This window comes from Haloferula sp. BvORR071 (assembly GCF_000739615.1).
GTDB lineage: Bacteria > Verrucomicrobiota > Verrucomicrobiia > Verrucomicrobiales > Akkermansiaceae > Haloferula.
In genome coordinates this window covers 1-57,671 of record NZ_BATP01000040.1, presented here as the reverse complement: position 1 = coordinate 57,671, position 57,671 = coordinate 1, and the positions used below count along the sequence as shown (strand labels likewise).

Here is a 57,671-nt window from a genome sequence, read left to right as displayed (position 1 = left end):
TGGCGACGAAAGCGCGCTGATCCCGCTGGGCTCACGCCTACTGAATGGCGACGAGAAGTTCCGCAACGAGAAGGAAGGCCGCGAGTGGCTGGGCAAGGCGATCGAGAAGAAGCAATTCGCCGCCTATCTCGCGCTCGGTGACTTCGAGGAAAACGTGAAGAAGGAAGACAAGGCCGCGCTCGCGCAGTACCAGAAGGGTGCGGAGGAGAAGCAGCCGGACTGCCTGCTACGCGTGGCCGCCTTCCAACTCGAAGGCAAGGGCGGCCTGGAGAAGAGCGAGGAGAAGGGCCGCGAGACCTTGGCCAAGGCTGCGGAAGCCGGCAGCGCGCTGGCCTCGCTGGAGATGGCCTCGCGGATTTCCAAGGATGAGAAGCCGGATCTCTTGGGCGCTTACAAGTATCTGCTCTCCGCCTCGAACGCCGGCCTCGCGGTCGCGCAGAACGAACTCGGCCTGCTCTACGTCTCCGGCAATCTCGGCCTGAGCGATCCGACGGCGGGTGTGGCATGGTTCACCCTGGCGGCGAAGTCCGGTCATGCGGCGGCGCAGAACAACCTGGGCACGCTCTATGAGCGCGGCATGGGTGTGCCGGTGAATTACAACAACGCCGGCCAGCTCTACTCGCTCGCCGCGAACCAAGGTCACGCTGCAGCCACCACCGGTCTCGCCCGCCTGCACGCAAGCGGCCTGGGCACGGACCAGAATCTCCCGAAGGCATGGGCGCTGGCATCGCTGGCGATTGAGCGCGGTGACAACGAGGCGAAGACTCTCTTGGGCGACATCACCAGCAAGCTGAGCGAAGGCCAACTTACGCAGGCGAAGAAGGAGCTCGATGAGCTGAAGAAGCCGAAGGAGGAAGCTCCCAAGGAAGGCGCCACGCCGAAGCCGAAGGACGAGAAGAAGGACAAGTAAGCAAGTTGTCTTCGATTCCGATGCGCGTCCTCGTCACTGCCGGTCCTACCCGTGAGGCGCTCGATCCGGTGCGCTACCTGACGAACCGTTCGTCCGGCAAGATGGGCTATGCGATGGCCGCGGCCTTTGCGGAGGCGGGCCACCGCGTACTGCTCGTCTCCGGGCCGACGGTGCTGGACGTGCCGGATGGAGTGGACTTCCTGCCGATCGAGACCGCCGAGGAGATGTTCGAGGCGGTCAAGCGCCACATCGGGCGGATGGATGCGGCGGTTTTCGCCGCGGCGGTGGCGGACTACCGGCCCGCCGCCGTCTCCGAGCACAAGATCAAGAAGAGCGGCGAGACCCTGACCCTGGAGCTGGTGAAGACGCCGGACATCCTCGGCTCCGTGCGCGGGGATTTCGGATTTACGGGAACTCTCGTAGGTTTCGCTGCGGAGACGCAGGACCTCGCGACCAACGCCCGGATCAAGCTGCAGAAGAAAGGCTGCGATCTGGTGATCGCGAATGATGTCTCGAAGCCCGGCATCGGTTTTGATTCGGATCGCAATGAAGTGCTGCTGGTTTTCCCGGAGCACACGGAAGCGTTGCCGGAGGATGAGAAGCATCATCTCGCGCCGCGGCTGGTGAGGGAGATCGAGAGGCTGGCGGCGGAACGCGCCGGTTCATGACCACCGCGCAACCTTTTGGCACTTGGCACTTTTTCCCCGGTGCCTAGTGTCTGCCCCGTGACCGATCTCGAACTCACCGTCCACGCCGCCTTGGAAGCGGGCAAGCTGCTCAAGGCGAACTTCGGCAAGGAAGCGGCCGTCGATGAAGCGACGCACCACGACATCAAGCTGGCGCTCGACAAGGAGTCGCAGAAGCTGATCGAGGACATCCTGCTCGGTGCCCGCCCCGGCGATGCGCTCTACGGCGAGGAAGGGCTGGGCGGCAATCAAGACAGCGAACGCCAGTGGATCGTCGATCCGATCGATGGCACGGTGAACTTCTACTACGGCATCCCCCACTTCTGCGTCTCCATCGCGCTGCGCGTGGCGGGCGAGGTGGTGGTCGGCGTGATCCACGATCCGATCGTGGGTGAAACTTGGACCGTGGAGAAGGGAGGCGTGCCGATGCTCGATGGCAAGCCGATCAAGGTCAGCTCGCGCACCAAGCTCGCCGAGTGCGCGCTCTTCGTCGGCTGCGGCAAGGATGAGGAAGCACTCGCCACCGGCTTGGAGCGTTTCCGCAAGGCTTCACTCAAGGCGCGCAAGATGCGCATGATGGGCAGCGCCGCGCTCGGCATGGCCTACATCGCCAGCGGCCGCCTGGACGGCTACATCGAATCCCGTATCTCCCTCTGGGACATCGCTGCCGGCAAGCTGCTGGTGGAAGCCGCGGGCGGCAAGGTCAGCCTGGAGCCGGCGAAGGATGCTGATGCCTGGTCCATCGTCGCGACCAACGGCTTGATCCCCATCGAAGAAATCCTCTGATTTTATGGTAGGTTTCGGCTACGACGTTCATCGTTTCAAGGAAGGCCGCCCCCTCATCCTGGGCGGCGTGGAGATCGCGCATACCCACGGGCTCGACGGCCACTCGGATGCGGATGTGCTCTGCCACGCCATTGCGGACGCGGTCCTGGGTGCGCTCGGCTTGGCAGACATCGGCCACTACTTCCCGCCGGGCGATCCTTCCTGCCTCAATATCTCCTCGCTGAAGATCCTGGAGAAGGCGGCGGAACTCTGTGCCACGGAAGGCTATCGCTTGGTGAACATCGACAGCACCCTGGTGGCAGAGGCACCGAAGGTCCTGCCCCATCGCGATGCGATGAAGGCGAACATCGGCAAGGCGCTCGGGCTTGATCCGGCACGCGTCGGGATCAAAGCGACCACCAATGAGACGATGGGCTTTGTCGGTCGCCGCGAAGGCATCGCGGCAATGGCAGTGGCGCTGGTCGAGCGGGCTGGATGAGCCTTGCGGGCGGGCACGCCTAGCGGCAAACTCCGGCCCGTGTTTCCCGGGAAGCAGGATCGGCCCTATCTGGAGAGCTGGCTGCGCCGCACGCGCCGGCAGCTCGCTGCGAGCGGCCGCTTGACCGAGATCGCGCTGATCCTATCCCGCGACGAGGGCAATACCCCGGAGCACTGGAGTGCTTGGTTGCGGATGGTCTTGGAAGACGAAACGAGGCCTTCGCTGGACCTCCTTACCAAGATCGATGGGATCCTCGCCAGACCCGTCCAAGCCCCGGAGGCAGGTGAAACACCTCCTTTATTATGAGGGAGTCGTAACACTTTAGTATAACGCTTAAAACGATTTTCCGACTAAAATCCTCTTGCTTCGGGGCGGATACTACGGAACTTGGCGCCGCTATGAAGACCACTGCAACTATGGGCTTGGCCCTTCTCTTGGGAGCCACCGCCTTCGCCGGCGAGGTGACTTCCTCCCACAACACTTACACTCCTCCGGCGAGTTCGTCCTCGCTGTACACCTGGTTCGTCGGCGCCTCCGGCGGCTACTTCTTCGACAACGAGGAAGACTTCTGGACCCTCCATTTCGGCATGAAGATCGCCGAAACCGGCCCGGTGTCGCACTCGCTCTTCCTGGAAGGCCTGTACACCGAGTGGGAGCCGAACTACGGCTTCGATTCGCAGATCATCCCGGTGACCTTCAACTACAAGTTGGATTACGCCATCAATGACAAGCTCTCCGTCTACGCGGGCGCTGGCATTGGTGCAGCGTTCATCGACACCGACGTTGCAGGCTTCGGCGACAGCTCCACCGAGTTCGCCGCTCAAGTCTTCGCTGGCCTCGGCTACGATGTGACCTCGAACTTCCAGATCTACAGCGGCGTGCGCTGGCTGTGGGTGGATGACACCGAAGTCTTCAACTTCCCCGTGGACAACGGCGACGACGTGGGCATCGAGCTGGGCCTGCGCTTCAAGTTCTAATTCGGACCCGGACACCCTTCATGGGTTGTTCGTTTGCTGGGAGCCTTCCGGTGCAAGCCGGGAGGCTCTCTTTTTTAGTGGGCTCAACTCATCCCAGCCCGCTGATCCGCCGCAGGATCTCCCACGCTTGCCCCTGCCGGTTCTTCCACGGCTTCGCGGGTCGCGCGATCTCCCAGCCTCTCGCCTCGCCGATCCGGGTCAGAGAGGACGAAGGATTCACCAGGGTGTTCTCCACGCAGCACTCCAGCATCGGCAGATCCGCGGAGCTGTCCGAGTAGCCGTGACTCCGCGGCCACAGGCCATCGGCGGAGCGCTTCATGATCTCCGAGAGACGTCGTACTTTCTCGCCGCTCTTGTGATTCACCAAGCCCGGCAGCAGGGGCACGCGCCGCTCGAATTCCACCGGCGTGCCGAAGGCGAGATCGAAGCCGAGCACGCGCCCGACCTCCTGCACATAAAACTCGGGACTCGCCGACGCCAGCACCGTGAGATGGCCGGCATCGCGGTGGGCTTGCAGCTTCTCCAGCATCTCCGGATAGCAGCGCGCCGGAAAGAACTCGGCCACAAAATCGCGCACCCATATCTCAAGCTGAGGTCGGTCCGTTCCCCAGAGGTAGCTGAGGAAGACGCGCTTCATGCCCTCGTCGCCGAGCACCTTCGCCGCAGGCAAGAACGCGGCGAAGAAGAGCAGATAGGCCCGGCGCCAGCCCTCGCGTTTCAAGACGTGATCGCAGAACAGCATCTGCGTATCCCAGGCGATCAGCGTGCCATCGAGATCGAAAAGGGCGAGGCCGCGGTCGCTCTTGGCGCGGAGTTCATCGGTCACGCCGCGACCTTCCCTTTCCCTGAGCCCCGGCGTCAAGCGCGCCGGGCTGCTGCCTACTTCACCGCGGCATACTCCTCCGCCCACTTCTTGGCCGCTTCCGCGTCCGGTTCACCGTCGGTCACGATCAAGCGATAGCGCGCAACGTAGGGCTTGCCCGGCACGATCTCCATCGCACCGCCCTGCTGGGGCGCGTAGCAGAAGAAGGGCTCGGTGGGATGCGCGCGCACTGGCTGCGGCGCGCGGAAGTTGGTGGGGTGGCAGAGGATGGTCACGCCGCAGGTCTCGCCATCCACCTTGCCGCCGATCCAGCACCAGGGCTCCTTCGAGGTGTTCACCTTGTTGCGGTCCGTGATCCCGGAGGCCGTGAGGAAGCGGCAATTCTCCGCCCCGTTCCATGCCCGGTTGCCGCGCAGGCCCAGACCACCGTAGTGATACTCCGGCAGCTTCAGCGGCGAATCCGTCGCGCAGGTCTGCGTGATCGTCAGGTCGATGATCCGCCGCTTGTCATCGCTGCCCACGCTGAGATCCCAAGTCTCTAACAGGGCAACCTTCTCCGGTTTCGCGGTCATGTCCACGAAGCGGTGCTTCGTTTGGAAGCCGACCTTGCCGTCCTTCGCCCAGGTCTCGCCGATCGAGACGAACTCCACGCGGCCCTTGCCATCGCCCATATTCCAGAAATCCGGGTCACGGCCTTCGAACTCCGTCTTCGTCCACGGGCTCCACACCCCGTGGTGGTGGATGTGATTCGGCGGGAAGTCATCGACCACCAGCCTGCCCGACGGCGTGAACAGCGACTGGATGTAGCCGCCGCGGCGGTAGATCTCCTTGATGTCCTTCCGCGGCAACTCCCCGGCCTCCGCCTGATAGCGCAGGATCTCGCTCTTCCCGCTGCGGAAGACCATCTGGCTGCCCTCCCGGGCGACGGTAAGGGGATCCGCAGCACGGACGGCGGCCAAGGACAGGGCGCAGGCAAGACCTGCAAGCAGAATGGGTTTCATGTCACCTGTATTACAGATCCATGAGACCCAAGCTTGCAAGATCGCGCTCCCTCATTGGAGGGGGTATCGCCAACCGGAAAACTCACCCGATGATCGGCAGCGTCGGGAAATCGCCCTTCAGCACCGGATTGGACTTCGTCTTCAGCCAGCCCTCGAGCACCGAAGCATAGACCCCGCGGAAGTCGACGGTGTGCTTCAGGTCGCCCTGATCCAGATCGGTGAGGCTCGGATACTTGCCGTAGAACCCGCCCTTCACGCCCTCACCCGCCACGAAGAGGCAGGAAGCACGTCCGTGGTCCGTGCCGGCACTGGCGTTCTCATTCACCCGGCGGCCGAATTCAGAGAAGGTCATCAGCACCACCCGCTCTGCATTCCCCTGCTCCTTCAGGTCGGCGAAGAAGGACTTCAGCGCGCTGTCGAGTTGACCCAGCAAGCGGTCGTGCGAATTCACCTGCTGGTTGTGGGTATCGAAGCCGCCGTGGCTCACATAGTAGACCCGTGTCGGCATCCCGCCCGCGATCAGACGCGAGACCATGTTCAGGCTGCGCGCGATCGGCGTGCCCTCGTAGTTCACCTTGGTGCGATACTTGGAAGCCAGTTCCAGGATCTTCGCCGAGCTGACCCGCGCATCCATCGCCACCCGTTCCAGGAAGGCCAGGTTGCTCTCGCCCTGGACGCCGCCCACCTTGCCTCCTGCCGACATCGCGATCGAAGCGCCGTCCGCCGGATTGTCATCATCCTCGGGCGAATTGAGCGAGGCGAAGAACTCCTCCGCCTGTGCCTTCTCGCCGCCGCCGTGGATCCAGCGATACAGCTCCGGCGAGCTCAGGCAGACCCCGGGATTCTTCAGCGCGCCGAAGGCTTCCGGCTGCGTCTTGTTCAGGCTGATGCCCACCGTCGGATCGGCACCGGAGCAGGCATTGTCGAAATAGCGGCCGATCCAGCCGGTGCTGGAGCGGTTGGTCGTGTCCGCGGTCTCCCAGATCGAGGTCGAGACGAAGTGCGAGCGGTTCGGATTCGGATAGCCGACCCCCTGCACAATGCCGAGATTGCCCTCCTTGAACATCTTCTCCATGTGCGGCATGGAGGCATTCAGCGCCGCGTAATCGCTCAGCTTGATGATTTCCTTGTCCTTCTTGCCGATCCGCGGGCGCGCCTTGTGATAGGCATCGTCGCCGTAGGGGATCAGGGTATTGAGGCCGTCGTTGCCGCCGGCAAGCTGAAGTACGACGAGGATCGTACCATCTTTGCCGGTCACCGCCTGGGTGGCCAGGTCCTTCGCCCCCACATGCAGGTCGGCGAAGGTGCGCTCGACAAACATCGGCACCGTCCAGGTCGCCGAAGCCCCGAGAAGGGTGGAGCGGAGGAATTCACGTCGCGTTTTCATCGGAGAAGTAATGGAAAAAGATTCGTTCAGGCGAGTTGGTAGCGGGGCGTGCTCAGCATCAGGTGGCAGAGCTCGCTGGTCTCCTTGTTGGTGAAGATCGCGCCCTTCTTGGAAATGGCATACTCGACGAAGACACCTCGCTCCTTGTCCGTGAGCGGAGCCTGGAAGAAACGCTCGACCAGCGCGGCCACCAGCTTCTCCGGATCCTCGCGCAGCGGCCGCGGGGCGATCTTCTCGTAGTCCGGGCCCGACCAAGTCCGGTCGGCACGGCGCATGGCATTGCCCAGGCGCTTCTGGCCCTCCGCCATCATCTCGTCGTTCTTGGGTGGATCCGCGGATTCTTGCGACCCCTTGGTGATGAAGCCGGCCGTGTTGTAGCGGGACAGCAGCGTGTTGGTATTGATCCATGCCTTGCCCCAGTCCCAGCCCGCCACATTCGGCGGCGCGAAGAGCACCTGCCCGAGCTGCTGCTGGGCATTGAGCACGTAGGCCACCGGCACCTCGTCGATCTCCAGCTCCTTGAGCATCTGCACCAAGTACTGGATCGGGCTCTTGATCTGATCGTGCATCACCTTCTCGGCATAGAAGGCCTTCGAGAGGAAGATTTCGCGCAGCAGCGGCTCGATCTTGAAATTCGCCTCGTGGAAGGACTTCGCCAGAGCATCCACTCCCTCTTGCGGCGGATTCTCCGCCACGAAGTACTCCCACAGCTTGCGCGGGATCAGGCGGCTCGCGGCACTTTGCTCGAAGAGCAGATCCACCACCCCATCGCCATCGAAGCGACCGGTCTTGCCGAAGATCGTCTTCTCGCCGTTGTCCGCTTCTCGCCGGTTGTAGTAGACCGTGCCGTTCAGGCGATTGATCTGATAGCCGGTGAAAGCACGCGCCGCTTCCTTGATGTCAGCCTCGCTATAGTTGCCCTCTCCCAGCGTGAAGAGCTCCATCACCTCGCGGGCGAAGTTCTCGTTCGGCATGCCCTTCTTCGAGTTCTGCGTGTCGAGATAGAGCATCATCGCTGGATCCTTCACGATCGCGTGCGTCAGCTCCTTGAAGGAGCCCGTCGCGTGGCGGCGGAAGAGATCGTTCTGGTTCACCAGCAGCACCGGCTGCTTCACCTTCTGTAGGGAGCTCGCGAAATGGTCGTGCCAGAAGAGCACCATCTTCTCGCGCAGCGGCGCCTTGGTCTTGAGCATCCGGCGGAACCACCAGCCCTGCGCATCGATCCCGTGCTGCCGGGAGGTCTGCTGTCGCTTGCGGTTCATCTCACGGCGCGCCTTGTCCGCCTCCTCTGGCGTCATGCCTTCAGTGCTGCGGCGCATCTCACGCGCCTGCGTCATATACTCGCGCGCCTCGGCCATCGCGGTCTCAGGCTCGGCCCATGCCGGCAGCGGGAAGGCATCCAGCGCCTCCTCCGGAGTCAGCAGTGCCTCCACCGCCTTCTTGCGGCCGAGTGCGTGGAAATTCTTGATCTCATCGGGAGCGCCTCCGAAGCCAGCCCTGCGGAGCAGGTGCGAGGCTTCTTGGAGCGTCCATTCTTCGGGTGCGGCCGGGAGCATGGCTGGAAGAGTGTGGTTGCGTAGGAAAGAACCATCCCCCATTCGGAGGGTTGCGCGGCATGTTTGCGGAAAGGCGAATTTTCCTTGCGGTCACACCAAGCCTCGCAAGGAACTCTACCTCTTCATGAAGGCCGTTCTCTCGATCTTTGTCGCATTCACCGGTTTGGGCTCCGCAGCCGATCACCCTAACCTCTTGGTCTTCCTGGTGGATGACATGGGTGCGATGGATACCTCCGTGCCTTTTTCTTCCAGCGGCTCCGAGCTGAACCAGCGCTACCACACGCCACACATGCAGGAGCTGGCCGACCGTGGCATGAAGTTCATGCGCGCCTATGCCCACCCGGTTTGTACGCCCAGCCGTGTTTCCATCATGACCGGCAAGAACGCCGCCCGCCACCATGTCACCAACTGGACCACCCCGGATGGTGCAGATGGCAACGAGCAGGGCGATCCGCACCTTGCCCCGCCGCAGGACTGGCTGCGCAAGGGCATGGCCGCCAGCGAGAAACCCTTGCCCGCCTTGCTGAAAGCCGCTGGCTATCAGACCATCCATTGTGGCAAGGCACACTTCGGCAGCAAGGGCACCTTTGCCGCAGATCCCAAGGGCATCGGCTTCGACGTGAACATCGCCGGCAGTGAGATCGGCCATCCTGCTTCTTATTTCGCGAAGAAGAACTTTGGCGATGGCCGCAACCACGTCACCGGCCTCGACCAATGGAACGGCACCGATGGCTTCCTCACCGATGTCCTGACCAAGGAGCTTTGCAGCGCGATCGAGACCGCCTCCAAGCAGGACAAGCCCTTCTTCGCCTACATGGCGCATTATGCGGTCCACTCTCCTTTCCAGGAGAATCCGCGTTTCGGCATGAACTACCCGAACCTCAGCCCGCCCCAGCGCGCCTATGCCAGCATGATCGAAGGGATGGACCGCTCGCTCGGAGATATTTTGACAAAATTGGAACAGCTCGGCATCGCGCAAAATACCTTTGTAATCTTCCTGTCAGACAACGGCGGGGATGCACCGATCCCCAACGATAGAACCAATCCCATCGCCTCAGGCAATGCACCCTTGCGCGGCAAGAAAGGCATGCGCTACGAGGGCGGGATTCGTGTGCCCATGATCGCCGCATGGGCCAAGCCCGATGCGACCAATCCCCTGCAAGCCAGTCTGTCCATCAAGCCCGGCTCCTCGACCAACGACATTGTTCACGTCACCGACCTCTTCCCCACTCTGTTAGGTCTGGCAGGAGCAAAGGACGTCCCAGTCTTCGAGGGTGCAGACCTGCGCCCCTACCTGCGCGGCGACGAAAGCTATCACCGCCCGCAATGGCTGGTGACCCACTATCCCCACGCACACAACAACGAGTATTTTTCCATCCTGCACGAGGGCACCTGGAAGCTCATCCACAACTACGTGGACGGCTCCCTGGAACTCTACGATCTCGCCAAGGATCCCTACGAGCAGAACAACCTCGCCAAGACCGAGCCCGAACGCAGCGCCACCATGGCGAAGACCCTCGACCAGCATCTAACCGAATATGGCGCGCAGATGCCCGAGCAGGTGAAGTGATCCTATCCATAGGGGAGCCTTCGTGAGAACGCGGAAGCCGCCAGAAGTGTGGCGTCGTCACGAGATTGTCAGCCACCAAACCTTTGCCGCCGGCGGCAATCGTCCTTTGCTGGCCGCCGCGATGACTCCCCGCCACATCGATTCACCCTTCCTTCTGAAGAAGTTTCCCGAGATCGCGCGAATGATGAAGCAGGGCTCGAGCTGGGATGAAATCGGCCTCGCCATGCTGCGTGACTTCCAGCGCTTCGGCTCTCGCCAGCACAGCTCTGCCCGCCCCCGCCGCGGGTCGACGGACTCCCCGGAGCTCCAATGGTTCTCCGCCAAGACCGTCCTGCGCCTTCTATTCCAAGACGACAGCAGCAAGGACTTCGACGAGATCCGCAAACGCTTGGACGATTCTACCGCCGCCACCACTCCCCTGCAACTCGCCACCCTCAGCCTGTGGCTGGCAGGTTACCTCGGCAAGCCGGTCACCATGACCACTCCCCTGGTCGCCACCGTGCTGCTTGGCATGGCTTGGGACGGCCAAGCCGTCTGGAAAGACGACGCCGCGGCCTTCGGCGCCTGATCGCGGAAGTTTTTTCGTAATACCCTGCGGGTTCCGGTCATTGGCTGGCACGAGTCCGGGATTTTCACGCCCGGCTTCCCCGCCAGCTGTATGAAAAAACTCCCCGCCCTCGCCCTTCTTCTCGCCGCCGCTCCAGCCCACGCCGTGGTCCTCTGGACCACCAGCTTCAGCGGCACCGCCGAAACCTCGCGCAGCCTGACCAACACCGCGGTCGACGCCAGCTTCACGGACACCCTCAGTGGAACCTACGCGAACCTCACTTTCTCCGATACCAGCTTCACGGGCAGCGCCTTCGTGAATGTCAGCGGGCGCACTTATTTCAGCCCGAACACCAACGTCGACAACCCCGCCGCGGCAGCCCCGCAAAATGGCGGCTCCTGGCAGAGCGAGTTCCGCTACACCGGCGGCAGCCAGACGATCTCGCTCGACAGCATCACCTTCGATGTCAACCGCACCAGCAGCGCGGGCGCGGTTGCCACCACCAGCGATGGCCTGCTCCGCCAAGTCCTCCTTACCGCGGAATACAGCACGGATGGCGGCGTGAATTGGTTCAACGTCGATGTGGCCAAGACGGTCAACATCACGCCGAGCATCACGGCCACACCCGATCTCGGCCAGACCTACAGCTTCGCCAGCCCGCTGGTCGTCGACCATTCGTCGTCTTCCGATCTATGGATCCGCTTCAAGGCGGAAAACGTCGCGGAGTCCACCGGTGCCTACGTGAACCTTCATAATATCAGCTTCAACGGCAGCGTAGTCCCCGAACCCGCCAGCGCGCTGCTCGGAGCCACCGGCCTGCTTCTACTTTTGCGTCGCCGGCGCGCATGATGGACTCTTGCCGGAGCAGTCCATGAGGTCATGCGTCCGGCGGGTCTCCGGCACCGCCGGGCGCCTTTTCATCCATCCGCTTTCGTTCCCTTCTTCATTCATTCGCCATCTCATGTTGAAACCCTTTTTGCGCATCGCCCTGGCGGTCTGCCTCGCGGGCACGGCCGCCGAGGCTGCGGCCCCGAAGCCCAACATCATCTTCGTGCTTGTGGACGACATGGGCTACGGCGACCTGGGTGTGTTTTACCAGAACTCGCGGAACTTCGCGGTGAACCGCAACCTGCCGGCATTCGTCACGCCCAAGCTCGACCAGCTGGCCAATGAAGGCATGCGCCTCACGCGCCACTACTGCCCGGCTCCGGTCTGCGCGCCATCACGCGCTTCGCTGGTGCTCGGCGTGCACCAGGGTCATGCCAATGTCCGCGACAACCAGTTCGACAAGGAGCTGGAGAACAACCACACGCTGGCGACCGTGCTCAAGCAGGCCGGCTATGCCACCGCGAACATCGGCAAGTGGGGCCTCCAAGGCGGCAGCGGTTTCCCCGGCCACCCGCAGAACCGCGGCTTCGACAAGTTCTTCGGCATCCTTTCCCACGAGGACGGCCACCTGCACTACCCGAAGGAGGAAGGCGCACAGGTTCACGACGGCTTCACCGATGTCACCGCGCAGCTCGACAAGTGCTACTCCACCGACCTGCTGACAGCGCAGGCGAAGAAGTGGATCACCGAGCTCCACACCACTGCGCCCACCGTACCCTTCTTCCTCTACCTCGCCTATACTGCACCGCACGCGCGTCTGGATGTCCCGACGCAGGCTTATCCCGCCGGCGGCGGCCTGAGCGGCGGCATCCAGTGGACCGGCACACCCGGGGCCGCAATCAATACCGCCAGCGGCACGATCAATACCTGGATCCATCCCGACTACGCCAACGCGACCTGGGACAACGACAACAACGCCGCCACCGCCGAGGTCGCTTGGCCGGACTACGCCAAGCGCCACGCCACCATGATCCGCCGCGTCGACGACGCGATGGCGGACCTCCGCACCTTGCTCGCGGATCTCTCGATCGCGGACAATACCCTGATCGTCTTCACCTCGGACAACGGCCCGCACAACGAGGCGGGTACCGGTGGCAGCTACACCTACAATCCGACGTTCTTCCGCTCCTATGCTGGTTTCGATGGAATCAAGCGCGACATGTGGGAAGGCGGCGTGCGCATGCCGACTATCGTGAACTGGCCGGCAGAGATCGCCGCAGGCTCACAGAATGCCTCACCTTCGCAGTTCCAGGACTGGATGCCGACCTTCGCCGAACTCGCCGGCGTGCCGAAGCCCGAGCGCTCCGATGGCGTATCGCTGGTGCCGACCCTTACCGGCATGGGCACCCAACAAACCGGCATCATCTACTCTGAATACAGCTATGGCGGCAGCACGCCGAATTACGCGAACTTCGAGAGCAGCCACATCACCACCCGCGGCCAGATGCAGATGCTGCAGCTCGGCAACTACAAGGGCGTGCGCTACGACACCACTTCCCAGGCCACGGATTTCCGCATCTACAACGTCGCGACGGATCCAAAGGAAACCACCGACCTTACCGGCCAAGCCGGCGTTCCGACCCAGCAGCAATTCAAGGATCGCGTGCTCCAAGTCCGCCGCGCGGGTGGCGGCGTCACCCGCCCCTATGATAGCGAGCTTGTTCCTGGCATCAGCGGCCTCCAAGTGGTGAATGGCCTCGAATACAAGGCCTACGAAATGGCCACGCCTTACGTCCCGGATTGGGAGCGCCAAACCGCCGCGGCTTCTGGAATAACCACAAGCCTTGATCTCGGCCTTCGCACGCGCGCCACCGATATCGGCATGTTCTACAGCGGCTACCTGCAGGTGCCCGCGGATGGCGACTACACCTTCTACCTCAGCACCGACACCGCCGCCTTCGTGCGCTTGCACGATGCCCAGCTCATCGATGCCGACTTCGCTTACACCGCTGGCAGCGAGGTGAACTCTGGCAGCATCAAGCTCAAGGCCGGCCGTCATCCGCTCCGCATCTACTATCGTCATGGTAGTGCCGCCACGAATAGCCTGTCCTTGCAATGGTCCGGTCCCAGCATCGCCAAGCAGGCGATCCCCGCGAGTGCCTTCTACCGCCCCGGCATCCCGGTGCCCGTGCCGCCCACTGCCAATCCGGACACTGTTTCCACCAGCGGCCCCGCCTTGATCAACGTGCTGGCGAATGACTTCGACGACGGCGATCCCGCGCCCCTCTCGATCAGCAACGTGGGCTTCCCGGCTCACGGCACTGCCAGCATCGAAGGCAGCTCCATCCGCTACACTCCGGTCGCCGGTTTCCTTGGCGAGGACCGCTTCGACTACAGCATCACGGATGGCCAGGACACCCGCACCACCACCGTCACGATAACGGTGTTGCCGACCACCGACCTGATCTGGCTGCCGCTGGATGAGACGGAGGGAACCGTGGTGCACGATGCCCTCGACCAAGCCATCGGCACCCTCAATGGCTTCCCGCCAAGCCCTTGGGTCGCGGGCAAGCTCGGCAATGCGCTGACCTTTGACGGCACCGACGACCGCCTGACCCTCGGCGGCAAGAAAGGCGTGACCGGCAATGCCGCACGCACGGTGAGTTTCTGGGTCAATGCCAGCGGCAGCCAGATCGCCGGCACTCGCCCGACCATGGTCTCATGGGGCGCATCCAACGGCGCCGCCGCGGGGACCCGCTTCGACATCAATCTCAACCATACCAACGGCTACAAGCTGCGCGCGGAGTTCAACTCCGCCGGGGTGAACTTCACCACCGCCAGCCGCTCGGACCTGCGCGGCACAGGCTGGGTCCATTGCGCCGTGGTAGTCCCGGCCTCCGGCACGGTCTCGCAGATCCTCGCCTATCTCGATGGAGTCGCGGCGACAACCACCATCGAGCCCGCAGGCTCCGGCACGGTGGCAATCAATACGACTTCCGCGAATGACATCGCCATCGGGCGCATCTCAGACGGCACGACCGCGCGCGCCTTCGGCGGCCTGATCGATGATGTGCGGATCTACCCGCGGGCACTGGATGCCGCGGAGATCGCTGCACTCGCCGCCGCCACGCCGGAACTTGATTCCCGCAACCGCTGGTTCTTCCGCAGCTCCGGCAACCCGTCTCCCGGTCCGGCGGACTGGAACATGGACCTCGATGGCGACGGCATGAACAACACCCTCGAGTATGCCTTGGGCGGCAACCCCACGACCGCCGAGATCTCCATCGCCCCGGCGCTGGCGGGCCGGACCTTCTCCTTCAATCGCCGCCGCGATGGGATTTCCCCGGCATCCTACTTTCCCGAGACCAGCGGCACACTTGCACCCGGCTCCTGGTCCCCGCTGGCTGGTGCCACGGCCAGCAACCATCCCACGCTCGCGGGTTTCGATCTGGTGACCGTGCCTCTGCCGGAAAACAATCCCTGCTACGTGCGGCTCCGCGTGGAGCCATGAGCCCATGAACGCGCGCCAGCTCGAGTACCTGCAACTGGTGACCCGCCATCAGGCGGCCATCCTCGGGTATATCCGCAGCATCGCACCCGGCGCGCCCGTGGACGACATCCTCCAGGAGACCAATGTGATCCTCTGGGAACGCGCTGCCAGCTTCGAGCCCGGTACCCATTTCAAGGCCTTCGCCTTCCGCATAGCCCATTTGAAGACCCTCGAATTTCTCCGCACCTCGAAGCGCCGCGCCTGGCTGGTCTTCGACAGCGACCTGCTCGAAGCAATCTCCCAGCGCCAGAGCGAACAGGAAGCCAGCAATGCAGACGCCCAAGCGGCCCTCAGCAGCTGCCTGGCGGATCTGGACCCGGACGAACGCGAGCTGCTACACCGGCGCTACACGCTGCGCCATTCGGTGCGCGACATCGCCAAGACCGACGGCAAGACCGAGGGCTCCTTGCAGCAGCTCTTCTTCCGCCTGCGCAACCAACTGCGGGCTTGCATCGAGCAGCGCATGATTGTGGAAGGAGGGGACGCATGAACCGCCGCACCATGGAACGGATCGATGGCGCGCTGGACGGCGATCTGGACGCGGCGGAATTCGCGGCCCTGCAGGAGGAGCTGCGCGAGGATCCCGCGGCACTGGATCATTGGTGCCGTCAGGCGGAGATTCACGGGCGACTGGAGTGGGAACTTGCCGCCGGGGAGCCTCCGATTGCCCTGCAAAAGCCTTCTAAAAGCCCCCTGATGGCCCGTTGGGGGGCAGCCGCCGCAATCCTGGCCGGCGGGATGGCCTTGGGTTGGATCCTGGGTCACTCGCACGCGCCTGCGCCCGCAGTGGCCACCAAGCCAGCCGTGAATATCTCCTACGGGACCGAGACCGTCGGGCGCATCACCGCCAGCGAGGGCACCACCTGGACGGGCAAGCCCTATGCCGTGGGTGATTGGATCGGCACCGGACCTGTCGAGCTCTCCGCAGGCACCGTCGGCATCACCTTCGACTGCGGCGCCGCGGTGCAAGTCACTGGCCCTGCGAAGCTTCATCTCACTTCACCAACCCGTGCCCTGCTGGAGTCGGGCAAGGCGACCGTGGATATTCCCGGGCAGGCCTATGGTTTCGTCTTCGAGACCCCGACCACCGAGATCAGCCGGCGGATGAGCCGCTTCGCGCTGGCAGTGGATGTGGATGGCCATACCGAGATCCACGTGCTCGACGGCCAAATCCAGCTTTCCGGCAAGCTGCGCGATCTCGGCACGCCGGAGCTCGGCAAGAACAGCTCCCTGCAGGTCGACAAGGGCGGCAGCGTGGTCAAGGGCACCCGCTATCGGCCGGAGCAACTCACCACTTCCCTGCCCGAAAGCGCGGACCTCTTGCCCGAGTGGTTCATGCACTGGGGCTTCGACACCTTGGACACCAAGACCGGGATTTTCGACGAGACCGGCAAGCAGCGCGAGGGCGAGCCGAAGTTCCCCGCACAGGTCCACCTCTCGCATCCGGATGCGGAGGTATCCTTGGTGCCCGGTCGCTTTGGCAACGCGGTGCGGATGAATGGCCAGCGCGGATTCCTGGCCACCGATTTCCCCGGGATCTCCGGCAGCAGCCCGCGCACGATCGCCTTCTGGGTGAGGATCGATCCCGATACACCCGAGGTGCAGGCCTATTCCTTTCTCTCTTGGGGAACCAAGGAAGGCGGCGCCAAGTGGCAGCTCAGTTGGAATCGCGGCAACGACAACTCCGGCGTGGTCGGAGCGATTCGCACCGAGGTGGAACTCGGCTTCCACGTGGGCTCCACCAACTTGAAAACCGGACGCTGGCACCATGTCGTCTCCGTCTTCAGCGGCGGTGACAATCCGGACGTGGCGAGCCAAGTGCGGCACTATGTGGATGGGCGCTTGGAAGGCACCACTGCGGTGCTGTCGCGCCAGGTGGACACCAAGACCAGCGGTGAAAAGGCAGTACCGCTGACGATCGGGCGGCGCTTGGACACGGACGACTACTTCCGCACCTTCCGCGGCGAGATGGACGAGGTCTACCTCTTCCCCTCCGCGCTGACGCCGGAGCAGATCGAGCGACTCTATCGCGACAATCAAGCGCCGGAACTGCGGAGGTAATGCCGAATGCTCCTCACAGCTTCTGCTCGTGGAGGCGGAAGCGGTTGTCGAAGATGCCGCCGCTGTATTTCCGGCAGCAGGCGTAGCAGGCGACGGTGCGCTGGATCTTCTTCACCCGGCGGATGGTGGTGCTGCACTGCGGGCAGACGTAGGCGAAGTTGCGCTTCATGCGCTTGCGCTTGAAGGGCAGGTTGTGGAAAGGCTGCTCGTTCGGGATGCCCAGTTCGGCGCAAGCGGCGCGCCATTCGGGGCCGTGGACTTCGATGCGGCGGCGCCCGGCGCGCTCGTAGGCGATGAGATGGGCGAGCTCGTGGCGCAGGGTCCGCCACAATTCCTCGGGCGGCTGCTCCTTGAGCTTCGGGTTCAGCTCGATCAAGCGGTCCGGCCACCAGGCACGACCGGCGGTAGTCTGCATGCGGGCGTTCCAACCGACACAGACGCGGCGCGCGAGCTCCGGCAAGCCGAAGGTGGCTGCAGTTTCGCGGCACCACTCCGTCAGGCCACCATCAATCTTCGCACCCTTGCGGAGAGCTGCGGACGGCGGGACAGCCCGGGCTTTCCGACCCCAGGCTAACTCCAACTGACGAAACGACCACGCCATCCGGAGGCGTCCTAGCAAGACCGCAGCCAACTGGCAATCCGGCAGAGAAAATTGCGCGCGGAAAATTTCCACCCGGTGGTTAGAGGCGTGAGCGAAGGCAGGGGCCAGAGCAAGATTCCGGGCTTAGAGTTTCACGTCGTCAGGGACCGTGAAGGTCTTGATGCGAGAGCTGTCACCCTTCTCCAGGGAGACTTGGGAACGAGAAATCTTGAGGTGCGCGGCGAGACAGTCCCGCAGGGCGGCATTCGCTTTTCCTTCAACCGGCGGGGCGGCGACTTTCACGCGCAGAACCCGCCCGGCACGCGGGTCCTCTTCCCAGCCGAGGACTTCATTGGCCCTCGCATTCGGGACGGCAATTACGCGGATGCGCATGCCGCAGGGAAGCGCTCCGGAGAGAGCTTGGGAAGTCCTGGATCCAACAAGAGAGCTCGCAACGCAGTTGCGCGACTCACTCGAGTCGCTGCCAACCGAGGAGGTTGGGACCATTGAAAACGGGACCGAAAAACCAGGGAATGTCGCCGTCCGGAAGGCCTTCCGGAGCATATTCCTGCATGCCGATTTTCCACTTCGGCAAATTGGGTGCCTTCACCCAATCGCCCACCGCGCAAGCGCTTGGATCCGCTTGCTCCGAACCGTTTTCAGTGAGTGCGACCATCGCATTATGGTGCGCTTGCCGGCGTTAGAAAAGCAAGATCGCCGCCGATCCTTCGCTTTCCCGGACACCTAAGGACGGCAAAGCTAACATTCGGGAGGCTTGGTGGGAGAAGAGGGAGTAATCCCTCAAAAGGCCTGCGCTCCATGAGTGCATCGGATTCTGAGGGAATTTGCCAAGCACTTCTACGCCGCGTTGATGCGATGCCCGCGCTCACTCCTACAGCGGCTGCGCCGCAAAAGGGCGCACGCCGCGTGATCTCCGGAGAAGCCAAGTGGCTTAGGGCTTGGCGAGGTCCTGGATGCTGGAGACTTCGATGTCCTTGCTAGAAGGATTCTCGAGGAAGATCTGGAGGACTCGCTTTTGACCGGGTGATGGCCAAGAGCCGGAACTGATCTGCTCCTGCTTGCCGTCCTTCTCACGGAAGGCCTTCATCGAGGACATGCTGCCCTCCCCGACGGGCGGCTTCTTGATGACGGTGGACTCGCCGGCCTTGCACTCGAACTTCTCGGTCTCAAGCTCGACGGTGATCGGCACCGTGCTGAGGTTCACGAGATAAAAGGATCCCGGCGGGAATGCCTTGGCGGTGGCATCCAGCACGGTGACCTTACTCTGGATCTTGTCCGCCGCTTCGGGAGCCAAGAGGAGGATCAGCGAAGGAGCTTTGGCCGGCAGCTCGCATTTGCCGACGACATCTTCCTCGGTCTTCACGCTGGCGGGCTCGGGCTTGGTGGTGATTACCACCGGGCCACCCTTCGTCACCAGCAGATCGAACTCGTGGTTGAGGAAGGTCTTCACCTTGATCTTGCCGGCAGTGGCGGAGCCGGCAGCATCGTGGATGTGGAGTTCCTCCGGCAGCATACTGCCCGGTTGTGCGACGACGCAGCGGACACGGCAGTCACCCTTGGGCTGCGCCTCCTTTTTCTGAGCCGAGGCAAGCGGGCAAAGGATGGGAAGGAAAGCCGCCAACACGGCGGCGGAGAAAATGGATTTCATGGATTGCTTGGGTTGGAAAGGGAGCCGCCCTCCGCGGGAGTCACATTTGGATTCAGCATTCAATGTCCACCTACTCGACGAATCCTACAACCTTCAAGTCAGGCTTTCCGGCGAGAGCATACACTACCTGGATGCCTCGCAGATTCGGCGCAATCTGCCACATGCCGGTGTAGAACGGGAACCAAGACTGTTTGTTCCGGCGATAGCACATCACACTGCCAAGGCCGCCAGCATTCGCAGGCGGGACCGGAATCATGGTCAGGGCCCGCCCGGGTGGGAGCTCGGTCTTTTGGCCAGTAGTCACCCACCTGACCGGTTCCGGACTGAGGTTCACCTCCTTGAACGAGCCTACTGGAAAGGTCTGGGGGCCCTCATCAAGGGCGAAGGTTTGACTCCCGATCACGGTGGGGCCGCGCGGGATGACCAGCAGGATTAGCTTTTGGGAGCCGGCAGGAACGTCGAAGCCACCAACAACCTGCTGTGGATTCTTCACGCTCGCGGGATCAGGGTCGCTGGTGACGACCAGTGCCCCATCCGCGGCGACGAAGCTCTCAGCCCGGAGATCCAGACCAAGAGAACGGAGCATGATGCGGCCCAACTTCCTCTTACCGGCGGGATCATGAACGTAGTACTCGCGCGGGAGCTTTGCCGCCAAGGCTGCCGCTTGGGCATCGTCGCCACCTAGGGCGCAACGGATCTCGATTGCCCTCTCCGCAGCGGAGACGCTGGCTAGAAGAAGGACAGCCAAGAACAAGGCAGTGGAGAAGATGGGTTTCATACCTTATTTGGATTAAGCGGTGCTGCCGCCTGAGAGCCACGATTCAGGGTATACTCTCCTCCTCTTCCGGGATGCCTACAACATTGAAGTCGATTGGGGCATGGCGGAAGCTGGCGGAATCCTGTCCGCCTGCAAGAGACCCCGAAAACCTACCCAGCCCGAATGGCGCAGCCATTCCGCTACGGAGGGGCACAAAAAAAGCCGCGCCCGGTGAGGGACGCGGCTTTTGAAGGTGGGTTGCAGCTCAGTTGTCGCGGACAGCGATGTCGTTGATACCGACGAGCTCAATGCTCTTGGTCTGCGGGTTCTCGAAGATGATCTGGATGACCCGCTTCTGGCCGGGATGCGGCCAGAGGGTCTGGCCGAAGCGCTGCCACTGGTTGTCCTTGAAGGCCATGGCGGTCATGCTGGAGGCATTCTGGTCATTGACGGGCGGCTTCTCGATCAGCTTGCTCTCGCCCGGCTTGAAGGGGTATTCCTCCTTCTCGAGGGTGATCTTCACCGGCGAGGGGCTGAGGTTGATCACCTTGATCGAACCGCGCGGGAAGACCCGCACGGCATCGTCGATCACCAAGGTCCGGTAGATGGGATCTCCGGCTTTGCCGGTGCCAGGCAGGAAGACAAAGATGCCCTTCTTGAAGTGATCGGGCAGCTTGATCTTGGCCAGGACGCTGGCGGGATCCTTGATACTGGCTGAATCACCACTCTTGGTGACGACCAGATTGTCCGCCGTGCTCGGCACCACGCTCAACTCGTGGTTGAGGTAGTTCTTGATGCCGAAAGCCGTTCCCGGAGTGCCCGGCTTGGCCGTGGGATCGTGGATGAAGACTCCGGTGGCCGGAGCGTCCACGAGGAAGGACAGACCTCTGATCTTATAGCCCTGTTCTTCCTTGGCCGGAGTGCCATCTGGAGCGGGAGCAGGCTCTTGGGCGAACGCAGACGGCGAGACGCAAGCGAGCAGGGCGAGAAAGACGAAACGAACGAATTTCATGGGTTCAGGCGGAAACCATCACACTTCTTCCGGAGAAAGCCAGCGGAAGGAGGTGATATTGAAGCGACGACCGAACTTCTCGTTCACGTCTTTCAGGAGGCCCGGCTTCACGTCCGGAGTATCCGTGGTGTCGAGGTATTCCGGCACACGTTGCACGATCGCTTCGCACCAAGCCTTGGCGGTGACCTTGCCATCCGGGTCGCGGGCTTCGCCGTATGCGCGGATGCGGAAGGTGTCGCCACGGACGGTGATCACGGGGGCGAGGGCCATCAACAGGTCGCCTTGGGTCAGCAGCGGCGGAGAGCCTTCCGCGGAGTAGCCGGTCTTGGAGTCATAGCCGCTGCGGGCCTGCGGGGTGGAGATCCCTGTCAGCAGGGTCGGACTGGAGACCGAGCCAAGCTTCTTGGAGTAGCGTCCATTCGCAGCATCGTTGACGCCCGACTGGTTGATCGCACGCTGCAAGAGGCCTTCCAAGGCATGCAAGCTGCCAGCGCTGCCGGGGCGGCGGTTGACGAACTCACTGAGGGTCAAGGAAGGAGCGCTATCCTGCTGGCCGCGGGCGCGGATTTCAGTGACGATCGCGAGAGCGAGGCTCTCGATCTCCTTGTCGGAGAGGGCGCGGAAACCGGCCCAAGTGACGGCGTTGCCCTTCACGTCGATGCTGGTCGGCGGGTTGGCACCGTCGCTGTTGTCACCGGCGATCGGCAGGCCCATGCGGGAGAAGCCGGTCTTGTCCTTGGTCGGGGCCATGTCGGAGTTGTTCCAGCCGAGCAGTTGCTGCTCGCGCAGCGAGGTCAGCATGGCCTTCCAGGCATCCACCGAGTCGGAGTTGACGTTGAAGGGGCCCTTGATGCCCATGACACTGGCCATGCGCTTGGCAAGGACGTCGTCGCCCAGACCATCGAGGTCCTTGGCTTGGTCTTCGTAGGAACCCTTGCCACCCGGCAGCGGAATGAAGCGGGCGTTGAAGAGCTTGGTCTTCCCTTGGAGGAATTCCGTCAGAAGGCTCTTGCGATCGGTCGAAGGCATCATCGAGTTGCCCGAGAAGCTGGCAGCGGTGGAGAAGAAGGTGCTGTCCCACAGCGCATCATTGAGCAGGTAGGAGTGGTCGAGCATCATGCCGCTGGTGCCAGTGACACCGCCCGAGAGCGAGCGGCTGACAGCGGTGGAAGGCAGCAGCGGATGAGCGCGCGAATTGCCGAAGGGATGAGTGACGCGCGGCAGAGCGGCGGTGCTCACCAGGTTGGCAGGGATCAGCTCACCCAGGCTGGCGGCGGGCAGGACCGGCACGCGGAACATCGGGACGTTGGAGACACCCTTGTTGGCGGTCAGGCTGGCGCCGTAGTAGCCCTTCTTGGTGGTGGCATCGAATTCGATACCGCCGGGCGACTGGTTGAAGCCGGTCACCTCGGTGAGGCGGACGTCATAAGTGTCGAGGGCATTGCCGACGCGGGAGGAGTTCTGCTCGATCCCTTCCACCACCGGCTGGTTGTGCAGCCAGGGAGCAGATGCATCGTATTGGTCCGAGGTGGTCTTGGCCCCCATCGTCAGCAGCGCGAAGGGTGCCTTGCCGCCGGCGGTCTTGTCGGAAGGATCCTGCAAGAGGTCACCGACCTGATAGGTACGGGTGATCTTTGGGTTGGTCGGATTGGTGCTGATCTCGGCTTCCGGATTGCTGAAGCGGAACTTGTAGGAGCGCAGGTAATCGCGGGTCACGTCCGCGACCGAACCGGCGAGCAGGTCGACTTCGAAGTCAGGCACGTTGGCAGCAGTCACGCCACGGCCGGGCTTGGCCACCACGGTGAAGGTGTCCTGCTTCTTGATCGCCAGCCAGCCGCCATTCCAGTTGTTGGAGATCTCGAAATTGTAGCGGGTCGGATCCGGGCGGGTCGAGTAGCTCAAGTGGTCGGTCTGCAGGCCGGCGCGCGGGTCCCAACCGGGGACGGTCTCGATGCCATACTGGTTCTTGGTGCGGCCGTCCACGTTGCCGAAGTCGTTGCCTTGGTTCCAGTCGAAGAAGCTGCGGACGGTGTAGCCGCCGGCGGTTTCCATGCCCCAGGTCCAGTCCTTCTCGACGTAGGGTGAGAAGACGCGGACTTCACCCGGCATGAGGGTGATCGACCCACCGTAAGGCTGCGACTTGGTCGCATCCGTCAGCAGCATGGTGAACCAGCGGCGGGCGTCCTTGTTGTGTTCGTTGGCGATCTGGAAGCGGGCGAGGTTGTGGTACTCGCCGCTGGCGAATTCCTGGCGCAGCCAGTCGGAGTTCTTCTTGAAGCCGAAGAGCACCGGCGGATCCCAAACGCGGACGCGGAGCTTGGGCAGCGTGAGGGCGACGTCGTAGGGATTGTAGAGCGTCACTACGGCGTCATAGGCCAAGTGGGGCGCGGCGTAGTTCTGGTTGCCCTTGGGATCGCCCTTGTCGTTGAAGAACTGGATGCGGTCGCTGAGGTGATTGTAGTGGGTCACCACGGAGAACATCAGCTGCAGCTTGGAGATCACCGGCAGGAGGCGCTCCTTGGCAGGAGCGGCCATGGTGCCGATGGTGGCAGGCTTCAGATCGGCAGTGGTGAGGCTCAGCTTGGGAGCACCGGTCGCAGCACCGGCACCGAGCTTGCGGTGGAGCTGGTAGTGGTCGCGGATGTAGTCCCAGCGCGGGGCACCATCAGCGGCGGTGTTGTAGACCGTGGCTTGGCCGTTCACATTCGGCGAAGCGGAGGTCGATTCGAAAAGGGTGGTGAGGTCGGTCTTGAGGCCGCCTTCCGCGACGTCCGAAAGCAGGCCCACGGAATAGGGAGTCACATCAGCCTGATAGCTGAGGACCTTCTTGCCTTCCTTTTGGTCCGGGGCGGCGACGACGGCGCTGTCCAAGGAGACGATCTTGTTCGGATCACCCAGAGTGGAGGGAGCCAGGACCGGCAGGATTTCTTCCGGTCGGGCGCGCACCGGTGCGACCCGGCGGGCGATGAGGTCGGCCTTGGTCGGCTGCTTGGCATTGGGCTCAAGCTCAGGCTCGCGGAGTTGGATCGGGGCCTTCTGGCTCTCGTCCATGACCGCCCAGGCAAAACCACCACGCTGGCTCTTGGAGAGCTCCATGTCGATGCGATCGCCGCGGAGGCCGGCACCCGGATTATCCTTGCTATCGGGCTTGTTCACCGTCTCCGGATTGATCAGCCAGACTGGGTTCTTGAAACCCGACTTGGCACCGGCAACCGTGCGCGAGGAATTCTTGTCAGCGATGGAGGCCAACCAGCGGCGGAACTTCTGGGACTTGTCCGAGTAATTCGGGCCGGTGGAGCCGGGCTTCCAGTGCCAGCTATGCCAGGCACCGAGCAAATTTGGCTCGGAAGAGGCAGGATCGATCGAGCTGGCGCGGGCGGAAATCGCTTGGTCCGGCCCCATGGTGACCTGCAGCTCGCCGATGGCGAGGTTCAGGGCCATGCGGGCATTTGCCTCCGCCTCGGCACGGGCCTGGCCGGCCCCAGCGGAGCGCAGCGAGACTGTGGACAGGCTCAGCAGTCCCACGGCCAAAATCGTGAGCAGAACCATCAAAGAGAGAGAGATCACCAAGGCGAAGCCGCGCTGATGGGCAGCAACGCGACGGCGATTGGGTTTGTTGGGTTTCATCGCGAGAAGTGTGTACCTACTTTGAGAATACATCAAACAAGTTTTCCGTCATTGAGCGAACCTGTTCGATGCTACAAACGCACTAGGGAAGGGTTTCAGCGCGCGTTGCCGGAATCCGAAGCAAAACCTATCATGGGTTTTCACGAATGCTTGTATCGAAGGGGTTAACATTTGTATCGAATCGCCACGAGCATCCAGGTGCTATCGGTTCCTGTCCCAAGCTCATTGAAGAGGCTCTCCCCATCAATGGCGTGATCTACGTAAACAAGGTGTGACGAGGAGGGAAATTGCTCCCTCTTGGCTTGAAATCCCTTGTGGAAGGCCAGCTTGCGCAGGTTCCTCGCAGGGCTACTGATCGCGGTTTCAGGCTATTCTCAGCGCCCCATCACCGGACTTGTCCGACAGCATTGGCGATCCCTTGGCGGCCTTGCATGATTCCACCATGTACATTCCTGCACACCTGAGCGGCACCACCCCGAATCACGCCCGAATGCTCATTTTCGCGGGTAGAAAACCCGCCCTAGGAGCCGATTCTTAGGAAAAGGAAACCTTCTCAGCGGACCAAGATTTTTGAAATTTCGGCAAGGTTCCCCTCCCCTCTCCGACTCAAGGGGGGATTTTCGGCCAAGTTGGGAAACAAAGAGGGATTCTCCTCAAGCGGTCAGGTTCACCTTACCCGCGAGGTCGGGTTTCACCTGACCTACCGAACATCCTGGGGGACAAATCTCCCGGACAAGCGATCTCTCCTCCCCACAAAAAACAGCCGGGAGCAGTGATGCTCCCGGCTGCCTCAAGCGACGCCTAACCCATCAAGGCGTGGTAAGCTGGATCTTGTAGAAGGACTTGCCGACCGGAGCCGTCGAATCCGTGTAGGTGGCGGTGGCCCCGGTGGCCGTGATGGTGCCACCAAGCTGAGTCCACGAGCCGCTGCCCAAGTTCGACGAACGCCAGACCGTGAAGGTCAGCCCGTTCTGCGCCGGCCAAGTCAGAGTCACCCCGGTCCCGGGAACAACGCTGCTCTGGGTAACGCGGAAGCGTTGCTTGCCGTCCGTCGGACTGAGGCCGAGCAGATATTCGGTGCGGTTGTCCGTGTGGTCCTTGTCGGCATCACCGGTCCCGGTCTGGGCGCCGGTGCTGCCGAAGTTGGCGACCTCCCAGCTATCCGGCAGGTTGTCGTTGTCGGAGTCACCGCCGTTCACTACCTCGTTGGAGAGGAAGTACTGGTGCCAGGAGTTCCCCGCCGAATTGACCGAGAAGATGATCGTCTCGTCGGTATCATTGGCGGTGAAGTCGAACTTCACGTAGCCCGCTTGCGGCGAGGCCGATTCGTCCGGGTTCATGGTCATCACCACGTTGTTCCCGTCACCATTGAAGGTAAGGGTGGTGCTGCGGTTTCCTGCCAGACCCCAAGTCCGGTAGTAGAGGCGGGTGCTGTAGCGCGTGCCCGGAGTCAGGCTACCAAGGGTGATGGTCTGGGTGGAGCCGACGACGCTGCCATTGATGTGGCTGAAGTCGGTGTACATCGTGCCCATCACACCGTCGGAGCCGATGTTCTGCGGGTTGTTGACGTTCTGTGGCCAGTCATCGGCCACGGACTTGGTCATGGTGAAGGCACCATTGCGTCCGCCGGTATTGTCCGCGGTATCCCAGCGATCGTTGTTGGTGCCGTCATTGCCGGTGGGCGGCACGTTCGCCTGGTGGAAGCTCACGCCATTGACAATCGAGCTCGCGACCGTGGCACCGAAGTCGATGGCATGGGTGTAGGTCTTGGTGCTGGAGATGTCGGAAGCGGCATCCGTTCCGGTACTCGGCAGCAGCACGATCGAGGGTGGCAAGCTGGCAGCGGAGGCCGGGTTGGTCCCGCTGGTGAACTCCTGGATGTTGGTGAAGGTATCACCATCGGAATCCACCCCCGCATCGTCGCCGTTGATGCCGTTGTTATCGGCATCGAGGTCACCGAAGTAGGCCATTTCCCATGCGTCCTTCAGCCCATCGCCATCCGAGTCCGGCCACGAGGTATTGAGGTTCGGGTTGGTGCCCGCGGTTTCCTCCTGCTCGTTGGTCGCCAGGTCACCGTCCGGATCACCGGTTCCGGTTTGATCGAGGTTGGCGAAGTTCGCGAACTCCCAGGTGTCAAGCAAGCCGTCGCCATCCCGGTCGGTGGGAGTCGAGGCCGCCCCGTTGGGTGGATTCGGAATGCTGTGGGCCGCCTGCTCTTCCAGGTTGGTGAAGCCATCACCGTCCGGATCGCCGCTTCCGACTTGGGCCAAGTTGCCGAAGTTGGCGATTTCCCACGAGTCAACCAAACCGTCGTTATCGGTATCAGTCACCGTGGTGGTGCCGGAGCCGAGGTCGTGGAGCGTTTCGCGCTCGGTTTCGGTGAGGGCGCCGTTCCAGATGCGGACGTCGTTGTAGCGAGCATTGGCGACATTATCCCCGGCGTAGAACGAGCGGCCGAGCGAGTCGATCGTGTCGTTCAGGTTCACCATATTGTTCGAGGTGACGTAGAAGCCGCGCGGGGCTCCCAGATCCGACGAAGCGGTGGGGGCATAGTAGAAGGTCACCTTGGTGAGGCCGGAGCCGGCACCCGGTTCAACGACGCAGACGACGTGATACTCGGTATTCAGCGCATAGGCCGGAGCCGTGGTATCCGAACGCTCGGTGAGGTAGTCCTTCCACTCCTGACGCTGGGCGGCGGCATTGGTGCCTTGGCTCCAGGACATGTAGAAGTTCTCCAGATCCGAGCTGCCGAAGTCCCAGATGCGGGACCAGTTCTGCACCGACACCTCCGAGGCGAAGATCTCGATGGTGACCGGGGTGGCCCGGCCATTCAGCAGGTTGGTGCCGAGCTGGACGTAGTCAGAGGTGGCGTTGACGCCGCCGGTGAGAAGCACGTCCGTGCCGGAGAGGGTGACCGCGGAACTGGCCGTCGCGCCGTTTGGATCGACGATGGTCGCCGGGCTATTGGTCACGCCGGTAACACCACTGACCGAGTCGTTGAGGTTGCCATTGAAGTCCCAGCGGTGGATGAGTTGCGCCTTCGTCGGCGTCCATGCAGCGTCAGTCGGATTGGTGAGGGCTTGGAACTCCTGGAGGTCGGTGAAGCCATCTCCGTCCGAGTCGGCGGTTCCGTCCTTGGCGCTGATGCTGCCGAAGTATTTGACCTCCCAAGCGTCATTCATCTGGTCGGTATCCGAGTCCGGCCAGTCGAAGGTATTGTTGGGGTTGGCGCCCTTCGCATTGGTATCGGCGTAGAACTCCGCGGCATTGGTGGCCAAGTCACCATCGTAGTCGCCGGTCCCGGTGACGGTGGTGATGTTGGTGAAGTTCGAGATCTCCCAGCTATCGAGCAACAGGTCGTTGTCGGTGTTAAACGCATCCGAGGTGGCGCTGTTAGGATTCGTGCCAGCCTGGAATTCCTCCAGGTTGGTCATGAAGTCGCCGTCCAGATTGAAGGGCGTGATCGTCGGCGGGAAGGTGATGGTGCCGGTAGCGTCGTTGGGATTGTTCGGGTTCAGCCCGTTGGAAGTTTCCCAGAGGTTCGGCATCAGGTCACCATCGCTATCCGTGAAGGAGATGGTCACCTTCACCTCGCCACCCACGGCGCTGAAGACGTAGTTGTAGCCCAGCACGGCATTCGCCACCGAGAGGCCGGCGGTGCCGCCGTTCAGGGTGCCGGAGTACTTGAAGAGGGTGAAGGTCCCGGTGCCGGTGAAGGCAGTGGTGGTGCCATCATCGTAGAGATTGATGCCCACCGTGCCCAAGGTCAGGCCGGAAGCATCTGAAACCTGGATGAAGTCGTTGATCCCCGCGACGGTGGAGAAGTCGAAGTCCACGGTACTGCCGTTCGGCAGGTTCAAGGTGGGGATGGTCAGGCTCGAAGGCGAACCGGCCGAATCGTAGACCTCAAGTCCCGCGCCCGGGGAAATCGCCATGCCGTGATTGAAGACACCGCCGACCCCGAGCTTGCCTTGGGCAACCGCCACCGGTCCGGTGAAGGTGCCAGCCGCGCCGAGGCGGGTGACCCCGTTACCGGTGAAGGTCATGCCACCGCTGGTATTTGCGACCACGGAGGAGGTACCGGTGATGGCACCGGTATTACCGACGCCGCCACCCGCGAGAGTGAAGATGGCCGGGCTGGTGTAGTTGATTCCCGGGCTGGTCATCTGCACCCCCGTGAGAGCGCCCGTGGCGGGATCGATGGTGGCCACCGCGGTGGCACCCGTGCCGCCGCCGCCGCTGACGATGACCATCGGCGTGTCGATGTAGCCACCGCCGCTAACGCCCAGAGTGGCTGCGCTGATGCCGTTGCCTGGAGGAGCCTGCAGGGGCTCGTTGATGGTGATCTTCTTGCCGTTGTTATCGATCGTGCCGCCGCCGGAATAGACATAGGCGTCGGTATTAGCCAGGTCCGCGAAGAAGGTCGTGTTATCCGCCTGGGCCTTCAAGGTGCCGCCGTTGAAGTTCAAGCGGTAGACCCCGGTCGCAGTCGATGCCCCCTTGGTCACGCCGAAGACGTTAAGCGAGCCGCCGAGGAGGTTGAGATTGCCCGCCAGCGAGGTGGCATTGCCAGCGAATTGAGCAGTGCCGCTGTTCACGGTGCCATTGGTCGCGAAGCTCACCGCGGCACTACCGCTGATGTTCAGGGTGCCAGTGCCGTTTTCACCGATGAAGGCACCGGTGTTGCCACCGGCGGCCACGTTGAAGGTGCCAGCGCTAAGATTCGCCACGCCGATCGAGCCATTGCCGCCCGCGCCAATGGTCATGCGGTTGGTATTGACCTGAATCGAGCCACCGGTCTGGTTCAACACCGCGCGGTCGTTGTTCAAGCCGACCACCAGCCAACTGCCGGAGGTCAGAGAACCCGCCGCCTGAGTGTAGGCGGAGAAAGATCCGGTCTGGCCGCGGCCGATATGAAACTCGCTGAGGGTTGTGATCGTCCCGGAGTTCATCTTGAGGAAGCCCTGGGCGTTCGCGACGGTGGCAATACCCACGCTCGGAGAAGTCGTGCGGTTGCAGGTCAGGGTGCCGCCATCGATCAAGATCCGGCCGTTCTGGTTGCCGACCGTGCCAGCCGAAGCCTGGCCGGTGGTGGTGACGCCCACGGTGGTGGTGCCGGTGACCTTCACGAGGCCGTTCTCCACCGCGAAGTTATCACCCAAGGTATTCGTGCCACTGAGCGTCATCATGCCCACGCCGCGCTTCACAAGGCCGAGGCGGGCGGTGGTGCTGAGATCCTTGATGCTGCCGGAGAAGACGTTGTCGGTGGCATTGTTGACGAAGAGCCACTTCGAATTCGGGCCGCCGTTCTCGATCGTTCCTCCGCCGGTCAAACCACCGGTCGTGACGTCGCCGGACATCTGGATCTTGCCAGCCTGGATATCCAGGATGCCGGTCAAGTTCGAGGTATTGGCTGTATTGCTCATCCACACCGTGCCCGTGCCGGTCTTGGTCACGCCCACCCCGGCGGATGAGGTGAAGGGATTGGCGAGCACCAGCGCATTGGGCGAGTTGTTCGTCCAAGGCTGGCTGGCCGAGAGATTCACCGTGACGTTCTGCCCTGCCGTAACCGAGCCGATGGTTGGTGCTCCGGCCGCGGCATCCACAATCAGGCCGCCGGCACCGACATTGAGAATCCGGTTGGTCCCGCCAGCCTGGATCAGGGTGGTGCCGGTGTTATTGAAGACCAGCCCGGCCGCGGACTGGGCGGCGTTCATGTTGACGGTGGTGGCACCATCAACTGGATCGATATTGAAAATCGCGGTATCCGCGGCTCCGGGGACGGCTGCGGGACTCGGGGTGGTGGCACCGGGCACGGTGGACCAGTTGGCGACAGCGTCCCAACCGGCCGTGGGTCCATTCCAATAAATGGACGCGGCGGACGCTGAGGCGGACGAAACTAGGAGGCAGCCGAGCGCAGTTTCCAAAAGGCTGCGGCGAGTATTCGGTAGTATGGGTTTCACGTGGGCGGGTCTTAGGTTTTGACGGAGTTCCGCCTGATCACCCGGACAGCCAGCCCGCTGGAAGTACCCGGCGACAGCGATGCCACCAAGTCCACCAGCGGATTTGCCTTGGGTTTTGCGGCAACTCCGTTGTGGAACCGTGAGTTCCGGCGTGATTCCCCAAGTCAAATTCGGGGTCGGAGGAGGGCACGCCAGTTCTACGGACTAGCTCGCACTGTATGACATCTTCTCCGATGCGCTTGTATTTACAAGTTCAGTCCGTGTATGATTCCGCCATTTTTCCTCAGATGAGTGTCATTCCGGGGAAAATGCTGAGCCCTACCCTGCGTTCACTGGACGCCAAATTCGAACACCAAGGACGCCGGAAAGTTTCTAGGAACATTCCTTGTAAGGCTCACCCCTTACCGATGCTTAATTTCCCGACACTTTTGACGCAAACATACCAGCCAGTGGATTTTACTCCCTGCTCTTGCGTCCTCGGGATCGCCTTCTAGCCTTCGCCGGTGGACGATGAGCAGCGGGAGCCGACGCGTCGTGAATGGACCGGCTATTGGAGCTTGATCGTCCAGCAGACGCTTAGTGCCTTCAACGACAAGGGGGCGCAGTTTCTGTTGATCGTGCTGGGCGGGAAACTCATGGGGGAGGCTTCCTCCATGGAGACGCTGGCGGCGGTGATCCTGGCGCTGCCCTTCTTCTTGTTCGCGCCGCTGGCCGGCTGGCTGAGTGACCGCTTCTCCAAACGGAACGTGCTGGTGGTTTGCGCGATCACGCAGTTGATCCTCCTCGTCGGCTTGGCTGGAGCCATCTCGATGCGGAATTTCAGTCTGGCGATGGCGGGATTCTTCGCGCTTGCGACCCTCACTGCCGTTTTCAATCCCGCCAAGACCGGGATCGTGAAGGAGTTGGTGGGCTCGCGTCATCTCGGCTTCGCCAGCGGCATCCAACAAATGACCGGGATGCTGGCCTTTCTCTCGGGACAAATCATCGCCGGGCTGGCCTTTGACCTGCGGCTGAAGCAAAGCGGGGATGGCTGGCAAGCGGCGCTCGGCCCGATCCTGCTCATCACGGTGCTGGCCGTGCCACCGCTGCTGGCCAGCCTGGTCATTCCGCGCACACCCAAGGGCGAGGCGGCACCGCTCCGACCCATGCTGGCGCTCCAGCATTTCCAGCAGCTCAAAGACCTGTGGCGGGTTCCCGCATTGCGGCATAGCTCGATCGGCATCGCCTTCTTCGTCGGCTTCGCCACCTTCATGCACGTCTGGTCGCTAGGTGTGGCCAAGGAACTGACGGGCGGCGCGACCGGCTTCGGCACGATCGCATCGAAGTACATGATGGCGAATTCGCTGGGGATGGCGGGCGGCTTCGGCGTGGCCTCCCTGCTGATGCGGCGGCGGATCGAACTCGGCTGGGTGCCGCTGGCCGGAATCGTGATGACCGCCGGCACGCTCCTGCTGGCAGCACCGGATCCCCAGAGCACCATGTTCCTGGGCTTGCTGGTGATGACGGCGTTCTCAGCGGCACTGTTCCTGGCCCCGCTCAATGCTTTTTTCCAAGATCGCTGCCCGGCGGAGCACCGCGGCGAATTGCTCGCGGCCGCCTATCTCCTCGAGTGCATCGGAGCCATGCTCGCTGCGGGCGGGCTGATGGCCATCAGCTCGATGCGCCTTCACCTGCACCACCCGTGGTGGCTGGGCATGCACGCGCCGCTGATCCTGATGGCGCTGATTTGCGCCGCGGTGACGGTCCACAGCGCACGACTGGTGCCGGCCGAGCTGGTGCGGGTGGTGGGGCTGGCGATCCTGCGCTTCTTCTACAAGATCCGGAGCACCGGCGAGCTGAACATCCCCGCGAAGGGTGGCGTGCTGCTGCTGCCGAACCACGTGACCTGGGCGGATGCCTTCTTCCTCACCGCGGCCTGCCCGCGACCGGTGCGATTTGTGATGGAGCAGGGCTTCATGGGCCAGACCGCGATCCGGGTCTTCTGCCAGCTCTTCGACACGGTGCCGATCTCGTCCAGCAAGCCGCGTGAGGCGCTCAAGGCCTCGGCTGAGGCGCTCAAGCGCGGCGATGTGGTCTGCCTCTTCCCGGAAGGCCAGCTCACCCGCACCGGCAGCCTGCGCGAGCTGAAGCGCGGCTTCGAGCTGATCGCCCGCCAGGCGGGCTGCCCTTCGATCCCGGTGTGGTCGGACGGTGCCTGGGGCTCAATCTTCTCCTTCGAGGGCAACCGCTTTTTCACCAAGGTCCCGCAGCGCTTGCGCTATGGGATTTCAGTTGGCTTCGGCCCGCCGATCCCGCCTGAGGCAGCGGATACCGAAGTCATCCGCCACGGCATGCTTAATGCCTCGGCGCTGGCGCTCACCGCGCGGGTCGCAGCGGTGCCCGAGGCGCAGCGGACGGAGCGGGCGAATGCGCTCCAGATCGCGCATGTGAATGCGCTGCAGCGGCGCGGGGATTTCGGCGTGCTGGAGGGTGATCCCCTACCCGACTCGCTGCCCGGATTGATCGAGTATGAGGAGCTCTTCGGCGCGATGCGGCGGCAGAGCTTTGAAGCGGATCCTTCCCGGGATGTGCTCTGGCTCGGGGGCGAAAGCTTGCGTCGGCACATTGAGCAGGCGAAAACGTCCAAGGGCGGAGTCTTCTTTGACTTTAGCGAACGGGCCCATGTGCCGCTTGAGCGCGGCGATTGGCTGCACTGCCCCTGTCTGGCGATCGGTGGCGTGGTGGTGGCGATGTCGATGCCCGATCCGGAACCTCCGACCCCCGGCGGTAAGCCGCAGGCGGGCCACAAGCCGGGCGCACTGGGCATCGTGCTGCCGGGCTTCACGGTGGAGGAGCGCGACGGGCGCTGGCGGGTGAGCGGGCCAGCCGCACCGGAAGGGATTGAATTGCCTGCCGGCTATCGGGTGGATGAGGAGAGTTTTGTGGTGCCAATCGCTTGAGGAAGCGGCTTGCTCGCAATTTGCAAGGTGGTGGCGACTTTCCTTATTGCAGCAAGCGCCGCGGTCGGCAAAGTCAGGGAACACATATTGCTGCATTTCCCATCCCGATGATCGCCACCTCCAGATTCCTTCTCCTCGCTGCTGCCTGTGCCCTGCTGCCGATGTGCTCAAACTACGGCCGGGCCACCTTGCAAACCCAGCCGGATGAAGGCGCGGTGCAAGCCCCGCCAGCCGCGCGCTCGGGCAGCTCGCCAGACGGAGGCGCCGGCACCACCGCCCTGCCGCCAGAGCCGCCGCGGCGCTAAGGGATAGGCGGGGAAGAAATAGGTCCTAGGTGGCCTACATGTCGTATCTCTGGTTTTCCGTGACGGCGGAGGCTTTGCGCTTGCCCTGCGCTTACATGAATCCGCAGTGCCCGCGAGTTCCGGGCTTTTCATCCCGGGGGCGATCCGTGAAATGAGAGGGAAGATGCCCTCGGATCGCCGCCATTTTCTCAAGACCGCCTCGCTTTTCACGCTGGGCGCCGGTGCTGGTGCCCAAGAGGTGCCGCAGATTCTGCCCGGAAGGCCGAAGACCGGACTGCGGATCGAGTCGGTCGAGTTCGCTTTCGAAGACTTCAAGTACCGCGCGCCGTACAAGTTCGGCGGAACGGCGGTGGACCGGGTCACGCTCCTGAACGTGACGGTGCGAGTGTCTACGCCGGACGGGAAATCGGCGAAGGGCTTCGGGTCGATGCCGATGGGCAATATCTGGTCCTTCCCTTCGAAGACGATGTCGTATGAGACGACGCTCGGGGCGATGCGGGAGCTGGCGAAGCGGATCGCGAAGATCACGGGTGACTTCAAGGAGACCGCGCATCCGATCGAGATCAACCATGTGCTGGAGCCGGATTACCTCAAGGCTGCGGCGGATGTCTCGAAGGAACTCGGCCTGGCGGAGCCGATCCCGAAGCTTTGCACGCAGGTCACCGCGAGCCCCTTCGATGCGGCGCTGCACGATGCCTTTGGCAAGGTGCTCGGGCTGAATTGCTACGAGACCTACAGTAGCGAGCTGATGGGTCAGGATTTGTCGCGCTACCTCAATGCGGACTTCAAAGGCGAGTCGCTGGCGAAATACGTGACACCGAAGCCACGAGATTGGATCTGGCTCTTCCACTCGGTCGGCGGGCTCGATCCGGTGACGCGGGGCGAGCTGAAGGAGCCGGTGAATGACGACATGCCCGAAACGCTGGCGGACTGGATCAAGCGCGACGGGCTGCAGCGGATTAAGATCAAGCTGCAGGGCGAGAATCTCGAGTGGGACATCAACCGCACCGTGATGATTGATCGCGTGGCCCGCGAGGCGCGGCCGGACGCGGAGTGGAAGTACTGCTGTGACTTCAACGAGCACTGTCCGGACGTGAACTACCTGCTCGAATTCCTCCGCAAGGTGAAGGAGCAATCGCCACAGGGTTTCGAGAGCATCCTCTACCTTGAACAACCGACGAAGCGCGATCTGCGCGCCGACCGCAGCAACCTGATGCACGAGGCCGCCAAGCTAAGGCCGGTGGTGATCGATGAGTCGCTGACCGATTTGGAGAACCTGATGCTGGCCCGGGACATGGGCTATAGCGGCGCCTGCCTGAAGGCCTGCAAGGGGCAATCGCACGCGATGCTGATGGCCGCTGCGGGGCAGAAGTACGGGATGTTCCTCTGCGTGCAGGACCTCACCTGCCCGGGCGCTTCATTCGTTCACTCCGCGGGGATCGCTTCGCATGTGCCTGGGCTTTCGACGATCGAGGGCAATGCCCGGCAGTATGTGCCATCGGCGAATGTGGGCTGGGTGGACAAGTTCCCCGGGCTCTTTGAGACGAGGGACGGGAAGCTGGCGACGAAGCAACTCGATAAGCCGGGGCTGGGGGCGGTCGGGTGACGCCTACTGGACTGAAGGCGCCTACGCCGGGATAGGGATCCTCACATAGTAGATGTCCCATTCGTCCTCTTTCGCCTTCACGAAGCCGTGGCGCTGGTAGAAGCGGTTGGAAGGACTGTCGCGCAGGGCGCCGACGTGGACCGGCATTTGCTGCGCGTCCGCTTCTGTTAGAAGCCGGCTCATGACTTGCGAACCGAGGCCGCGGGATTGGCTGCCGGGCTGGATGTAGAGGTGGTCGAGATGGAAGCCATCATCCGCGGGACGGAAAGAGTAGAAGCCGATGCGCTGGCCGTTTTGGATGATGACGCGGGTATGCTCGGGGTAGAATGAATTGCGCAAGCGTTGGCGGGCGCGCTCGGGATCGAAGCGGCCGACGCGCTCCAAGCTATCTCGCATGGCGGAGATGCGAAGGGTAACAAGTTCCTCGAAGTCGTCTTCGCTGACGCTTGTGAAGTTCAGTAACGAAAGCCCGCATTCGCCGGCCATGAAATGAGCGAGGGCTTGGTCATCGGCATCATTGGATTGAGACAGGGCCTCGAAGACGCCTTGGACATCTTCCGGCGAGCGATTCTGGCCGAGCTTGAACTTGCCCTCGATCCGCGAGATCGGCATCTCGAAGGCGACGATGCCGCGGATCATTTTGTCGCGGTAGTCCTCGGGAAGGATGCCCGGCCAAGGCGATTCAAAGGAGGACTCGAAGCGCGACACGGTCTCTTCCAGCAGCGAGACGATCCGGTCGTGGTCATCGATGATCGATGGCACGCCGTAGGCGTGGACGGTCGCGTAGTTCCATGTCGGCACGGCAGGTTCGGCCTTGTACCAGGACGGGGAGATGTAGCCGTGAGGCCCGTGGAAGACGGCCAGCACCTCGGTTCCCGCGGTGAAATGCTGCCACTGTGGATTGGCCCGTGCCATGTGCGAAACGAGCGTCCCATGGCCGCCCGTCTCCGCGCGGAAGAGCATGGGGAGATGACTGGCAAAGGGCGCGGCGCCCGCGTGGCTGATCAGCGTGGCGAAGGAATAACGCTCGATGAAGGCCCCGAGCTTGGCGGGATCCTCGATTCTGAAGGGGGGAGGAAGGTACATGCGGCTGCGCCCACCTTGTGGGGCAAGCGTGGACCCGAGTTCAAGCGCGACGGACCGCCGAAGGTGTCGGCTTAGGCGCCGATCCCCGCTGGCTCAGTTTCCCGCTGCTTCGAAAGCTCAGCGGCCGGGATCAACTCCAGCTCAATCCCGAGCTTTCGTCCGCCTGGCAGAGCAACCAGCATCGAATGTCCGGGGCATGCCGAGCTCTCCAGAAAGGAGAGGGCCGCAGAGAGGAGTTCGTTCTGCGGCTCTTCAACTTGAGTGGTAGCCATAGCCCGCCCTCTTAGCAGAAAATAAACCAGTCCGAGCGCCCAACGAAACCTTGATGGGCGGGGATTCCGCGGAGCCCTGAGTTATCTCAAATCGCCGGAAAAGTGCAACTTGCACTCATCACGATGCAAGTTGCAATAATCCCCATTCGCATTGGCTGCCGCTTTGGCAGCCCGCGATCTTCGTGAAACGGGCATTCGTGGCCGAAAATGACCCGTATTGGGGAGTGGAGTAAGACGCTTGTGGAACTCTTTCCAGAAGAAGCGGTGCCAATTCCGTAACTAGAAAAGTTTCTTTCAATATCTTCACCTCAAGGGCTCGCTGGGATCGCGATCCGGACCCGCGCGAACTTCTCCGCGGCCCCATTGGCGGGGATCACCACGGTGATATCGTCGGCCGCGCTGCCGTTCTCCAAGACGGTTACTGGCGGGCCGGCGATGGAAGCGAGAGGAACCGTGACCGAGGTCCAAGGAGCGCTGAAGTCCGAGGTGCTCTCTACGGTCACGGTGTAGGCCTTGGCAGCGTCCATCCGCTTGAACTGCAGGACCAGATTCCCCGAGCCGTCACGGGTGGCGGTAACAGGAGCCGAGCTGGCCGAACTCGCAGGCGAGGTGCCGGTCATGAACTCGATGCCGTTGGGCTGGCCGTCGCCATCAGGGTCAGCGTCAGGCGAGCGGTTCGGGCCGGTGATGGCGGGATAGCCTGCAAGCCAGCCCTCGTAGCCGGTCGCGACCGGGGTCACGGAAACCTGGGCAGAGCTACCGGTCTCCTCCGTGGCATTAAGCGCGGTGACCACGTAGTAGTAGGGCGTGCCGTTGTTCAGGCCGGTGTTCACGAAGTCCGTGCCCGTGACCGTTCCGACGGTCGTGTAGGAGGCCCCGTTCACCGTCGAGCGCTTCACGTTGTAGCTCGTGGCACCGGGCGAGGCGGTCCACGCCAAGCTCGCCTGCGCATCTCCTGCGGTCGCGGCTAGATTGATCGGCGAGGAGAGCGTGGGCGTGCCGTAGACCGCGAGCTGGCCATAGCCAAGCCAGCCATTCTCCGATCCAGGCGTGGTGAAGTCGAACTTCACCGCTGCCACGTTGGTGGCTAGCACGCCGTTCGCGGCGGTCAGAGTGGCCCGCGTGGTGGACTGCACGCCAGTGGGATTGGGCGGGTTGTAGTTGACTGCGCCCAAAGTCACGAAGGTCGTGGGCGTGGCCACCTTGGAATAGGACACCGTGTAGGCCTGCTGATCGCGCCCGGCATCTGCCCAGCCCCCGTGAACCATGATCTTGGTAAGGGTGTGGCCGTTGGAATTCGCGGGAAGCGTGTAGACCAGCGAGGAACCGGCACCGCTGCCATTGCCGCAGCTCAGGTAGTTGATGCTGTTGTCGCCACCACTGGTCGGACTGATCGACAGACTGCGCGGGGTGGTCAGCGAGTAGAGCGGCCGGTTGTTCGAGTTCAGGTTGAAGTTGCCCCCTGAGCTGGAAGGGCTCAAGCCGCCGATCAAGCTATCGCTGGGGTTAGGTGCCCAACTGGGGAGAAAGGTTGTGTTTCCACCCAAGCCGGTCTGCGCGGCCATGGAGGTGATCACGTTGTTCACCGGCGCAGACACGGCACTCACAGTGAGAGAAGCCGGGGCACTGGTGACCGAGCCCTGCGCATTAGTCGCCTTGAGCTGATAGCTTGCCGTGTCGCTGGTTTGCAGGTTGCTGAGCGTGAGGGTGGGCGCGGTGGCCCCGCTGATATTGCTCGGCACGCCGCCGACCACCTTCTGCCACTGATAGGTCAAGGTAGATGCACCGACAATCGAGGCAGTGAAGCTCACCTGGCTGCCCACCACATCACGGGCCGTGGCGGGCGAGGTATTCGCGACCACCGCAGGCCCAAGCGGAGCGCCATAGACTGCGATCTCCGTGTAACCGCACCAACCATTCTCAGGGGCAGGCGTGGTGAAGTCGAACTTAAGTGCGGCGACATTGCTGGCAAGCGGCGCGCTGCTCGCCGACTTCAAGGTTGCACGCGTGGCGGCCGGGACATCCGCGGGATTCGCCGGATTGTAGTTCACCACCGCGAGTTGGGTGAAGGTCGCGGGATCCGACACGGTGGAATAGGAGACGGTGTAAGCCTGTTGATCGCGGCCATCGTCGGTCCAGCCGCCGTAGACCACGATGTTCGAAACGTTGTAGCCACCGGAAGCGGACCCGAGGTTGTAGGTCACGGACTGCCCCGCACCGCCGCCATTGCCGCAGGTGACCTGGCTGGCATTGGAGCCGCCGTCGCCAAAGGTGGACTTGCCCGCATTGCCATCAGTCAGGATGGCCGTGGCCTGGTGGAAGTCCCCGGTGCCGACACTTGCGGGCGACTGAGCGCAAATCAGGCTACCGGGTGAAACCAACCAAGTGGGCGAGAAGATCGGGATCTCGCTGCCACGGCTGGTCTGCGCCGCGTAGCTGGCGACGACATTGTCCACGGCCGCCGGGACACTGGTGACCGTGAGCGTGCTCACCTTGCTGACAGAAACGCCAGCGGCACTGGATGCCTTGAGACGATAGTCGCCGGCGTCGCCCAATTGCAGATTGGAGAGAGCAAGTGTCGGCGTGGTCGCCCCGACGATATTGATCGCCTGACCGTTTACCAGCTTCTGCCACTGATAGCTGGTGGTGCCGAGACCGCTGCCGAAGGTGGCGGTGAAGGTCACTTCGCTGCCCACGACATCCACCGCGGTGGCGGGGGAAACATTCGCTACCAAGGCCGGTCCCGGATTGCCCCCTAGTGGCGGATTGAAGCTGATGTTGTCGATGAAGATCGTGTTGTCACCGCCGTTCAGATTCGTGCCGGTGAAGCTGAGGGTGTGGGCTGCGGCAGTGGCGGTGAAGTTGGCGGTGCGGCCCGCAAAGCTGGACCCGCCACCCGAGCCGGACTGGATCACCGTGTTGTCGATCTTCACGTCCCAGGTCTGCTGGTTGCCGGAACGCTGGGCGGAGGAATAGGTGAGCGTGTAATTGGTGCCCGGAACGAAGCCGGTCAGGAGCTGCGAGGTCGTGCCACTGAACTGCACGAAACCCACCTGCGAGCCTTCCGGCGCATTCGGATTGCCGAAGGCGCTGCTATTCGAGCAAATGCCCGTGCCGGAGAACTTCCAGGGATTGCCGGTGATGTCATAGCGATACTGGGAGCCGCCGATGCTCGGAGCCTCGAAGCCGAGGTTCATGTTGCTGCTGCCAACGACGAAGCTCATCGGCGCGGAGTCAGCGATGCTGCTGCCATTGAAAAGCACGCGGGCGAAGGCGCTATGTTTGCCCGAAGTGGCATTCCCCCATGCGCAGGTGTAGGGCGAGCTGTTATTCTGGCCGACCATCGCACCATCGATGAAGAACTGCACGCCGTTGACTAGATTGCCATTCGCCGTGACAGATGCGGTCAGATCGACCGGGGCATTGGCCAGGAACACGGCATTGTTTGCGGGGCTGCTGATCGCTATGGCAGGGGCCACCGGCTGTAGCGAGTCGCGGGCGCTGATGCTGACGTTGTCGATGAAGACGCTGCGGTCGCCGCCGTTTAGATTGGTCCCGACGAATGCCAGCGTGTGGCTCGCCGCAGTGGCAGTGAAATTGATCGTGTAGGTGGCGAAGCTGTCAGGGCCCGGCTGATTGGATTGGATCACCGTGTTGTCGATCTTCACATTCCAAGTCTCGCCGCCGCTTCCCGCACGCTGTGCAGCGAGATAGCTGAGCGTGTAAGCCTTGCCCGGGGTGAAGCCAGAGAGGGTTTGCGTGATGGTGCCGAAACTCTGCACGAAGGCGACCTGGGTGCCGTGCGGAGCATTGGGAGGCGAGAAGGCGCTGCCATTCGCGGCGATGCCCGAGCCATTGCCCGGCGAACCGTTGAAAGCCCAGGATCCGCCAGTGGGAGCGTAGCGATAGGCCCCGGAACCCGTGCCGATATTCGGAGCTTCAAAGCTGAAATTCGGGGTCGCAGGCGCTACGATGCTGATCTGCACGTTGTCGACGAAGACGGTGTTGTCGCCGCCTGCGGTATTCGTCCCCACGAGGGCCAAGGTATGGGCCGCGGCAGTGGCGGTGAAGGTCGCCGAGTAGACCGAGTAGCTGGTGGAGCCCGGGGTATTCGACTGGATCACGTTGCCATCAAGGACAAGGTCCCAGCTCTGCTGATTGCCGGGGCGTTGCGCGGCGAGATAGCTGATGGTGTAGGACGAGCCGGGCGCGAAGCCGGAGAAAGTCTGGCTCACGGAACCGTGCGATTGCAGGAAGGCAGCCTGGGTGCCTTCTGGGGCCGCGGGGTTATTGAAGCCGCTGCCATTCGAGACGATGCCGGAGCCATCTCCAGCGATGCCGCCAAAGGTCCAGCCGCTGCTGCCGCTGCCGGGATTGTACTTGTAGTTACCGGCACCGATCGCCGGGGACTCGAAGCCGCCGGCCACCGATGAAGCGAGGGCAACAGTCTCCGAGGAAGGATTGCTCTCCCCGTTCGCATTCACCGCGGTGACGATGTAGTAGTAGGTCACGCCACTGATCAGGCCACTATCGGTGTAGCTGCCGGTGCTGGTCGTGGCGATGGAGGTGTAGGGTCCACCCTTGGCGGTCGAGCGCTTCAGGCTGTAGCCGGTCGCGCCGTAAGATTCGGTCCAGCTCAGGTCGACCCGCAAGCTGCTGGCCAAGGCGGCTACCAACTCGGTGGGCAGCGGTGGATAAAGTTGCTGCACGCCGATCACGACGCGGCGGTTGGTTTCCGTGAGCGCCGGGTTGTTGACGTTGGTGATGGTCATGAAGACCTCGAACTGCGCGGCATAGAGATTCGGATTCGCCGCCAGAGTGTAGTAGTCGAGCAGGGCATTGTTCGCCACGCGGACGGTACCGCTGCTGTCCACCGAGAAGGTGCCGCCAGTATTGCCCGAGGTAATGGTGTAGACCAGCGGGCTGCTGTTCGGATTGGAGGCCGGCACTGAGCCCACCACAGTGTTGTTCGCGGCGCGTTCCGCAACCGTCAGGCGGGTCGGCTTGCGGGCGCCCGCCACATTGCCTGTGATCGAGTAGTAGCCGAGGCTGCCGTAGTCCGAGAAGCCGGTGCTCACGGGATCATTCTTGGCCACGCCGGTCACGCGAAAGGTGTAGGTGCCCGCGGCCAAAGTCGTGGTGATGCTCGATGAGACATCATCCTGCGCATCGTAGGTAGCGACGACAAGATCCGCCGCATCGGCGATCGTGGCTCTGGTCGCCAGATTGCCCCAATCCCCCGGCGCCACTGGATTCACGCTCAAGGTCACCGCGCCACCGGTGGTGGTGAACTGGAAAGCATCGGTATCGCCGGTGCGCTCGATGACGCCTTCCGCGGAGACGTTGTTGCTGCCATCGACATCTAGGTAGCGCGAGGTCGCCAGCGTGGCACCGGTATCGTCATTCCGGTAAGCGACGTTGTTGTTGGTCGTGGTGATCGTCTGCAGCTCGTCCTGCGGCTGGTTGGCATTCACATACTCGCCCTTCGCCCAAGTGGTGACCGCTTGATAGTAGCCCACGCCCATGATCGGGGCCCAGCCGGTCTCGCCGCCGCCGTGGCCGCCATAATATTCATTCCCGCCGTTCTGCCCTTGGTGCGCGAGACCCAGCGTGTGGCCGACCTCGTGCGAGCCCACTTCCGCGGCCGCCTTGCCGGCGTAGTAGACCGACCAGCAGACCGTGTCGCTGCCCCAGTTCCACGAACCAAAGTAGGCGACACCGGCAGCGGTGACCGGCGTGGTGGTATAGCAGCAGCGCTGCCGGCTGGCAGCGGGGGCAGCCAGGAACACCTTGATATCCGTGGTCACGTTGATGTTGAAGGGCATGTAGTCCTCGGCCACCCGCTTCCAAATGTCCTTGATGGTATCGTTGCCGATCGCGGGACGCGCATAATTCACGCCACCCCAAGTGCTGGTGTAGCCGCCAGCGAAGTCTAACAGCATGACCGCCTGCGATCCCGGGTAGCTCTGCAGCGAGACGATCTCGGAATTGTAGCTCGGCACATAGTCCGGCACCTGGTCAGGGCGCAGCGGCACGATCTCCTCAACCTCACCGTGCGCGTGTTCCGGGTCCGCTTCCGCCATGTTCATGCAGACCACTTCGTCCAAGCGCCGCTGCCACAGCTCGGGATCACCGTTGGCACCGGTCGGCTCGACCCGATAAGCGGTCTTGCTCGCCGGAAACTCCACCACCCCGACCGCCTTGCCGGCCTTGCCGCCTTCGGGCGGGGTGAGGAAGAAGAACTTGCCCGTCTCCGGCGCGCTCAGCTCGCCGGAGACATAGGAGACGAGGCCCCCGTTAAATTGGATCAGCTTCACGCTGCCTTCCGCCACCACGCCATTGGTGAGTTCGAAGCGCACCGGATCGTCGTTCTTCGCATGGCGAAAGCTCGCGATGTAGTCCGCATCCCATGAGCGCTTCGACTTGCCGGAGCCTTGCAAGCTCGCGGCATAGGGGTTCACCGCGAGATCCATCTCGCGAAGCTGCGAGAACTTCTCCGCAAGTCCCGGAGAAGCGATCGCGTCGGGAGCAGAGGGAGAAAGCGGCGCTTGGCTCGCTTCAGTCACATCAGCGCCGGGGTGTTTGTCGGCCGACTTCGAGCCGGGCCTCGATTCCGATGCCGAGGAAGATGTCCCGCTTCTCCGCTGTTGTTGCTCCTGCCAAAGCAATGATCCAGCGCCGAGCGCCACGACGAGGCCGAGCGAAAGCGCCCGGCGAGAGAGGAGTGATGAGGAAGCCACGGGAGTTCAGACTTGGGTTGAGGATGTCTCGAAAGCACACCAAGCCCAAAGACGAGCCACGTCCCCGCTGGCAGCAGGCAAGAGACGGACCTCCGATTTGGGTTTGGGTTTCGCATGCCAAACCCCGGAAACCGATGGCCCAGCACGCAATCCTCTGGATATCAGGGAAACCTTGTCCCGAATACCTACCTATTTACCGAGCTATCCGTTTACCGAGCTTCATCACCAGAAGACACCGAATCGGCGAAATCCGGCGGCAAAGTGCCATCCCCCTCACCCTTAAGAGTAGGTCCCTAACATCTGGTGCACGTTCTCGATCGCCATGCTGCCCTCCCCCACTGCCGCGCTGCAGCGCTTCACCGAACCCGAGCGTACATCGCCCGCGGCGAAGATTCCCGGGCGACTCGTCTCGAAGGCATAAGGCGGCCGGCTCGCGCCCTTCCACGCCGGAGCATCCGCCACCGCTGCACCGGTTTTGATAAAGCCGCGATCATCTAATAGAATTTCAGGCGGCAGCCATTGGGTGCAAGGTTTCGCGCCAATCATCGAAAACACCGCCACCGTTTCCACAGTCCGCCGCTCGCCGCTTTGCTTGTCTTCAATCTCCACCGCTTCGAGCCGGACCTCGCCTGCCATCTTCCGGATCTCCGAATGGAAGAGGACCTCGATATTGTCCTTCGCGATGACCCGCGTCGAGAGGTAGCTCGACATGCTCTTGGCCAGATCTCCGCCGCGGACTACCATGATCACGCGGCTGGCCTGCTCGGACAAGAACATCGCCGCCTGCCCCGCGGAGTTACCTGCACCGGCGACGACGACCGTCGCGCCGCGACAGAACTTCGCCTCCATGACAGTGGCCGCGTAATAGACGCCCAAGCCTTCAAAGCGCTCGCGGCCTTCGGCCTCGATCCGGTTGTACTGCGCGCCGGTGGAGATAATCACCGTCTTGGCATGGAGCACGGTCTCGCTGCCTTCCATGCGGATCGAGGCACAATGTTCGCCCTCCGCAAACGCGAGCGAGAGCGCTTGCGATGGCGTGGTGAATTTCGCCCCGAAGCGGTAGGCCTGAAGCTGGGCGCGATTGGTGAGATCGCCGCCGCTGATGCCGGTCGGGAAGCCGAAGAAATTTTCGATCAGCGACGATGACCCGGCTTGGCCACCGGGCGCAAAGCTCTCCAAGACAACGGTCTTGAGCCCTTCGGAAGCTGCGTTCACCGCAGCCGCGAGACCCGCGGGGCCGGCACCGACAATCGCCAGGTCGCACCACACGTCTGCTTCTCCCACTTGGCAGAGCGGACGCAGCAAGCCGGCGACTTGGGCGATCTCCCGGATCGTTGGCTGCCTGAAGACGGTACCATTGCTGGCAATCAGCACCGGAAGGTCCTCTTCAGCGACCTGGTAGCGATCACGGAGGGAGACGCCTCCTTCGCTCGCGGAACTGATCAGGCGGTGCGGAATGTGATTCTTGTCGAGGAAATCATCGATGAGATGCCCCGCCCGACAGCCGTCACAGGCAATGATTCTCAAGCCGAGGAAGTCAGGATCACGCACCAGCCGCTTCCGCCGCATCATGAAGGCCTGGACGATCGGCTCCCCCACTCCGGGCAAGTCCGCCAGCGCCTTCCTCAGTTCGGTGGCCGGAATCAGCAGCACCTCCGACTCGGCATCCTTGCCGCGCACGCTCGCGATGGCGGAGTTCCCGGTCAGCGTTGAAACCTCGCCGACGAAATCCCGCGGCCCCGGCGTTGCCAGGATTTGTTCGACGCCATCGCGCGACTCGTAGGCCTCAAGTTGCCCGCTCAGCACCAGGACCATGGGATATCCCCGCTCACCTGCTGCGAAGATCACTTCACCGCTGCGGATCTTCCGCCGGACTCCCAAGGGTTCCAGCTGCGCCAGTTGATGGTCGTTCAGCGGAGGGAAAGCAATCCGCTCCGTGTCCCGATAAAACAGCTCGTCCTCTTCCTCCCGCGTCATGGCGAAACAGTAGAACGAGATTCGGTGGGATTGCGGGCAATTTGTTTTCCCAAGCAAGGAAACTGCCCACGGCACCGACTCCCGGTGCCACGCCTCGATAGGCGGAATCGGGCGAACCCAATGGCCCCACGATGGTGGGGATAATCTTCCCGCGGACAGGGAGGGATTCGAACCCTCGGTACTATTGCTAGCACACACGCTTTCCAAGCGTGCTCATTCGACCACTCTGACACCTGCCCTTAAGCGGAAGGGCGCGCACCCTAGGGGCCGTCCCCGCGCTTGGCAACCCGATTTTCGGGGAGAATTTGCGGAGACTCCAATCCTCGGCTTTGGTCCCTCCCCAACCGCAAAGTGCGCAGGTGTCGCACTGCGCCAAAATGCCGCCGCAACCTGCGACAGACTGTCACAAAATGTCGCAGCGCCGCACTCTCGGGGAACAGTTCCACAGGCCGCAAACCACTGACAACCAACCCGCTGTTTCGTTTTCGATGTCTGTGGCACGTGCCATGCGAAAGGGCGGGCAGCAATTTCCGCGCGTCTCTAACAAACCAAGGAAGGCGCGACCCAAGTCATCCAACCTCTAACCCACTCTCATCATGTCTAAGATTCTCGGTATCGACCTCGGCACGACGAACTCCTGTATGGCCGTCATGGAAGGCGGCGAGCCGGTCGTGCTCGAAAACTCGGAAGGTGCACGCACCACGCCCTCGATTGTCGCCTTCACGAAGAGCGGCGAGCGCGTTGTCGGCCAAGCGGCCAAGCGCCAGGCGGTGACCAACCCCAAAAACACGATCTTCTCCGCCAAGCGCCTGATCGGCCGCAAGTTCTCCGAGCTCTCGGAGGCGGACAAGAAGCTGCCTTACACCATCGTGGCAGCAGCCAATGGCGACGCCCACATCGAAGTGGAAGTCGGCGGCGAGAAGAAGACCTACTCGCCGCAGGAGATCGCGGCGATGGTGCTCGGCAAGCTGAAGGCCGATGCCGAAGCCAAGCTCGGCGAAACCATCACCGACGCGGTGATCACGGTGCCGGCTTATTTCAACGATTCCCAGCGCAACGCGACCAAGGCCGCAGGCGAAATCGCCGGTCTGAACGTGCGCCGCATCATCAACGAGCCGACCGCCGCGGCACTCGCCTACGGCCTGGACAAGAAGTCCGACGAGAAGATCGCCGTGTATGACCTCGGCGGCGGCACCTTCGACATCTCCGTGCTGGAGATCGGCGACGGCGTCTTCGAAGTGCTTGCCACCGATGGCGACACCCAGCTCGGCGGTGACGACTGGGACAACGCGCTGATCGCTTGGATCGTCGGCGAGTTCAAGAAGGACCAAGGCATCGACCTCTCCACCCAGCCGGACGCGCTGCAGCGGATTAAGGAAGAGGCGGAAAAGGCAAAGATCGCCCTTTCCAGCAGCCAGTCTTACGACATCAGCCTGCCCTTCATCACGGCCGACCAGACCGGGCCGAAGCACATCCAGCTCACGCTCACCCGCTCCAAGCTGGAGCAACTCACCGATCACCTTTTCGAGCGCACCAAGAAGCCGGTGCGCGAGTGCCTCAAGGAAGCCGGCGTGGCCGCCACGCATGTCGATGAGCTGGTGCTCGTCGGCGGCATGACCCGCATGCCCAAGGTGATCGAAGTCGCCAAGGAGCTTGCCGGCAAGGAGCCGCACCGCGGCGTGAACCCGGACGAAGTGGTGGCCATCGGTGCCTCCATCCAAGGCGGCGTGCTCAAGGGCGACGTCAAGGACGTGCTCCTGCTCGACGTGACCCCGCTCACGCTTTCGATCGAAACCGAAGGCTCACGTGCCACGCCGATGATTGAGCGCAACACCACGATCCCGGCCAAGAAGTCGCAGGTCTTCTCGACCGCTTCCGACAACCAGCCGGCCGTGGACATCCGCATCTGCCAAGGCGAGCGCCCGATGTTCAGCGACAACAAGCTGCTGGGGAACTTCAAGCTCGACGGCATCGCGCCGAAGCGCCGCGGTGAACCGCAGATCGAAGTGACCTTCGACATCGATGCCAACGGCATCCTGCACGTCTCCGCGAAGGACAAGGAGTCCGGCAAGGAGCAGAAGATCTCGATCCAGGGTTCCTCCGGTCTCTCCAAGGACGAGATCGAGAAGGCCAAGCAGGAAGCCGAGGCCCACGCCGAGGAAGACCGCAAGCGCGTCGAAATCATCGACACCAAGAACAAGGCCGAGAACCTGGTTTACAATGTCGAGAAGCAGCTCGCCGAACTGCCGGCCGAAGCCCCCGCCGAACTCAAGTCCGGCATCCAGGCCAAGGTCGATGCGGTGAAGGAAGCGCTGAAGAGCGACGACAACGACGCCATCAAGGGCGCCACCTCGACCCTCGAATCCGCCCTGCAGGAACTCTACAACGCCGCCCAGCAAGCTCAGGGTGCGATGGGAGGTAATCCCGATGGCGGCGGTGATGTCGATGTCGAGGCCGGCGAAGGCCAGTCTTCCGAGCCACGCCAAGCCAAGGGCAAGGTCGTGGAGGCCGAAGTGGTGGACAAGTAATCGTCCGACAAGAAGCCGTTCCAGCCTTCACCTCGCGCGATAGCAGCAATGAGTACCCCAAACGACTCGGCGGCCGTGTGCTTCCGCACCGGATGGATCGACCACCTCGGTGGTCACGTCCTCCTCATCGGTGCCTGCCAGCACGAAGGTGAAGGCTATCAAGGCAATTCCATGATCCGGGAGTATCTCGTCGTTTTCCCCGACGAGACTCCTTGGATCGCCCAGCGGATCGTCGACCAATCGCTCTACGGCGAGCCCGGCATTCCGCTGCGCAATGCAATCGGCGAAGCGCGGCGCCTTCTGGGCGTCGCGAAGTCCGCCCTGCGGGCCAAATTTTCCAACCGCCGCGTGGCGACCTTGGAAGAGGTCCGCGACGCTGTCGCCGAGGGCGACAAGGTGGACTTGGACGACATCATCGAGATGCGCGTGCTCGGCTTGCTCGGCCCGCATTTCCCGAAGATCGCCACGGAAACCTCGATCCGCTCACTCGCGGAGCTGGTGGAAATCACCATGCAGCACGGCAAGTCCTACCAACGGACGAGCTCGTTCTAAGGTCTTGATTTTTTGAGTCTTTCTCACACTTTCCGCGGCCGTCCCCAAGCGGCCCCGGTTTCTCAACCAACCAAACGCAAACCAAACCAACCAACCACATGGCCAGCATCAAACCACTCGGTCAACGCGTGCTCGTGAAGCGCCTCGACGCCGAAGCTGTCAGCGCCGGCGGCATCGTGCTCCCGGACACCGCCAAGGAGAAGCCCCAGGAAGCCGAAGTCCTCAGCCTCGGCACCGGCGGCAAGGATGAAGATGGCAAGACCATCGAATTCACCGTGAAGGTGGGCGACAAGGTCCTCATCTCCAAGTACGGCGGCACCGAAGTGAAGGTCGACGGCCAGGAGGTGCTCATCATTTCCGAGTCCGACATCCTCGGCATCGTCGCCTGAATCCTCTAATCCAAACTTCCCACCAATTTACAGATCATGGCTAAGCAATTGCAATTCGACGAAGCCGCCCGCCAGGCGCTCCTGCGCGGCGTGGAAAAACTGGCCCGTGCGGTCAAGGCGACCCTTGGCCCTGCCGGCCGCAACGTCATCCTCGACAAGAAGTTCGGCTCCCCGACCATCACCAAGGACGGTGTCTCGGTCGCCAAGGAGATCGAACTGGAGTGCCCCTACGAGAACATGGGCGCCCAGCTGATCCGCGAAGTTTCCTCCCGCACCTCCGACATCGCCGGTGACGGCACCACCACTGCCACGGTGCTCGCTGAGTCCATCTACAAGGAAGGCCTCCGCAACGTGACCGCCGGTGCCAACCCGATCTCGCTGCAACGCGGGATCATGAAGGCCACCGAGGCCATCGTAGCCCAGCTCAAGGTGCTCTCCAAGGAAGTCAACGACACCAAGGAAATCGCCCAGGTCGCCACCGTCTCCGCCAACTGGGATGAGACCATCGGCAGCATCATCGCCGAGGCGATGGACAAGGTCGGCAAGGACGGCACCATCACCGTGGAAGAAGCCAAGGGCATCGAAACCACGCTCGACGTGGTGGAAGGCATGCAGTTCGACAAGGGCTACCTCTCCCCGTACTTCGTGACCAATGCGGAGACGATGGAAGTGTCCCTCGACAACGCCTACCTGCTCATCAACGAGAAGAAGATCTCCTCGCTGAAGGACATGCTCCCACTGCTTGAGAAGGTGGCCAAGACCGGCCGCCCGCTCCTGATCATCGCGGAAGACGTGGAAGGCGAAGCGCTGGCCACCCTCGTGGTGAACAAGCTGCGCGGCATCCTCCACATCGCCGCCGTCAAGGCCCCGGGCTTCGGCGACCGCCGCAAGGCGATGCTCGAAGACCTCGCGATCCTCACCGGTGGCAAGGTCATCACCGAAGACCTCGGCATCAAGCTGGAGTCCGTTGAGCTCAGCGACCTCGGCTCCGCCAAGCGCGTGACCATCACCAAGGAAAACACCACGATCGTCGAAGGTGCCGGTTCCAGCGACTCGATCACGGGCCGCGTGAACCAGATCCGCCGCCAGATCGAGGAAACCACCAGCGACTACGATCGCGAGAAGCTCCAGGAGCGCCTCGCCAAGCTCGCCGGCGGTGTGGCCGTCATCAACGTCGGTGCTGCTACCGAAACCGAGATGAAGGAAAAGAAGGCCCGCGTGGAAGACGCCCTGCACGCCACCCGCGCTGCTGTGGAAGAAGGCATCGTCGCTGGCGGTGGTACCGCTCTGATCCGCGCCCAGGCCGCCGTTGGCGACCTCGGCCTGAGCGGTGACGAACTCACCGGCGCCGGCATCATCGCCCGTGCTGTGGAAGCCCCGCTCCGCCAGCTGGCCGCCAATGCCGGCCGCGAAGGTGCTCTGATCGTCTCCAACGTGAAGACCAACAAGGACGGCCACGGCTACAACGTCGCCACCGACAAGTATGAAGACCTCATTGCTTCCGGTGTCGTCGATCCGACCAAGGTGACCCGTTCCGCGCTGCAGAACGCCGCCTCGATCGCTGGCCTCCTGCTGACCACCGAAGCCCTGATCACCGAGATCAAGGAAGAGAAGGCAGCCGGCGGTGGCCACGGCCACGACCACGGCGGTGGCATGGGCGACTTCTAAGAGTCCCCGTCATCATCGACAAATTACCAAGAAGGCCGGACGGGAAACCGTCCGGCCTTTCTTTGTCGCGCTCTTGACCGATCTGGCGCGAAGTTCATTTCGCGCGGTCAAAAACTCCAATATCGAGCAGATCACCGCAAAAATCATTCCCGAAAGTGTGTAGATCGACCAATCTCACACCACTGCTCATGAAAATCCGATCCCTGCTGGCAGCCACCCTCCTCTCGATGACGCTTGCCCACGGAGCGGACGAAAGCACGGAAACTCCGACACCCGCACCGACCCAAGCGCCCGCCAAGCTTCCGAAGCTGCCATGGCACATGGTGAACATCTGGTGGGACACCCCGGGAGCGGTCCAAGATTTCACCGAATTCTCCGTGGATATCGACATCTCCACGGACATGCCGGGGGACAAATACAACCTCTACATCTCCCCCTTCTTCGGGAAGATCAACGACTCCTCCATCTACGGCGGGATCCAGAGCAACTGCAACGGCTGGGACGCGATGAATCCCTCCGATCACAAGCGCTTGCATGGCGGGCACGGCTTCATTTTCTCCCGCTGGAGCGATCACAAGGACCTCTCGATCGGCGACGTTCGCGCCACACCGGGAGGCTTCGTCGAGGCCGCGGGCTATGAAGGCGATTTCGTCTCCGGCCGCCGGCCCTACGCGTGGACGGCTGGCAAGTACACCTTCTCGCTGCGGGCCATGGACACCGAGCTGAAGGACGGCAAGCCCTTCACTTGGGTCGGCGCCTTCGTGCACGAACACAGCACCGGCAAGGACATCTTCGTGAACGCCCTGCGCTTCCCCGGGGACAAAATGGTCCACAACGGCAAAAACGCCGCCTTCATGGAGTTCTACTCCACCGAAAAACTCCATACTCCGCCGGACATCGCCTCCCTGCCGCCGCTCGAGGTGAAATTCTCGAATCTCCGCTTCAATGGCGCCCCCGCTCCGCTGACTAAGGTCTCGGCCAACTTCATCCGCCAGGAGATGAAGCGCTCGGACGGCTTGGACGCCCCGATCTCGCCAAATCTGGTGCACGTCTCCGCTTCCGAAGATGGCCGCGAAATCACCTGCAAACTCCAGAACGCCTTCTTCCCCGACGCCGAGGAACCGAACCGCATCCTCTGGCCCGCCAAAGCCAAGTAAGGCACCCGGCTTACGAAAGCTAACGCGCCTTCATTGACGCCATCCCCGCTGACCGCCAAGCTGGCTCGCGTGCAAGACGAAGAGCAAGAGGTCGAAGACATCCTGGACGACGACTGGATCCCCCTTCCGAAGGGCGTGAAGTCCTTCCAAGACCTGCCCGGCTCGATGGTCGAATATGAGACCTTCGACGGCAAAGGCTTCCTCGGCAAACTCAGCGCCTTCCGCGGCGAGGATGACCTCTACAAGCTGGAGATCAACATCGAGCTCCCCAAGGGCGAGTCCGCTGAGCCCCACTTCCCCCGCGCCGGCCTCATCGACGACTTCGCCACCCTGCGCCCGCACCCGAACCCGAAGCGCGCGAAGTGGATCCTTGGCGATCCGCCGGTCTAAGGCGTTTCGTCCGGTGGGACGCTGAAGCCCCGCTGACCCGGCGCGATCCTCCATTCATCGAGCAACTCGCCCTCCCAGGCGAGGTAAGTCAGTTCTGTCTCGAAGTAGAGATAGGCCGTCCATCCAAACTCCATCGCGAGACCGAACATCCGGATCAACTCATCCGCTTGGTCGCGGACGAATAGATGCCCCGGTGCCTCAATTAGCCAGCGCTGCTCTCCTTGCTCGGCCCGGATCGCGCAGATGGCCGCCATGTCCTCCGGCCGGTAGCCGGACCAATCGGTGAAGTGCAAAAGCGCGGACGAAAACCCAGCTTCGGCCCGGATCAAGCTCTCCGAGAAAGCCACCCGGCTCCCGCTCTCCGGGATCGGGCGCTGCTGGTAACCCCCCCCAAAAAGATGGTAGTTCCTTGAGTAGGGATTCGCCTGGATCGAGTGCTGCTCGAGCCAACGCGCAATCTCCTCGTCGGTCAGAATTAGCATCCGTTCAGCCCAACTGCCGCGCCGCCTGCAGCGTGTTCTTGATCAGCAGCGCAATCGTCATTGGCCCCACGCCACCCGGCACCGGTGTGATTGCGGAGCACTTGGGCGCAACCTCATCGTAGGCCACATCACCCACCAGGCGGTAGCCCTTCTTCGATGAAGGATCATCGACGCGGTTGATGCCCACATCGATCACCACCGCGCCTTCCTTCACCCAATCCGCCTTCACCATCTCTGGTCGACCCACGGCCGCGACGATGATATCGGCACGTCGGCAAATCCCCGGCAAATCCTTGCTGCGCGAGTGCGCCACGGTGACCGTCGCATCGGAACCCTTCGCCATCAGCAGCAGGGCCATCGGCTTGCCGACGATCATGCTGCGGCCAATCACCACCGCTTCCGCGCCTGCGGTCTTCACCCCGGCAGCAGCGAGCAAGCGCATGCAGCCCGCCGGAGTGCAGGGCACGAAGCCGGTGGGATCTTCCAGTGCAAGCTTGGCGACGTTCTCCGGATGGAAGCCATCCACGTCCTTGCGTGGATCGAGCGCACGCACCACCTCTTCCTCGTTGATGTGCTTCGGCGGCGGGCTCTGGACCAGGATGCCATGGATCGCGGGATCCGCATTCAGTTCACGCACCACGGCCAGCAGCTCCTCCTGAGTCGTCGCAGCGGGCAGCACGATCTTCCGCGAGTGCAGGCCCAGCTCGCCGCAGGTCTTCACCTTCGAGCTCACATAGACGTGCGAAGCCGGATCATCACCGACCAACACCACTGCCAGCCCGGGCGTGATGCCCTTGGCTTTCAGCTCTGCCGTTTCGGCGCGGCACTCTTCCAGCACTGCCGCAGCCACTGCCTTGCCATCAATTACGGAACTCATCGTACTTCGTCGTCGGAAAAGGTTTCACCGGTCCCCTGCCGCATCAAGACCTCGATGCGGCGGCGCCAGCTTTCGAATTCATCTTCCGGGAGCCCGTCCGGCACCGCAAGCGCCTCGTCGAAAATAACGCGCACGGTGCTGCAGGGCTTCGGAATCGCAAACCGGTCCCAAGTCTTGAGCCGCCAGCAATTCGGATACTCCACGTGGATCGGGATCACCGGCGCAGCACTGGCCTCCGCCAGCTTCACCATCCCGCCTTGGAGCACATAGCGCGGCCCGCGCGGCCCATCGGGCGTGACGCACACGTCCAGACCCTCCCGCAGCGCCTTGCGCATGCCCACCAACGCCGCCACCCCGCGACGCGAGGAAGAACCGCGCACCGAGCCGATCCCGAAAACACCGATCGCCTTCGCCAAGGTCGCACCATCATGGCTCGCGCTGGTCAATACCACCGCCCGCCGGTCCTTGCCGCAGGCACGCTTCCACGCCGCCGGCACCGTGAAAATCCGGTTGTGCCACAGGCAATAAATCACCGGCCCCGGGAAGGCTCCTGGCCGCGTGATTCCACAACGGTCCTCAATCTCAAACCGCAACGTGAAGCACCACAGCTGCATGAGCCGGCCCGCCAGCTTGCCGAGAAAACTCGCCTTTCCGCTCTCGCGGATCTCACTCCGATCGCCCGCCATGATCTCTCTTACAGGAAACCTCCCGCGTGCAAGGTCTCCACCAAGTACTGCTGCCGAGCCAGCAGGCTCTCGTAAAACTCGTGCCGCTGCGGATCCGGATCGCGCCGCGTGGAATCATCCACCGTCACAATGTAGCCCGCAATCTCATCGAAGCCCAAGGATTCGCCGTTCAGGCGGAAATACACCACCGCCGCTTGCATCGCCGCGCCCAGCAAAGGCCCGCCACTGCCCGCGACCGCTACCACCGGCACGCCGAAGACATCCGCCAAGAGCTGTTGGAAAGCTGGTCCCGCATCACGCGCCACACGCACACCCGCGGGTTCAAAGCCGAGATCGCGCAAGCGACTGAAAGCATAGCCAAAGCCCAGCGCCAGCCCTTCCGCCGCCGCACGGGCCAGATTCCCCGGCGTGAAATTATCCAGCGTCACACCATGCAGCACGCCACTCGCATCCGGCAGCCGCGGCGTCACCTCTCCTCGCAAGTACGGCAGGAATAGGAGACCATTTGCGCCCGCAGCCGTGGCCTCCAGCGCCCGCTCGAACTCTGCACCGGACCAGCCGTAGTGCCGACGCACCAGCTCGAGCGCCGCCACCGCGTTCGACATCCCCAGCCGCGCCAGCCAGCGCCCCGAGGAATCGCAGAGCGTCGCCGCCTCACCGCGGAAATCCACCGCCGGTTGATCCGAGATCGCGGCCAGCGAGCCGTCCGCCGAGAGATCCGCCACTACCGCGCCATCCGATGCCGCCCCGACGGCCAGTGCCGCCAGCGCCGCAGCACCGGATCCCGGTGCCACGATCACGCCCTCCGGCAGCCCCCACGCCTTGCACAACGCCGGGCGCAGCAAGCCACGCGGTTGCGCCGGCGAGATCCCCGGCGGCAGCATGTCGAAAAGCCGCCCATCGATGAACTCCATCAGCTCCGCGCTCCAGCGCCGCTGCGGCACATTGAAAAGCCCCGTCGTCGCCGCCGATCCCGCCTCGATCCCAGCCTCGCCGGTCAGCCAGTAGCCGATGAAATCCTGCGGCGTCATCAGCCGCGCCGTGCGTTGGAAATGATAAGGCTCGTGCTGCTTCAGCCACAGGCACTGTGCCGCCAGCGAACCGGCCGATACCGGATTCCCGCACAGCTCAATCAAGCCCGGTGCACCGCCAAAGGCTCGCGCGATCTCATCCGCCTGGCGTTGCGCCGAGCGGTCGATCCCCAGCTTCGCCGGACGCACGATGCGGTTGTTCTCGTCCAGCACCACCATTCCGCCAGTCGGCGAGGTGATCCCGATTCCAGCAACCGCGCCGCGATGCGAACCGAGCCCATCAAGGCATTGGCGCATCGCCTGATCCGCCGCAGCGATCCACGAGGAGGGATCTTGCTCACGGTAACCGTCCGGCAAGCCTTCCACCCAAGCGTGTGCGGCCACTGCCTCCGCCGACACCGTCGCGGCTTCCAGATCCAGCGCCACCACACGGGTCGCCGCATGGCCGATTTCAATTCCCAGGAAATGCATGCAAGCCTTCCAACCGGACTCCGGGTGTCGCGGGGGCGGTCGGACGCGCTAGACTCCCCTGCCAAGGGTCGCCTTGGCAAGCCCGCGCTTGAATCGCTTGAATCCGCGGCGGCTTGCCGCATCGTCCCCGCGTGAGCGATTTCGAAGAGAAGGTCCGCGAGGCTCTCGCCTCTCCGCAAAACCAAGGCGAACTCGCCGATGCCGATGCCGTCGGCACCGTCGGCTCGCCCGATTGCGGCGACATGCTGCGGATGTGGCTCAAGTTCACCGAAAAGGACGGCAAGCGCGTGATCGACCGCGCCTCCTTCCAATCCTTCGGTTGCCAGACCGCCATCGCCGTAGCCTCCATGGCCACCGAACTCCTCAAAGGCAAAACCGCCGAGGAAGCCCGCGAACTCTCCGCCAACGAGCTCACCGGCGACCTCGGCCCCCTGCCGCCGATGAAGATCCACTGCGGCCAGCTGGTGGAAGGCGCGCTGAAAAACGCTCTCGATCAGACCTCCACGCCAGCACCTGCCACGGCACCAGTCGGCAACACTCTCTCCCAAGAGATGCAGAAGCCCGCGGGGAAGATCCGGATCGTGCCAATCGACTGAGCGGGCATGGCGTTCTCGGTCTACACGATCTATCGGCAGGTCTTCAAAGTCTGGCGAAAGAAGCGGCTGGCCTTGTTTCAGCGCTACATTTCGCCGGAACCGGGGGACATCCTACTGGATGTCGGCGGCTACCCGGTCTTTTGGACGGCGCATGCACCGATGGTCGGCAGGATCGACACCCTGAACCTGCATGCCACGAGCTTCGATCCAGCAAACTTCCCGGGCCACCATATCCGCCCCTTGGAGGGGGATGGCCGGGCTCTCGAATTTCCCGATAAAAGCTACGACATCGCCTTCTCCAACAGTGTGATCGAGCACGTCGGATCCTGGGAGGACCAAAAGCGCTTCGCGGCGGAGTTATGCCGGGTGGGAAAACGCGTGTGGTGCCAGACGCCGGCATTGGAATGCCCGATCGAGCCCCACTTCCTGGCACCTTTTGTCCATTGGCTCCCGCGACGCTGGCGGCCCTTCCTCGTCAAATACTTCACGCCAAGGGGCTGGGCCGCCAAGGCAGGCAAGGAGGAGATCCAGGAGATGGTGGATTGGACACGCCTGATCTCACGCCGTGAGATGACGGAGCTGTTCCCGGATTGCCGGATCGTGGTGGAGTACTTGGTGCCCTTTGTGCCGAAGTCGTATATTGCCGTGCGGATGTAGCGTTGGGCTCTCAAGTCCAACCTTCCCAAGCCCAGCCCCGAAGAACCCCAACGCCACTGCGGAGGGCGGACACTCTGTCCGCCCGAAATCTTCTGCTGACGCCGCGTGCAGCTCGCCGGCCATGAGGAGCAGCGATCTTAATCTTACTGTCCCTAGCACCGGGTCGGCAAAAAGGTGGTCCGCACAGCCCCTGTGCGGCGAAGCAGTTCTTGTGGCCGATGGAGACCTCGTGCCTCGGCCGAAGCTCGCCCACCATCCGACGTCCTTGGCTCCCCGCGCCCCGCCATTCCCACCAAACCCAATAAGCTCTAGGTGAGCTTGGACAAACACGATCGCCCGCGGAGCAATCATCGCACCCCTTAGAGGGACCGATCAGATCGAGCCGCCACGGGGGCACCTGCTATTACCAGCCGCGAGGGCTGCTTCGTCCGCACACGGTGTGTGCGGACTACCTTGCCCGGACCACCTACGCGCGCCTGCCATACCCACCACAT

At 62.8% G+C, this 57,671-nt stretch carries 41 protein-coding genes and 1 tRNA gene (1 of these 42 running past the window's edge); 23 read left to right on the top strand and 19 right to left on the bottom strand.

From position 1 onward, the window contains the following. The 6 genes from BV071_RS22265 to BV071_RS22240 all read left to right on the top strand — a co-directional run. Positions 1–910, top strand: partial view of a tetratricopeptide repeat protein gene (locus BV071_RS22265; protein WP_035612002.1) — the 3' portion only. It extends 644 nt beyond the left edge of the window; 910 of the gene's 1,554 nt are visible here — the last part of the coding sequence; its start codon lies beyond the left edge, outside the window; its stop codon occupies positions 908–910. A 20-nt stretch (positions 911–930) separates the two neighbouring features. Beyond that, positions 931–1,578: a phosphopantothenoylcysteine decarboxylase gene (locus BV071_RS22260; RefSeq protein WP_035612001.1), complete on the top strand. Its 648-nt coding sequence runs from the start codon at positions 931–933 to the stop codon at positions 1,576–1,578. Positions 1,579–1,635: 57 nt separating this feature from the next. Beyond that, on the top strand, positions 1,636–2,382 hold the full coding sequence (locus tag BV071_RS22255; RefSeq protein ID WP_035612000.1) for an inositol monophosphatase family protein: 747 nt from the start codon (positions 1,636–1,638) through the stop codon (positions 2,380–2,382). A gap of 4 nt (positions 2,383–2,386) precedes the next feature. Continuing rightward, entirely contained in the window at positions 2,387–2,860 is a 474-nt protein-coding gene (gene ispF, locus BV071_RS22250; RefSeq protein ID WP_035611998.1) for a 2-C-methyl-D-erythritol 2,4-cyclodiphosphate synthase, read from the top strand. Positions 2,861–2,899: 39 nt separating this feature from the next. Then, the gene (locus tag BV071_RS22245; RefSeq protein WP_035611996.1) at positions 2,900–3,166 is read left to right on the top strand and encodes a hypothetical protein; all 267 of its coding nucleotides are present in this window, start codon (positions 2,900–2,902) and stop codon (positions 3,164–3,166) included. Between the two features lie 92 nt (positions 3,167–3,258). Beyond that, positions 3,259–3,837 carry an outer membrane beta-barrel protein gene (locus BV071_RS22240; protein WP_081886161.1) on the top strand — a complete coding sequence of 193 codons (579 nt, stop codon included), beginning with the start codon at positions 3,259–3,261 and terminating at the stop codon, positions 3,835–3,837. Between the two features lie 88 nt (positions 3,838–3,925). On the opposite strand, the gene BV071_RS22235 is transcribed toward BV071_RS22240, so the two are convergent. From BV071_RS22235 to BV071_RS22220, 4 genes are all read right to left on the bottom strand, one after another. Further along, entirely contained in the window at positions 3,926–4,663 is a 738-nt protein-coding gene (locus tag BV071_RS22235) for an HAD-IB family hydrolase (protein WP_035611991.1), read from the bottom strand. Between the two features lie 53 nt (positions 4,664–4,716). Next, positions 4,717–5,661, bottom strand: a complete 945-nt coding sequence (locus tag BV071_RS33485; RefSeq protein WP_052573741.1) for a PmoA family protein — start codon at positions 5,659–5,661, stop codon at positions 4,717–4,719. A gap of 82 nt (positions 5,662–5,743) precedes the next feature. Beyond that, complete coding sequence (locus BV071_RS22225; RefSeq protein WP_035611989.1) at positions 5,744–7,048, bottom strand: DUF1501 domain-containing protein; 1,305 nt, start codon at positions 7,046–7,048, stop codon at positions 5,744–5,746. A 26-nt stretch (positions 7,049–7,074) separates the two neighbouring features. Continuing rightward, complete coding sequence (locus BV071_RS22220; RefSeq protein WP_052573740.1) at positions 7,075–8,604, bottom strand: DUF1800 domain-containing protein; 1,530 nt, start codon at positions 8,602–8,604, stop codon at positions 7,075–7,077. A 124-nt stretch (positions 8,605–8,728) separates the two neighbouring features. Here BV071_RS22220 and BV071_RS22215 point away from each other — a divergent pair, with 124 nt between their 5' ends. The 6 genes from BV071_RS22215 (at position 8,729) to BV071_RS22190 (ending at position 17,160) form a co-directional block, all read left to right on the top strand. Further along, complete coding sequence (locus BV071_RS22215) at positions 8,729–10,174, top strand: sulfatase (protein WP_035611987.1); 1,446 nt, start codon at positions 8,729–8,731, stop codon at positions 10,172–10,174. A gap of 22 nt (positions 10,175–10,196) precedes the next feature. Beyond that, a complete protein-coding gene (locus BV071_RS22210) occupies positions 10,197–10,742 on the top strand; it encodes a hypothetical protein (protein WP_265594743.1) in 546 nt (181 codons plus the stop codon). A 90-nt stretch (positions 10,743–10,832) separates the two neighbouring features. Beyond that, positions 10,833–11,570 carry a hypothetical protein gene (locus tag BV071_RS22205; RefSeq protein ID WP_035611983.1) on the top strand — a complete coding sequence of 246 codons (738 nt, stop codon included), beginning with the start codon at positions 10,833–10,835 and terminating at the stop codon, positions 11,568–11,570. Positions 11,571–11,682: 112 nt separating this feature from the next. Next, positions 11,683–15,060 carry a sulfatase-like hydrolase/transferase gene (locus BV071_RS34425; protein WP_075090982.1) on the top strand — a complete coding sequence of 1,126 codons (3,378 nt, stop codon included), beginning with the start codon at positions 11,683–11,685 and terminating at the stop codon, positions 15,058–15,060. A gap of 4 nt (positions 15,061–15,064) precedes the next feature. Further along, positions 15,065–15,589 carry a sigma-70 family RNA polymerase sigma factor gene (locus BV071_RS22195; RefSeq protein ID WP_035611980.1) on the top strand — a complete coding sequence of 175 codons (525 nt, stop codon included), beginning with the start codon at positions 15,065–15,067 and terminating at the stop codon, positions 15,587–15,589. Then, positions 15,586–17,160, top strand: a complete 1,575-nt coding sequence (locus tag BV071_RS22190) for a LamG domain-containing protein (protein WP_035611979.1) — start codon at positions 15,586–15,588, stop codon at positions 17,158–17,160. Before BV071_RS22195 ends, BV071_RS22190 begins: the two co-directional genes overlap by 4 nt. A 13-nt stretch (positions 17,161–17,173) precedes the next feature. Here the strand turns inward: BV071_RS22190 and BV071_RS22185 are convergent, their stop codons facing one another. From BV071_RS22185 to BV071_RS22150, 7 genes are all read right to left on the bottom strand, one after another. Then, on the bottom strand, positions 17,174–17,761 hold the full coding sequence (locus BV071_RS22185) for a SprT-like domain-containing protein (RefSeq protein WP_035611977.1): 588 nt from the start codon (positions 17,759–17,761) through the stop codon (positions 17,174–17,176). Between the two features lie 123 nt (positions 17,762–17,884). Continuing rightward, the gene (locus BV071_RS22180; RefSeq protein WP_035611976.1) at positions 17,885–18,133 is read right to left on the bottom strand and encodes a DUF167 domain-containing protein; all 249 of its coding nucleotides are present in this window, start codon (positions 18,131–18,133) and stop codon (positions 17,885–17,887) included. Positions 18,134–18,692: 559 nt separating this feature from the next. Further along, complete coding sequence (locus BV071_RS22170; RefSeq protein WP_035611974.1) at positions 18,693–19,409, bottom strand: hypothetical protein; 717 nt, start codon at positions 19,407–19,409, stop codon at positions 18,693–18,695. Between the two features lie 70 nt (positions 19,410–19,479). Then, positions 19,480–20,187 carry a hypothetical protein gene (locus BV071_RS22165; protein ID WP_035611973.1) on the bottom strand — a complete coding sequence of 236 codons (708 nt, stop codon included), beginning with the start codon at positions 20,185–20,187 and terminating at the stop codon, positions 19,480–19,482. A gap of 244 nt (positions 20,188–20,431) precedes the next feature. Further along, positions 20,432–21,178, bottom strand: coding sequence for a hypothetical protein (locus BV071_RS22160; protein WP_035611971.1), 747 nt, complete (start codon positions 21,176–21,178; stop codon positions 20,432–20,434). An 18-nt stretch (positions 21,179–21,196) separates the two neighbouring features. After that, positions 21,197–24,805, bottom strand: a complete 3,609-nt coding sequence (locus BV071_RS22155; RefSeq protein ID WP_035611969.1) for a hypothetical protein — start codon at positions 24,803–24,805, stop codon at positions 21,197–21,199. Between the two features lie 809 nt (positions 24,806–25,614). Continuing rightward, positions 25,615–30,768 carry a hypothetical protein gene (locus tag BV071_RS22150; RefSeq protein ID WP_265594742.1) on the bottom strand — a complete coding sequence of 1,718 codons (5,154 nt, stop codon included), beginning with the start codon at positions 30,766–30,768 and terminating at the stop codon, positions 25,615–25,617. Between the two features lie 503 nt (positions 30,769–31,271). Between BV071_RS22150 and BV071_RS22145 the strand changes: the two genes are divergently transcribed. The 3 genes from BV071_RS22145 to BV071_RS22135 all read left to right on the top strand — a co-directional run bounded on the left by BV071_RS22145 (position 31,272) and on the right by BV071_RS22135 (position 35,618). After that, on the top strand, positions 31,272–33,707 hold the full coding sequence (locus BV071_RS22145; RefSeq protein ID WP_035611965.1) for an MFS transporter: 2,436 nt from the start codon (positions 31,272–31,274) through the stop codon (positions 33,705–33,707). A gap of 107 nt (positions 33,708–33,814) precedes the next feature. Then, positions 33,815–34,012, top strand: coding sequence for a hypothetical protein (locus BV071_RS22140; RefSeq protein ID WP_035611962.1), 198 nt, complete (start codon positions 33,815–33,817; stop codon positions 34,010–34,012). A 163-nt stretch (positions 34,013–34,175) separates the two neighbouring features. Further along, positions 34,176–35,618 (top strand): mandelate racemase/muconate lactonizing enzyme family protein, encoded by a 1,443-nt coding sequence (locus BV071_RS22135; RefSeq protein ID WP_265594741.1) that lies wholly within the window; start codon positions 34,176–34,178, stop codon positions 35,616–35,618. A gap of 21 nt (positions 35,619–35,639) precedes the next feature. Here BV071_RS22135 and BV071_RS35625 read toward each other — a convergent pair whose 3' ends face one another. The 4 genes from BV071_RS35625 to BV071_RS22095 form a co-directional block, all read right to left on the bottom strand. Then, positions 35,640–36,704, bottom strand: a complete 1,065-nt coding sequence (locus tag BV071_RS35625; protein ID WP_265594740.1) for a GNAT family N-acetyltransferase — start codon at positions 36,702–36,704, stop codon at positions 35,640–35,642. Between the two features lie 580 nt (positions 36,705–37,284). Further along, the gene (locus tag BV071_RS33480; RefSeq protein WP_052573739.1) at positions 37,285–43,542 is read right to left on the bottom strand and encodes a DUF642 domain-containing protein; all 6,258 of its coding nucleotides are present in this window, start codon (positions 43,540–43,542) and stop codon (positions 37,285–37,287) included. Positions 43,543–43,995: 453 nt separating this feature from the next. After that, entirely contained in the window at positions 43,996–45,693 is a 1,698-nt protein-coding gene (locus BV071_RS22100) for an FAD-dependent oxidoreductase (protein ID WP_035611958.1), read from the bottom strand. Positions 45,694–45,845: 152 nt separating this feature from the next. Beyond that, a tRNA-Ser gene (locus BV071_RS22095) sits at positions 45,846–45,932 on the bottom strand. Positions 45,933–46,289: 357 nt separating this feature from the next. Between BV071_RS22095 and dnaK the strand changes: the two genes are divergently transcribed. The 6 genes from dnaK (at position 46,290) to BV071_RS22065 (ending at position 52,377) form a co-directional block, all read left to right on the top strand. Further along, positions 46,290–48,221 carry a molecular chaperone DnaK gene (gene dnaK / locus BV071_RS22090; RefSeq protein ID WP_035611956.1) on the top strand — a complete coding sequence of 644 codons (1,932 nt, stop codon included), beginning with the start codon at positions 46,290–46,292 and terminating at the stop codon, positions 48,219–48,221. 48 nt (positions 48,222–48,269) lie between these two features. Beyond that, on the top strand, positions 48,270–48,773 hold the full coding sequence (locus BV071_RS22085) for a hypothetical protein (RefSeq protein ID WP_035611954.1): 504 nt from the start codon (positions 48,270–48,272) through the stop codon (positions 48,771–48,773). 98 nt (positions 48,774–48,871) lie between these two features. Then, complete coding sequence (locus BV071_RS22080; protein ID WP_035611952.1) at positions 48,872–49,162, top strand: co-chaperone GroES; 291 nt, start codon at positions 48,872–48,874, stop codon at positions 49,160–49,162. Positions 49,163–49,195: 33 nt separating this feature from the next. Further along, positions 49,196–50,830 carry a chaperonin GroEL gene (gene groL, locus BV071_RS22075; protein WP_035611950.1) on the top strand — a complete coding sequence of 545 codons (1,635 nt, stop codon included), beginning with the start codon at positions 49,196–49,198 and terminating at the stop codon, positions 50,828–50,830. A gap of 188 nt (positions 50,831–51,018) precedes the next feature. Beyond that, positions 51,019–51,987, top strand: coding sequence for a hypothetical protein (locus tag BV071_RS22070; RefSeq protein ID WP_052573738.1), 969 nt, complete (start codon positions 51,019–51,021; stop codon positions 51,985–51,987). 33 nt (positions 51,988–52,020) lie between these two features. Continuing rightward, the gene (locus BV071_RS22065; protein WP_035611949.1) at positions 52,021–52,377 is read left to right on the top strand and encodes a hypothetical protein; all 357 of its coding nucleotides are present in this window, start codon (positions 52,021–52,023) and stop codon (positions 52,375–52,377) included. Here BV071_RS22065 and BV071_RS22060 read toward each other — a convergent pair. From BV071_RS22060 to BV071_RS22045, 4 genes are read right to left on the bottom strand one after another with little or no spacing between them, the layout of a single operon-like run. Continuing rightward, positions 52,374–52,859 (bottom strand): hypothetical protein, encoded by a 486-nt coding sequence (locus BV071_RS22060; protein ID WP_035611946.1) that lies wholly within the window; start codon positions 52,857–52,859, stop codon positions 52,374–52,376. The two genes, BV071_RS22065 and BV071_RS22060, sit on opposite strands and share 4 nt — an antisense overlap. Before the next feature lie 4 nt (positions 52,860–52,863). Beyond that, a complete protein-coding gene (gene folD / locus BV071_RS22055) occupies positions 52,864–53,736 on the bottom strand; it encodes a bifunctional methylenetetrahydrofolate dehydrogenase/methenyltetrahydrofolate cyclohydrolase FolD (RefSeq protein ID WP_035611944.1) in 873 nt (290 codons plus the stop codon). Next, complete coding sequence (locus BV071_RS33475) at positions 53,733–54,422, bottom strand: lysophospholipid acyltransferase family protein (RefSeq protein WP_052573737.1); 690 nt, start codon at positions 54,420–54,422, stop codon at positions 53,733–53,735. The genes folD and BV071_RS33475 overlap by 4 nt, the downstream gene beginning before the upstream one ends. Positions 54,423–54,430: 8 nt before the next feature. Next, positions 54,431–55,924, bottom strand: coding sequence for an FGGY family carbohydrate kinase (locus tag BV071_RS22045; RefSeq protein ID WP_052573736.1), 1,494 nt, complete (start codon positions 55,922–55,924; stop codon positions 54,431–54,433). 131 nt (positions 55,925–56,055) lie between these two features. Here BV071_RS22045 and BV071_RS22040 point away from each other — a divergent pair, with 131 nt between their 5' ends. Next, the gene (locus tag BV071_RS22040; RefSeq protein ID WP_035611942.1) at positions 56,056–56,520 is read left to right on the top strand and encodes an iron-sulfur cluster scaffold-like protein; all 465 of its coding nucleotides are present in this window, start codon (positions 56,056–56,058) and stop codon (positions 56,518–56,520) included. A gap of 6 nt (positions 56,521–56,526) precedes the next feature. Beyond that, positions 56,527–57,177: a class I SAM-dependent methyltransferase gene (locus BV071_RS33470; RefSeq protein ID WP_052573735.1), complete on the top strand. Its 651-nt coding sequence runs from the start codon at positions 56,527–56,529 to the stop codon at positions 57,175–57,177. Positions 57,178–57,671 lie beyond the last annotated feature (494 nt).

Coding starts and splice junctions, on each gene's coding strand:
- BV071_RS22215 (WP_035611987.1), top strand. CDS start 8,729: ATGAAGGCCGTTCTCTCGATCTTTGTCGCATTCACCGGTTTGGGCTCC.
- BV071_RS34425 (WP_075090982.1), top strand. CDS start 11,683: ATGTTGAAACCCTTTTTGCGCATCGCCCTGGCGGTCTGCCTCGCGGGC.
- BV071_RS22135 (WP_265594741.1), top strand. CDS start 34,176: ATGCCCTCGGATCGCCGCCATTTTCTCAAGACCGCCTCGCTTTTCACG.
- BV071_RS22225 (WP_035611989.1), bottom strand. CDS start 7,048: ATGAAAACGCGACGTGAATTCCTCCGCTCCACCCTTCTCGGGGCTTCG.
- ispF (WP_035611998.1), top strand. CDS start 2,387: ATGGTAGGTTTCGGCTACGACGTTCATCGTTTCAAGGAAGGCCGCCCC.
- BV071_RS22155 (WP_035611969.1), bottom strand. CDS start 24,805: ATGAAACCCAACAAACCCAATCGCCGTCGCGTTGCTGCCCATCAGCGC.
- BV071_RS33475 (WP_052573737.1), bottom strand. CDS start 54,422: ATGGCGGGCGATCGGAGTGAGATCCGCGAGAGCGGAAAGGCGAGTTTT.
- BV071_RS22165 (WP_035611973.1), bottom strand. CDS start 20,187: ATGAAACCCATCTTCTCCACTGCCTTGTTCTTGGCTGTCCTTCTTCTA.
- BV071_RS22080 (WP_035611952.1), top strand. CDS start 48,872: ATGGCCAGCATCAAACCACTCGGTCAACGCGTGCTCGTGAAGCGCCTC.
- BV071_RS22190 (WP_035611979.1), top strand. CDS start 15,586: ATGAACCGCCGCACCATGGAACGGATCGATGGCGCGCTGGACGGCGAT.
- BV071_RS22180 (WP_035611976.1), bottom strand. CDS start 18,133: ATGCGCATCCGCGTAATTGCCGTCCCGAATGCGAGGGCCAATGAAGTC.
- BV071_RS22085 (WP_035611954.1), top strand. CDS start 48,270: ATGAGTACCCCAAACGACTCGGCGGCCGTGTGCTTCCGCACCGGATGG.
- folD (WP_035611944.1), bottom strand. CDS start 53,736: ATGAGTTCCGTAATTGATGGCAAGGCAGTGGCTGCGGCAGTGCTGGAA.
- dnaK (WP_035611956.1), top strand. CDS start 46,290: ATGTCTAAGATTCTCGGTATCGACCTCGGCACGACGAACTCCTGTATG.
- BV071_RS22140 (WP_035611962.1), top strand. CDS start 33,815: ATGATCGCCACCTCCAGATTCCTTCTCCTCGCTGCTGCCTGTGCCCTG.
- BV071_RS22195 (WP_035611980.1), top strand. CDS start 15,065: ATGAACGCGCGCCAGCTCGAGTACCTGCAACTGGTGACCCGCCATCAG.
- BV071_RS22205 (WP_035611983.1), top strand. CDS start 10,833: ATGAAAAAACTCCCCGCCCTCGCCCTTCTTCTCGCCGCCGCTCCAGCC.
- BV071_RS22240 (WP_081886161.1), top strand. CDS start 3,259: ATGAAGACCACTGCAACTATGGGCTTGGCCCTTCTCTTGGGAGCCACC.
- BV071_RS22185 (WP_035611977.1), bottom strand. CDS start 17,761: ATGGCGTGGTCGTTTCGTCAGTTGGAGTTAGCCTGGGGTCGGAAAGCC.
- BV071_RS22045 (WP_052573736.1), bottom strand. CDS start 55,924: ATGCATTTCCTGGGAATTGAAATCGGCCATGCGGCGACCCGTGTGGTG.
- BV071_RS33470 (WP_052573735.1), top strand. CDS start 56,527: ATGGCGTTCTCGGTCTACACGATCTATCGGCAGGTCTTCAAAGTCTGG.
- BV071_RS22060 (WP_035611946.1), bottom strand. CDS start 52,859: ATGCTAATTCTGACCGACGAGGAGATTGCGCGTTGGCTCGAGCAGCAC.
- BV071_RS22220 (WP_052573740.1), bottom strand. CDS start 8,604: ATGCTCCCGGCCGCACCCGAAGAATGGACGCTCCAAGAAGCCTCGCAC.
- BV071_RS22160 (WP_035611971.1), bottom strand. CDS start 21,178: ATGAAATTCGTTCGTTTCGTCTTTCTCGCCCTGCTCGCTTGCGTCTCG.
- BV071_RS22170 (WP_035611974.1), bottom strand. CDS start 19,409: ATGAAATCCATTTTCTCCGCCGCCGTGTTGGCGGCTTTCCTTCCCATC.
- BV071_RS35625 (WP_265594740.1), bottom strand. CDS start 36,704: ATGTACCTTCCTCCCCCCTTCAGAATCGAGGATCCCGCCAAGCTCGGG.
- BV071_RS22070 (WP_052573738.1), top strand. CDS start 51,019: ATGAAAATCCGATCCCTGCTGGCAGCCACCCTCCTCTCGATGACGCTT.
- BV071_RS33485 (WP_052573741.1), bottom strand. CDS start 5,661: ATGAAACCCATTCTGCTTGCAGGTCTTGCCTGCGCCCTGTCCTTGGCC.
- BV071_RS22260 (WP_035612001.1), top strand. CDS start 931: ATGCGCGTCCTCGTCACTGCCGGTCCTACCCGTGAGGCGCTCGATCCG.
- BV071_RS22100 (WP_035611958.1), bottom strand. CDS start 45,693: ATGACGCGGGAGGAAGAGGACGAGCTGTTTTATCGGGACACGGAGCGG.